Consider the following 57,671-nt stretch of genomic DNA (forward strand, 5'->3'; position numbering starts at 1 on the left):
TAAGTCCAGTTGAATACCGGACTCAGATCTTAGAAGCTGCTTAATTTTTTGTGTCTAACTTTCTTGGGTCAGATCAATTTCTATAAGGAAAAGTGAACCTTTTTAAACAATCGTGCCCGTTTTTTGCATCGGCTTTTTATTTTTAATCATTTAAACCAACCCTTACGCCAAAACCATAACAACATTACAGAGCCAACTGATACCATAACTCCCAGCACTCCAAAATATCCCCATTGCAAGGTAAGTTCTGGCATATATTTAAAATTCATCCCATATATACTGGCAATAAACGTTAAAGGAATGAAAACTGATGTCATAACAGTTAGTGTTTTCATAATTCTGTTCATTCGGTTTGAATTTAGTGAAATATAATTGTCTCGTATATCTGCCGTCATTTCTCGATTAGACTCAATCATTTCAGAAAGTCTTAATAAATGGTCGTATATATCCATAAAATAGACTCGATCATCTTTTGGGACTATCACTCTCTCCGAATTTAAAATTCTATACAGCAATTCTCTCATCGGAAAAATTGTGCGTCTTAACTTAAGTAACTGGTTTCTTATTTCATAAACATTTTCAATTAAATCTTGGTTTGTTTTATTCATTTCTATTTCATTCAATTTATCTTCACATTTATAAATACTTGGAAAATACTCATCTACAATTTTATCCATTATTGAATAAAAAATGTGGAGAACCCCTTTATTAATAGTATTTTTATCCTCCATTACCCTTTTTCGAACCATTCCTATTTCACTTAAAGGTGATGAATGGAAAGTAACTATAAAATTGTGTCCGACAAATATATCTAATTCTTCAGGTACAAGGGAGTATTGGTTTAAAGTGTGTAGAACAAAAAAATTATACCCATCATAATAATCAAGTTTTGGACGTTGTAGAGAATGTAAGCAGTCTTCAATTGCAAGTGGATGCAAATCAAAATGAGTTTGTAAAAGGAGTGCTTCTCTATCACTAGGTGTATCGAAATCTACCCAAAACCATTTAATATCAGAATCATCTAAACGTTTTAATGGTATATCAGTTATTAGTTTTAAATCGTTTGTTACGGCAAAAGTATGAATCATATGTATCGCTTCCTCTTTTATTTGTAAATTAAACACTACCACTTTGTGTCAGATACAAATTATTAATAACATAAAGAATTGGTCTAATATATTATAACTCCTTATGCAACTATCCTGCCCTTCGTATTATTAGGTTGACCAAGTTAATTGGTTGACCTTTTTCTTTGAGGTCTAGAATACTAGAGGTAGCTGGGGTAGAACGAAAGCCCCCCGTGGGAAAGTTAATCCCGACAACTAAACCGTTCCCCCCTACTTATAGAAACATGATTGAAGCTGGTTGGGACCCAGATCTCGCATAACAAGCGAAGCTATGACACTATAAGGAGCCATTTAAGGGTTACCAGCTAATTCATTGATGAGGAGGAGATACTCATGAATCCAGTCATTGGTCTGGATGTCGCAAAAGGTGAAAGTCAGGTTCAAGCATTCTTGGAGAAAAAGAAGCCTTACAAAAAGAGCTTTAAAGTCGCACATACACTGGATGGCTTAGATGAACTTCATACATTTATTAAAGAGGTAGAAGAATTAACAGAAACAAGACCTCCCATAGTTTTAGAGTCTACTGGCATTATGTGCCTGTTGTACAGTATTTTGAAAAACTAGGGTATCTGTTAATCATTGCGAATTCACTCAATTCATACAAAGCGAAAAGTTCGAGTTTACGTAAAGTAAAAACAGATATAATCGATGCCGTTTGTCTTTTTCCGTTAACCTTCCCCTTTAATAAAAAAGCGATTGCCCTCATTTTGCAATCTACCCTGAGAGTATAAGTTTATTAACGATTAATTTGTGAAAAATATGATAATATGATTATAAAATATAGTTTGGAGGGGTTAATTTATGGAAATATTAGATTTCTTAGGGATTATTCCTATCATAATATATTTAGGAATTCTCATTTTTGCTATTTATGTTACAAGTACTTTCATAAAGTTAATGAAACAAAAAAATGATTATCTAAAGGACATTCGTGACGAAATCAGGAAGAATAATAGTGTCAATTAGTTTCAACCATTGTTCCACTCCCAATTTTAATAGTAGAAGATTGAATACCGTCAATGGCGGTATTTTTTATCTTATTCGATGCCTCTCAAGGTGTTTATAGATGATTCTGCTATTGCCATTGATAGTTTAAATTACGTTGTTTCACATATTTAACCACACTGTTCATTTATTGCAGGAATGGTGCCCCCGTTAGCAGCATAAAAAGATACCATCCATTTGACAATCTTGATCTTCTGCTATTGCTTCCATTTAAGGATTTTCAAAAAACCCTGATTTCTCGCTAATCAGGGTTTTTGTATGAACAAGGATAAAGTCCTTTATGGATTCTGTCTTCGGATTTACATGAAATTTCCCTTGCTATTATTTAATATTTTATTCTTTTATTGTTTTTAATAAGCGAAGTCCATTTAGAATAACAAGAATAGTACTTCCTTCATGACCAATTACCCCTAAAGGTAAACTGATTGTTTGTAAAAAGTTGGAGCAAATTAACAACACTATTACAATTATAGAGAATATGACATTTTGTTTTATAATCTTAATCATTTTTCTTGATAGAAGAACAGCTTCTGCAATAAGAGATAAATTATTCTTCATCAATACTACATCAGCTGTTTCAAGTGCTACATCCGTTCCTTCACCCATGGCAATACCAATCGAAGCTGTCGCTAATGCAGGTGCATCATTAATACCGTCTCCAACCATTGCTACTGTTCCGTACTTTTCTTTTAATTTTTTCAGTTCATCTACTTTCGTCTCTGGTAAACATTCTGCGACAAATCCATCTACGTGACTTTCCCTTGCAATTGCTTGCGCTGTCGCTTTACTATCTCCTGTTAACATAAATGTATATACACCAACAGATTTCAATTTTTTAATCGCATCTAAAGTTTCTTGTCGAACAGTATCTTTTAACGTTATTAGACCTGCAATCCCTTTATGATCACTGGCAAATACAATTGTTTTGCCCTCGGCCGCCAATTGTTTTGCTATACCATTTTGAAAAGTAGCGGCTAATTCTGCTCCAACAAAATCTGCTTTACCAACCTTCCATTCAGTTCCCTGCAAGATTGCTTTTGCCCCAAACCCTGATATGTCCTCTGATGTTTCAGGTTTAATAAATGATAAATCACTATTGTCTGAAGCATATTTCACAATAGATTGTGCTAATGGATGATAAGAGTATTTTTCAACAGACGCCACGTACTGAAGAAAATTTTCTTTCGTAAAATCTTCTCTGAATAACACATCTGTCACTTCTGGCTTGCCTTTAGTTAATGTTCCTGTTTTATCGAGAGCAATAGCTTTTAAATTACCTAAGTTCTCTAAGTGAATGCCTCCTTTGAATAAAATCCCTCTTTTTGCACCATTTGAAATAGCTGATAGTGTAGCTGGCATAACAGAAGCTGCCAATGCACAAGGAGATGCCACAACTAAGAGAACCATTGCACGATAAATAGTTTCATTCCAGCTCCATCCTAAAATAAAATGAGGTAAAAATAACATCAATACCACGACAATTAGTACAATATTCACATACGTACCTTCAAATTTTTCAATAAACAATTGTGAAGGAGATTTTTCACTTTGCGCTGATTGCACCAATTGAATGATTTTCTGAAATAGCGTTTCTTCCTGTGGTTTTGTAATTCCAACCGTAATCGTTCCTCGAAGATTAACAGTACCAGCAAACACTTCGTCTTGAACTTTTTTACTAACTGGAATAGACTCACCTGTTATTGCTGCTTCATCAATATTTGTAGTACCTTGAATAATAGTACCATCTGATGGAACTCGTTCACCCGCTTTAATTAAGATGTGATCTCCTAATTTCAAATCAGCGACTTTAACTATGGATTCATTTCCTTGATGATCGATTAATAGCGCTTCTTCAGGTTGTAAATCCATTAAGGCTGATATTTCTTTATGACTCTTATTCATCGTGTATGTCTCAAGTGCACCACTTAAAGAGAAGATAAAGATTAATATTGCTCCTTCTACCCAGTAGCCAATCATAGCTGAGCCAATTGCAGCAAATATCATCAAAATTTCAACATTCAATTTTTTTGTTTCAATCGTATCCGTTATACCTTCTTTTGCTTTAGCAAACCCACCGATACCAAAAGCTAACAAATAAGTAATTATAGATATTGTCTCCAAATCATTTTTAGATAATATCCACCCGAATAAAATAACCAGACCACTTATTAACGCTGCAATTAATTCAATATGTTCTTGAACCTTACTCCATACAGAAATATGCGTCGTATTAGTGGAAGCCATTTTAATCCTCTCCTTTATGAGCTAAATCACTATAAAGAAATAATAATTTTTTATTGTTTTTATCTTTAATTCAAGCATAGCAACGTCATAATCAAAAGTCAATCTAATTGAGAAAATGAATATCTAATTGAGAATAATTGTTGATTATAATAGTGATAATATTATAAATGATAATCATTATTATTAATAATGATTATCATTTATAACCAAAATTTTTAGATGGAAAGCTTGTTTTATAATACCTTTATATATTCAAATTATTTGTTTCTTCAGAATAACTTATTGAAATTAGGTGTGATATGGTATTTAAGCAAAAATATGTAGTACATTCTATATGTAATCAATGAAAGGTGTTTAGGAGATAAGTGACTGTATCAAAAAAACAAAAGCTAAACAATCCCTTACAAATAAGCTGTTTTAAATTAGGGATTATTCTAGCACTGTGCTATACTTAGCCTACCATTTGCTATACTAGTTTCATTCGTTTGTTGTCTAAGCTCTATTCATTTCTTGAATAGGGCTTTTTTAATGTCCAAATTGATTTAAAAGCAAAAAAGACCCTACATATGCAGGGTCTTTCATTAGCTCTTATTAAGCTTTTTGAACGTTTGTAGCTTGTGGGCCACGTTGTCCTTGTTCTACTTCAAACGTTACGCTTTGACCTTCGTCTAAAGATTTGAAACCTTCGCTTTGGATAGCTGAGAAATGTACGAATACGTCTTCTCCGCCTTCACGTTCGATAAATCCAAAACCTTTTTCTGCATTAAACCATTTCACTTTACCTTGTTCCATAATTGTTGCCTCCTAGTGTGGATATCCACACAATGTGTTACTATCCTTGCTCAAACACCTTAGACGAAAATCAAAATCGCTTCTCAATCTGAAACCGAACAAAAATAATTCTTCTTAAGAATAACAGTTAAATTTTAAAATAGCAAATAATAAGACGGACATTGCGTTGGAGTAGGGTTAGTTAGTGCCATATGTATGTGGATTACACATTCCAAAGAGTTGCAAATTACAGAAATCATTGACCAAATAAGTGCTATTCACTTTCACAAATGCTTTGAACTTATTGAAGAAGAATGGGATTTAATAAAACCCAAATGTCTTCTTATTCTATAACCCCTATTGTGCATAACAAAGTAAGGGGAACCGATCCATTCGGCACCCCTTTCCCTTCTATACATATTTCCGACTCACACTCTTCCCATCATAACTAAACAAAATCTCCTTACCTTCCAACACGGTTTCTATATGAACTGTACGCCCCCATAAATAATGTAAATGCGGCAAGACTTTCTCCAGGTACTTCACATCGAGCTCTATATCTTCAAACCAATGTTTCAAATAAAGTTCTCCATTTTTCAGATAGTCTCCATCATTCACCGTAATGTATGGGAAGCCACCGTTAACCCGCATGCCAACGAGCTGATCACGTACTTCTTTCCATCCCTTATCCACGATTTTATAATCGCGACCTTTTTTCTGGAACAGATACATATCTTCGCGCATGACTAAATCCTTTGTGAGGTAATTACGGAGGAATGAGATATCCGATTCAATCTCCCGCACTTCAAACATTTTCTCACGGCCTGAATTTGGCTTAACCCCACGCTTTCTCATCTCTTCATCAGGATTGTTATAGCGTTCTTCAATATCCTCAAACATCTTAATGCCCAAATAATACGGATTAATGCCTGTTCTTGACGGCTGCACCACTCCTGCATTCAGCTTTGCAAATTCAATCGATTCCCCGCTCGTTAAATCAAGCTCGCGGAGGATGCGTTGATGCCAATAGCTCGCCCAGCCTTCCATCTCCTAAGGATCTTTTATTAATGGCGCTATTCATAAACAGTATTGCTAAAAAAGAGGCTACTTTTAAGCTTCGTTATTCCGTTAACGCCCCCGTTAGTTCAATAAGGAAAAGAGAAGCAATCTTATTCAACAATTGCGCCTTTTAATTGAATAACAATCAGCTTTTAAGCTCATTTTCTAATTTGTCTAAGAAAGTATTTTTTTATTTTCAGCACCGTAACGGAGGCTAGCGCTTTCTATTTCAATAATCAACTTTTAACAGAGCTGTTAATTTTAATAAAAAAACCTACGTTTAAGTAACGTAAGTTTGATTAACTATTAATTTTGCTGAATTTTATATTTGAAAATAAAAATCGAAAGACTAAAAAGGACAGCTGCATAAACTACCACAACATATAAATGGGGAAACATTGCGCTAAAGTCTTCTGCCACAATTGCTCGAACTAAATCAACAGCGTGGACGAATGGCAGGGCATAAGCGACTTTTTCAAAAGCTCCCCCAACTAACGATAAATCTAACCATGCGCCAGATAAAAATGCTGTTAAGTTAGTTAATAAAGCTCCGCATAAGCCTACTGCTGCCTTTTCGTTAAATAAGGAGCCACATAACAGTCCGATTCCTATGAAAATAGTAGATGTAATGAGTAAGGCAATAAATGCAAATACATGGTTGAAAGATAGCTCCAAACCTAAAAAGTAAGCGGTTATAAAACAAGTAATACTTTGAAGCACAGCAAATATCCCTAAAGGAAGCGTATATCCAATAATAAAATCACTTGCTTTCATAGGAGTAGTTAGCAATCTTATTAAATAAGAAGTAGAACGGTCTTTTCCTAACGTTTGTGCTGCAAAGAAAGCAATGAAAGAAAGGCTAAATACTGCGATGCCAGGTGTCAAATGTTCAATATTAAAAAGTGCTTCTGGAACATTGCGATTAATCGCAGTTAAAATCATAAGTAAAATGATTGGAAAGACTATACCAAAAAATAATGAAATCGGGTCACGTACAATTTCTTTCGTACAACGTCCAGCAAATGCCAATGCCCTCATTATAATTCGCCTCCTGTTACGAAATGCACAAATGCATCCTCAAAGTTTTCTTTACTTGCTGTTGTAAGGAGCTCGTCTACTGTACCTAGTGCCTTTATTTCGCCATCCCTCATAATACAAATGCGATCACACAATGCTTCCGCTTCTTCTAAATAGTGCGTCGTAAGTACAATTGTAGTCGTCTCTCTCAGTTTATTAATCATTGCCCATAGTTCCTGACGGCTAATAATATCTAACCCTAATGTAGGTTCATCTAAAAATAAAATTTTTGGATCTGCAATGAGAGCCATGGCAATACTTAACTTTCGTTGCCAACCACCGGATAATTTTTTACCGCGTTGATGTTCGTAAGGCTGTAGTGAAAACTGGCTAATTAAAGCCTCCGTTTTTTCAATGGACTCATCCTTCGAAAAGCCGTGAATGCGTGCCATTAATAATAAATTTTCGCGCACAGATAAATTTGGTGCAATGGACGTTTCCTGAGGTGAGACAGCGAGTAATCCCCGAATACTTGGCAACTCTTTACTAAGCGAATGCCCAAGTACAAGCGCATCTCCTGAAGTCGGTTTGGCAAGGCCACTTAACATATTGATAACTGTCGTTTTACCAGCACCATTTACTCCAAGGAGTCCGAATAGTTCACCTTGGTTAATCGTAAGTGTCATCGGAGAAACGGCAACTTTTTCTTTAAAGCGTTTTGATAAACCTTGAAGTTCAATTGCAGCACTCATTAATTTATTCCTCCTCTTTTTGATGATTTTTCACCATATTTAAAAACTGTTTAATCATTTTTTCAGGTGCTAACGCCAACCCACGATCCTCATCCCCTATAATAACGATTGAATCACCTGGGTTAATTTGAAAAATTTCACGGGCTTTTTTGGGAATTACAATTTGACCACGTTCCCCTACTGTTGCTGTCCCAAAAAAATGCTGGCCTTTGGGTGGAATATCTATACCCATTTCTTCTGGGTTATGGTTTACTAACGCATCTAAGGTTACTCCGAAGAAATTGGCAATATTCATACTATGGTGTAAATCTGGTGTCGATTCGCCTTTTTCCCATTTTGCAATTACTTGACGTGAAACATTTAATTCTTGGGCTAATTGCTCCTGAGTTAGATTATGACGTTTTCTCATCGAGCATAAATTCATATTAATCATACTTTTCATCCTCTCATATGTAATTATAAATACTATTTTAGTAGTAAATCTACCAACGGAGTATAACATTAATGTTATTATTCGTAGCAAAATGTAAAATGAAAATAGATGTGAATGATAAACCCCACATTCTAACAAACCGTAAAATTTTTAAGACTTTAGCTCTGTTAAAATTAAATGTAAGAAAAAGAGGGATAGCCTCCTTTACGGCTATCTACAATTATTTAATAAGAAAATTAAATCTACTACTAATTACCACTTAAAATCTTCTCTCATTTTTCAACGTTGAAATTTAACATATCCTAATTAAAATATCTACCTGAGATGCTGACTAAACAGCATCTCAGGTAGATATTTTATAATTCCGTACTTACTTATGATACGGTCTTACCTGATGTAATGCTATACAAGTAAATATTTACTTGACAATATGGACCGATTGTTGAACATAAGTTTAATATCGATCTTCAACTAACCTGCCCCGTTTGTTCCATAAGAAATTCAACACAAAAAGGCATTAATCCTTCTTCCTGGATCAATGCCCCGTTAGTTTAAGTATACTTATTCACAATAATAGCAACTACCTTTAGAAATGATATTTGTATTTATATTTCACTAATTATATGTCCGTCATTATCAAAGAAGTCTATATTTATGTTAGAAAAGTTTTTTGGTTTATTGTTCATTAAAATCCAAACGCTCATTTTATCATTGAGCCTAACAATATCCGCTTCTATTCCGTTCACTTTTAAGGTCTTCGTTTCAGCCACTATATCTTTTGGTATGACCCCGTGCAAAAGGATATCTCCATCAACAATACTTGTATAGGAAGAATCTCTATCCTCATCGTGAGAATAATAGGTTGGTTTCCAACCGAATATCCCTTTTTCAAACCGTACTAATGAAACAGTATTTCCAACTTCAAATGGCACAAATGTAGAATTCCCAATTCGGTAAAATTCTTTATCACCAATTTCAGTTCCAACAAATTCATTCTTAAACTTTTCAAATGCTTCATCGACAGTTTTAGAACTTAGTTTTACACTCTCTATACTTGCAAATATCGCATATGTAACAATCATTGATATAACATAAAAAGTGATTGTTTTTGTCCGTTTCCCCAACTCATCTCTTCCCCCGTCTTATATTGTAACTCTTAAATACTTGAATTAACTTTATGTTATTTTCTCAGTTGCTCTTGTTAAACTAAACTGCCCCGATAGCTTAAAAGCGGATAACAAGGAGCGACAAGATACTAATAATGATCATCGAACTGATAAGTGTTGAAATATATTGTTTTGATTCTTTTATGTACTTCCACTCCAATATAGTTTGTAGCCCCATTAGTGCTGTGAAAAATAGAACCCAATTCCATTTTAGGATTGCATTAACCTCGTTTGTAAGAGCAAAAAAATAAGAAGACAAAAAGATAACTACTATTATCGTTCGTCCCCATCGATCAATCCTTTTTCCAGGGGTTTCCGAAATAAATTTTCTCTTTATACCTAAGTATTTTTCTATTAATTTTTCCACAAAAAAAACCACTAAAAATATAATAATAACAGTCGTCAACAGCTTCATAATTAACCCTCCCCATTTAAGACAATAATCCTATAATTCGGTATGTATGATAATAAATCCTTCTTGCACTAACCTGCCCTTAGCTGCAAAAGAAAGGCCGTCAATAGACAGTCTTTTCTATGCTAATATCTCTGTTAACTCAATAAGAATCCCTGAATTGAAACATAAAAAGCAAAACCAGAAACACCGATAGACATATAACCCCAAAATGCTTTTTTATCTTTTTGAAGCTCAATTAATCCCGTAGTCAACATTAAAAAACTTAGTACCATCATTAAATAAGGCATTAGTTACTATACCAAAAAATGATAATGCAAGAACACCTATCGATAAAATAATTCTTAATGTTTTTAGCATATTTCTCTCTCCTTACAACAAGTCATTTCCCCAAGTTTTTGTCTAGTCATATTCAATGCTATCTTGAGCTAACCTGCCCCGTTTGTTTAAGTACGTTTCTTCACAAACTTTAAGTACAAATCAAGAATCTAAGGTATTGCAGATATTATATGGGTTGTATTATAAAATCAAAAAATAAAATAGTAGCTAAAAGAGTAACAGCTTTATTTATATGAAATTACACCCCCTATACTTACTGGAGAACTGTTAAATTACTTCCTTTGTATGACTTTTCTCTCTTTTATCATATAAGTAAACTGCTGGTAACATTAATGCAACCAATCCCGTTAAGGTTTCTACAATTCCAGCAGTAATAAACAACGTATTTGGTCCTGTCGTATCTAGGAACCATCCTCCTGCTGCCTGTGCTAATGGCACCGCTCCTTGAGCAACAATCATATTAATACTTGATACACGCCCCATCACTTCTTCTGGAATAGTTTCCTGAAATATACTTGGGCCAATAGTGCTTACTACTGCTGTTGCTACACCAATGAAGCCGATAGCTGCAATTGCTTGCCAGTAATTTGTCGTTAATCCCAACAGTAATAACCCTAACCCTTGACAAGATATGGCTAACATATTAGCCTTTGGGCTTGGATTTTTAATAATAATAAAAGTTAAAATGAAAGAAACGACTAATCCCCCAGCTCCAAGAGCTGATTGCATCAATCCAAATTCCTTCTCATTTGCTTTGAATGACTCAGCTAAAAAAGGTAGTCCAACTTCCAGCATCCTAAAACTCATATTAGCAAAAAGCATGGTGATAATTAAGGTGAAAACTAAATGATTTTGGAGTACATATTTTACACCAAAAGCTAAATCCTCTTTGATAGAGTTTTTTTGTTCACAACTTTCTTTTTCCTTTATAATCGGCTTTAATTTTACAAAGTAAAGAGTTAATGCTGATACAATAAATGCAATCCCTATAACAAACACACACATTACTCCCTTATCTATGTGGTATAGAAATGCTCCCGTTATAGGTCCAATTAATGCTGTAATTTGCCATGTACCTGCTAATAAGCTATTAGATTGTACATAATGTTCTTTCGATACTACTCTCTGACGGATTGCAGTAACTGCTGGCCAATAAAAGGCATCTAGGACACCAAACACAAATCCTAATGTAAAAATAAAAAACATGTTCATACTATTTGTTACCATCAAAATAAATATGCCGAGCATTATCATAGCCCGTGATATATCTGAGATGAACATAATTTTTCTTCCATCGAAACGGTCGACAACTACCCCACCAAATAACATCAATACAATTCTTGGCACTCCAACTACTAATAAAAACATCCCCATCATAATTCCAGAGCCAGTTATCTCTTTAATCATCCAAGGAATAACAAAAAAATATATAGCATCGCCTAAAGCTGAAAAAACGTAACCTAGCCAATACATAAGAAAGTTTTTATTTTTGAATAGGCTTGCACTCTTATAATTTATAGATTCCCCCAACTTCATAACTCCCCCTTAGTTATAACAATACCAATTACAATATACAAATTTTCTTCTTGAGCTAACCTTCCCCCGTTTCTACAATAAGGATTTCAACAAAAGAGAGCATTAATCCTTCTTGGATCAATGCTTACGATAATTTAAGTACAATACTACTTTGATTGCTCTGTACTTAATTATTTGCTACTCTAGATCACTGACCACAAAAAAAGGAAAGCCGACTGTACGGCTCTCCTTTCCAACTCACACATATTTCCGACTCACACTCTTCCCATCATAGCTAAACAAAATCCCCTTGCCTTCCAACACCGTTTCCATATGAACCGTACGGCCCCATAAATAATGCATATGCGGCAAGACTTTCTCCAGGTATTTTACATCCAACTCAATATCTTCATACCAATGCTTCAGATAGAGCTCGCCATTTTTCAAATAGTCACCATCGTTTACCGTAATGTATGGAAATCCTCCATTGACCCGCATACCAACGAGCTGATCACGTACTTCTTTCCATCCCTTATCAACAATTTTATAATCGCGCCCTTTTTTCTGAAATAGATACATATCCTCGCGCATGACCAAATCCTTGGTGAGGTAATTGCGGAGGAAGGAAATATCAGATTCAATCTCCCGCACTTCAAACATTTTCTCACGGCCTGAATTTGGTTTAATCCCGCGCCTTTTCATCTCTTCGTCTGGGTTATTATACCGCTCTTCAATATCCTCAAACATCTTGATGCCCAAGTAATAAGGGTTAATGCCTGTTCGTGACGGCTGCACCACCCCTGCATTAAGCTTCGCAAATTCAATCGATTCCCCGCTCGTTAAATCAAGCTCACGGAGGATGCGTTGATGCCAGTAGCTCGCCCAGCCTTCGTTCATGATCTTAGTCTCTAGCTGAGGCCAAAAGTAGAGCATTTCTTCACGCATCATCGTGAGTATGTCTCGCTGCCAATTCTCTAGGTTACGGCTATATTGTTCAATGAATAAAAGAATATCCTTTTCTGGCCGTGGTGGAAATTTCTTTACCCTTGTTTTTTTCTTTTCCCCCTTTTCCTTGCTATCCAAGTTCCATAAATCATCGTACGGTGTAGTGAAGTGCGGAGAATCATCCTCTATCTCCTCTTCATCCATAGACCAATTCAATTGTGGACGAACAAGCGAAGGGTCAATATGTTCCTCAATCGCAAGGACTGAATCAAGAAACTTCTCCACCTCCAGCTTCCCATGCTCTATCTCATATTGCCTAACTCGTTCCGCAGTGGCAGACATACTTTCCACCATATCTCGCTTCGTATTTTTAAAACGGACATTATTCTTAAAGAAATCACAATGTGCCAGCACATGAGCCACAATTAATTTGTTTTGAATCAAGGAATTGGAATCTAATAAAAAGGCATAGCAAGGATCAGAATTTATGACTAGCTCGTAAATTTTGCTTAAACCCACGTCATATTGAAGCTTCATCTTGTGAAATTGTTTGCCGAAACTCCAATGAGAGTATCGAGTTGGCATTCCATATGCTCCAAAAGTATATATTATTTCACTTGGGCAGATTTCATATCTCATTGGGTAAAAATCGAGCCCAAATCCAACAGCGATTTCCGTTATTTCATCAATGGCATACTCCAAGTCTTTTTGCTCGTCTGCTCTCACCCATTCACCCCCCTCATTCTCTTACCTCATTAATATGAGGGGATGGGAAAATCATGTATAAAAACTCCTCAACTTCGCTATAAACAATCTGAGGAATGTAGTAAGAGACAGAATTGTCCCTAAGTTATGTTTTACAAATTACCTTTATGTAATAGCCTTCCCTAAAATCTAGCCTATATCTTACACATACTCGTCACTGCGTACATTAAATATAGAATAGAAACGTCAAATACGGATATTAGGATAACCGTTCCGCTAACAATTAAGCCATGAAAAGTTTCATTTTTACTATTTACAAACTGACCAACTTTTACAGGGTGATAAAATGATGACTTTGAACAAACTAATTTTAACTCCTCACTAGAAGGAGAGTGAAGCAAATGGATAAGGTTGATTATGATCGTGCTTTGTATTACACGCATCGTTCAGAATGGGATAACCTCCTACTTCTGATGGTAAGGACAAAAGACCACTTTTTGTCCAAAAAAATTGAACATTTTCTGCACGCCTATCATTTCTCTAAGGATAATGCGTCCGTTGAAAAGACCCTAAATGCCCTTCTTCAATATATAGACCATGCAACATTCCTGCCTTATGATCAGGAAGAAGGATGGGCGATGCAGACTTTTTAATATCTTTATTTTTTTCTGTGGTGGGAAAAATATACGGTTAAATGCAAACAGCGAAACCAAGGGTATAAACAAACAGAGAGCTGACAAAAGGTCAGCTCTCTGTTTTGTATTTTATATTTCTGATACTTTTTGCATCATTTCATTCATAAAGGACTGAAGCTTTTGTTCACTTGCTTGTTTTTGGCTATCCTTAACAGCAAAGTAGAACTTAATTTTAGGCTCAGTTCCGGATGGTCTTAAACAAACCCAAGACTCATCTTCAAAGAAATATTTAAGAACATTGGATTTTGGTAAATGGATTGCTTCCTCTTCATTCGTAAGTAAATCCATTCGTGTGCTTTCTTTATAATCTTCAACAGCCACTACTTTTACACCTGCAAGAGAGGCTAGCGGCTCCTTACGGAATGTAGCAAGAATTTGCTGGATTTGAGCAGCTCCTTCTTTTCCTTTTAGAGTCAAGGAACGCATTCCTTCTAAGTAATAACCATGCTTCTCATATAAATCCTCTAATGCCTGATATAAGGTTTTTCCAAGGCGTTTGTAATGGGCACAAATTTCTACCGCCATTACTGCAGCCTGAACCGCATCTTTATCACGGGCAAAATCTTTAATTAATGAGCCATAGCTTTCTTCATATCCAAATAGGAAAGAATATTCTCCAGACTCTTCATATTGCTTGATTTTTTCCCCGATAAATTTAAATCCAGTCAAAACATCTTCCGTTTCAACTCCATAGCTGGAGGCAATGGAACGTCCAAATTCTGATGTTACGATTGTTTTGAACATTATTCCATTTTCAGGCATTGTTCCTTTTTCCTTCTTCTGAGACAGAATATAGTCTAAGAATAACGCACCTGTTTGGTTACCTGTTAAAACCGTATATTCTCCCTCTTCATTCTTAACAGCAATACCAACACGGTCAGCATCTGGATCTGTACCGATTAAAATATCCGCACCGATCTCTTTACCTTTAGTGATTGCCAATTCAAAAGCAGCATGCTCTTCTGGGTTAGGAGATTTTACAGTTGAGAATTCAGGATCAGGTAATTCTTGTTCTTTTACAACTTCCACATGTTCATAGCCTAAATCCTTCAATGCCCGGCGAACAGAAAGATTAGCTGTACCATGAAGTGGTGTGAAAACAACTTTTACATCTACTTCTTTTGCTAAATTAGGCTGTTCAGAAATAGTTAGGACTTTTTCATTGTATGCATCGTCTACTTCTTTACCAATGATTTTAATTAATCCTTTATCTCGTAAGACAGACTCTTCTTCCACTTTAATTTCAAGTTCATTTTCAATGGCATTGACCATCTCAATCAGAACATCTGCATCAGCAGGAGGCAGTTGTCCACCATCTTCGTTATACACTTTATATCCATTATATTCTGGAGGATTATGGCTTGCTGTAATAACAATACCGCCTATTGCATGTAAGTATCGAACTGCAAAAGAAAGCTCCGGAGTTGGACGAAGGCTATCAAATACATAAGCTTGAATGCCGTTTGTTGCCAATGTTTTTGCTGCTTCCATCGCAAACTCAGGTGATTTATGTCTGGAATCATAAGCAATAACAACTCCACGTTGTTTTGCTTCTTCTCCTAATTTCTCAATATAGGATGCAAAGCCTTGTGTTGCTTTACGGATTGTATAAACATTCATGCGGTTTGTTCCTACACCAATCTCGCCACGCATACCGCCTGTACCAAATTCTAAATTTTTATAGAAACAATCTTCTAACGCTACTTCATCATCCACAAGAGCAGTCAATTTTTCATGAAGCTCTGGTTCAAGCGTTAAATGATCATTCCATTTATTAAAAGTTGTTTTCCAATCCATTTATTTTATTCCTCCTAAATAATTGCTAACTAAATAAGATCTTCTTTATTTTACTAAAAATTTAATATTTCTTGAATATTTTCAAGTAATATCTTTAGAGAAATATTTACCAATCACTACTTTTTGTAATGAAGCTCATATAAATCCCTTCTCCGATCCTTTAGTTGGCGTACGGTCCCGGATAATCTTTGACGGCGCAATATTTCAAGGTCTACATCTCCAATCATCACCATTTCAATATTAGCATTCGTTTCACCCACAATGCCATCACGCGGATATTCAAAATCAGAGGGTGTAAAGATCGCCGATTGCGCATATTGAATGTCCATATTTTCTGTTTGTGGCAGATTGCCTACTGTTCCAGATATGACGGTGTAAACTTGATTTTCGACTGCACGTGCCTGAGCACAGTATCTAACCCGTAAATATCCCTGTCGATCTTCTGTACAGAATGGAGTGAAAATAATATTTGCTCCTTTATCTGTCGCAATTCTGGATAATTCAGGAAACTCGATATCATAGCAAATTAACATGGAGATTTTTCCGCAATCCGTATCGAATACATTTACCTCATCGCCTTCATTAATCCCCCACCACTTTTTCTCATTCGGTGTAATATGGAGTTTATATTGCTTTTCGATTGTTCCATCTCTCCTAAAGAGGTAAGCAATATTATAAATATTATCATCCTCTTCTTTTACAAAATGGGAACCGCCAATAATATTTACATTATAGCGGACCGCCAAGTTTGTAAACAACTCAATATATTGCTCTGTAAAATCTGTTACTTTTCGCACTGCCTTACTTGGAACCTTTTCATCTAAAAAGGACATCAATTGAGAGGTTAAAATTTCTGGAAATACTACAAAATCAGAATCTGCATCAGCTGCCACATCAACAAAGTATTCAACTTGGTTCGCGAAATCTTCGAAGGAGTTAATTTTTCTCATCATATATTGAACGACACATATGCGAACTGGATAAGCTGTTTTATAATACCGTTTGGATTTAGGACGATAATCTACATTATTCCATTCCATAAGTGTTGCATATTTTCCTGATGCTCGGTCATCCTCCAAATAGTTTTGATTAATACGTGTGAGCGTAAATTCATTCAGAAATTGGAAGGATAAGACCGGATCATATATTTTATGTAAGCGTACTTCTTCCACATATTCACGTGCAGTCATTTGATCTGCATATTTATGGTAGTTTGGAATCCTTCCACCGATAATAATACTTTTTAGATTTAATTTACGGGCTAATTCCTTACGTTCCTCATACAAACGATGCCCAACCTTCATTTTTCTATACTTAGGATGGACCATAACTTCTATACCATAAAGATTTAAACCATCTGGATTATGGTTGGTGATATATCCGTCATCTGTTATTTCAGACCAGGTATGACGATCATCATATTCATCAAAATTAATGATTAAACTAGAGCATGAACCAATCACTTCATCATTTAATTCTGCTACAAATTGTCCTTCCGGAAAAATGGATAAATGGCTTTCCAAATGCTCGCGTTTCCACGGATCCATCCCGGGAAAACAAAGCTTTTGAAGCTCCATAATATCATCTATATCGCGGATCTCCATTCGCCTAATTTCCATTTTATGTTCATATTTAGTTAAATCCAATTCCTCTGTCACGGACACGACACTCCTTTTTCAAACCCATTCTCTCTATCCTCTGTTTTTTCCCATATATCTGTTTTTTTAAACAATGGACAAGGACCAAATGGAAAGAAAACTCGATACAGCTGCCGTAATATAAAGATAAACTGCTGGATTTATCTCCAACAGCTTTAGTGCTTTATCTTTCTATTAAATAAACTATAGCTTCCCATGGTCTCAAGATTGTCTCAACTGCAGTTTCTTGCTTAGCACGATCAGGGTAATTACTTATTACCTTTTGTCCAGGATAATCTTTTACACTATTCGGCCAAGTTACTGGTTGTTCCTCACCCGTAAAATTCGTTAATACAAGCAATGTTTGATTATCAAGATGTCTCATATAGGCAAAGATATGTTGGTTTTCTGCTTCAATCAATTCATAACTTCCATCTACTATAATTCGCATTTCCTTACGCAGGGCGATTAGCTTCTTATAATAGTAGAAAATCGAATCAGGATCATTTAATGCACTCTTAGCGTTTATATCCACATAGTTTGGATTTACGTTAATCCACGGTTTCCCGGCTGAAAAGCCAGCTTGCTCAGAGTTATCCCACTGCATTGGGGTACGTGCATTGTCACGGCCTTTTGCAAAGATGCCCTTCATAATCTGCTCTGGCTCCATGCCTTTTCCTATTTTTTCATTGTACATATTTATACTTTCGATATCCCGGTAATACTCAATATCAGGAAATTGTACATTTGTCATTCCGATTTCCTCACCCTGATATATATAAGGAGTACCCTGCAGGAAATGCAGACATGTACCCAGCATTTTGGCTGATTCTATACGATATGTGCCATCATCCCCAAAACGGGAAACGATTCTCGGCTGGTCATGATTATTCCAATAAAGGCTGTTCCACCCTTTTCCATGCAGCTCTGTTTGCCATTTTGATAAGATTTTTTTTAATTTCACCAAGTCCAGGGGCTTAACTTCCCATTTTCCTGTTGGACCGGAATCTACGTCCATATGTTCAAATTGAAAAATCATATCTAACTCATGACGATCCTCACCTGTATATAAAATACCTTCATGTGGTGTTACACCAGGGGTTTCTCCAACAGACATGACATCGTAATGCGAAAGTACCTCTTTATTCATTTCCTGTAAATACTCATGTATTTTAGGGCCGTTCATATAATAATCCGCACCAGACGCATAATCTTTGCCTTCCTCAACCGGACCATCAGAGAGCGATGGATCCTTGGAAATTAGATTGATTACATCCATTCGGAATCCATCTACCCCTTTATCAAGCCAAAACTTCATAAGATCATATACTTCTTTACGAACCTTTTCATTTTCCCAGTTAAGATCCGGCTGTTTTTTAGAGAATAAATGTAAGTAATAATCATCAGTTTCTTCATTATATTGCCAAGTTGATCCGCTAAAAAAGGATTCCCAGTTATTCGGCTCTTTTCCATCTTTACCAGGACGCCATATGTAATAATCTCTATAAGGATTGTCTTTTGATTTTTTCGACTCCATAAACCATGCATGTTCATCAGATGAATGATTAACGACAAGATCCATCACAAGCCTTATGCCTCTTTTATGCATTTCCTCAAGCATCATTTCCCAATCCCGCATTGTTCCGAACTCATCCATAATATCGCGATAATCACTAATATCGTAACCATTATCATCATTTGGTGACTTATATACCGGAGAAAGCCAGACTACATCTATTCCAAGCTCTTTCAAATAGTCCAGGCGTGAGATAATTCCCTGAATATCACCCACTCCATCTCCATTGGAATCCATAAAGCTTCTTGGGTAAATCTGATAAACGACTGCTTCTTTCCACCACTGTTTCCTCATTGTCCAGCCACCTTCCTAACGATGTGTACATTGGTATTAATACTAAAAATCTGTTCCTACTTCTCTTGATATTAAAGTAAACATTTGGACCTCAAAGCCAATATACCCCAATTATGTATTGGTAAGCGATTTCTTTTTACAATATTATGATAACATACTATAATTTTAATGTAGGAAATAAGGTGAAAAGGGGGAATTTTCATGCAACGAAAAATTATAAATCGTGACAACGCCCTTTTTCTGGCATTTGCTGCAGCCTTTATAGCGATGGCCGGCAGTCTGTATTTTTCTGAAATAAAAGGCTATGAGCCATGTGTTTTATGTTGGTATCAACGGATTGTCATGTATCCTTTTACAGTAATCCTTGTGCTGGCAATATGGAAAAAAGACTATCATATTGCTTTTTATACAATGATTTTATCTGCCATTGGAGCGTGCATCTCAACCTATCACGTGCTTATTCAAAAGGTACCGTTTTTTACGGATCGCGCTGTTACATGCGGCCGAATTCCGTGTACAGGCGACTATATTAACTGGCTTGGCTTCATTACAATACCAATGCTTGCATTAATTGCTTTTATCATCATATTTGTATGCAGCTTGTATATATTTAAAGTGACAAAGGGGGAAACAAAATGAAGAAAGTCGTTATTTTCGTCGCAGCGGTTGTTTTAATTTTTGCCGCAATAGCGTATTTATCTAATAAACAGCAAACAGAAAAAACGTCAGGCAATAATCCATATGGAAAAGAAAATTTAAGACCTGCCACTGTTGATCAATTAGATGATCCATTGTATCAAAACATCATTACACCGGATGAATTGGATGAGAAGCTTGAAAAAGAAGAAGCAATGACTGTTTATTATTTCAGTCCCGAATGTCCGCATTGTGTAAAAACCACTCCAATTCTAATGCCCGTAGCAGAAGAAATGGACGAGCATATTTATCAATATAATGTGCTGGAGTTTGAGCAAGGCTGGGACGAAATCGAAGGATCAGGAACACCGACTCTTATCCATTATAAAAATGGTGAAGAAACAAGCCGTATTTCTGGAGAACATACCGCTGAAGAATTTAAACAGTGGTTTGACAATTTATAAAAAACACGCCGGGCGCAATGCTCGGCGTGTTTCTTTAAATTAAATAGGTGTTGGCTGCTTTTGTTTGGTACAATGGAAGCTCAATCTGTCTATCCTCACTAAAAAAGTGTTTATGCTCAAACGGAAAAAAGATACCAAGTTCATTCAAGAGCCGTGAATTGTGATTAAATAATTCAACAGCCTTGGAATCTTTACTTCGATTTTCTAGAATGATCATTAAGGTTTGCATACAGGATAATGCTTGAAAGGCACCTTTTAATGTACCGATATGAGAATTTGAACCCGGTACAGACAGTACTTCATTTAAGGTAAACAAATCAATTTGTTCTTTAGTAAAGTACATTGGGAACAGGTCGAAATAAAATTTCTCTACAGCCTTACCTATTTCCATATCCTGTAAACGAAGAGAGCCTTCTACAATTTTCATATTGATCACCCTCACTTTCTGCAATCTTCCTCTGTTGGCATTTATAGGATAGCACATGATATTGTATTGATAATACTAATTAACTTTGCTAAAAACGAGGTATTTACATGCTAAACGTAATTAAATCAGGTCCATATGCCCTAATTACCTGCCCTCCTGACTGGATAGGAAAATCAGTAGAAATCATTTTAAGAGATCACCTTCATATTCCAAAGAAAATGCTGCATCAATGGCGAATGAAAAAAAACGTTTTACTAAATGGTGAGGCGATTTCCTGGTCAACTAAAATAGAATCTTCTTCTATTATATATATACCCATTTATGCAGAAGATTTAAATGTGTTAGTACCGTTAAATATGAAATTAGATATCCTTTATGAGGATGATGATATTATGGTCGTGAACAAACCACCATTTCTTAATACACATCCAATCTCAGAAAATGATAACCATTCCTTAATGAATGCTGTCACCGCATATATGGATAATAATAAAATTAAGCCTCGTCATATCCATCGCTTAGATAAGGATACTTCCGGTGCCATTCTCTTTGCTAAGCATGCTTATGCGGGGGCGATACTGGATCAGGCTTTGAGTCAAGGGAAAATTAAAAGAACTTATGCAGCCCTAGTTCAGGGGATCGTAAAAAAAGAGCATGGTACGATAACTGCTCCGATTGCAAGAGACCGGCATACAGCAGGGAAAATGCGAGTATCCACTTCTGGTAAACACGCAGTAACAAAATATAAAGTTTTACAAAGATTTAAATCTAAAAATCAATCTCTTGTAGCCTGTAAATTGGAAACAGGCCGTACTCATCAAATACGAGTCCATATGAGCTCTATTGGCCATCCGCTGATTGGTGATACCTTATATGGTGGAATGAAAAGTACTACTCTTAATAGACAGGCCCTTCATGCATACAAATTAGAGTTTATACAGCCGCTTACCGGAGAAGAACTGTCGGTCGAAAGCAAAATTCCATTTATATAGTAGATTTTCTTCAAATTACTAACGCAAAAAAAAGACAAATCCTTTACTACTTATTAGGGTAGAAAGGATTTGCCTTTTACTTTTTAAGTTATATTAAGATTTTTAATTGATCGTTAGGCTGTTTTTCTTACAGCTTTCATAATCATACTTACGATGAAGATTAAAATAATCGCACCGATTAATGCCGGTATAATTGCATATCCTGCAACTGATGGTCCCATATCTCCAAAAATAGCTGTACCTAACCAAGAACCAATAATACCTGCAATAATGTTACCGATAATACCACCTGGTACATCTCTACCTACGATTAAACTTGCAACCCAACCTAAAATTCCACCTACGATTAATGATATGATAAAACTCATGTTATTTTCCTCCTTTAATTTGTACAATTGGCCTGACTATGTCAGTTACCTGATTAGGGATAATTGCTTTATAACTTCAAAACATATTTCAATATATAGAGTAGCCAACAGACTCAAGTTTATCCCTAATTCGATTGTTAATATTTATACAAGATCTGTGGTTACTCACAAATAATTTCTTGTTCAGCCCAATTAAGGACTGTTTTCTTTTATTCAACGGCGCCGTTAATACTCTATACATTCCCGTTCATTTTTGTAATAAACATGTATGTACATTATTTATATTAAATTTAATTTAGAAGATTAAATGTTCGTTATTAAGGGTAATAATACTTCTTGCTTTTTAGATTGAGTACTAATCAATATCTAGCAAATACTATAGAAAGGTTGGTTAAACACGCTTCGCTTTTATGGGAGAATCGGTTTAAACCCAGCAATTAAATATGGTTATTAGCATTGTACATCCGCTATCCAGAAAGGAAAACAAGTCCAAAGAATCTGTTTATAAAGATTTCTTTACTATATAATGGATCATTATAGGTTAAATATTCCAATAGAGATTTAATTTTAATTTGGATAGGTAAATCTGCCGTAATAATATTTTTGGTTGAGTATGGTTAACCTTACTATATAGATAGGAGGATCATACAAATGGTTTTGATAACATTTTCGATATATAATGGATGTAAGACTTCTTTTGTATTTAAGAAATTCGATTATGAAGAATCCACTTTGCAAATCATGTATGACTCCACAAAGATCAAATAGAAATGTCTATAAAAATTTGTTGTGCATAGCTTGTTCTCGTTTTGCAGACCTAGAGCATACAATACAGAACTAGCTATTAACCCGCCATTTGAAAATACCAATCATAGAATACTTTTCCATTTTTATAGAGACTACACCTCTGACTAGAAACGGTTGATTAAGCTCACCTCGAATTGCCATTAAGATCATATAAAACTTAACCTTAATCAAAATATAAAATCCTTATATATCAGGGATTCATTGGTATTTTGTCGAAAGGATTCCATTTGACTTTTTCCAGATTCAGTTTATAATTCAATATTGTTATCTCTTTTTGAGTCAGACAAAAAATAATCATAAAAATTTGAAACTACTAATAAATCTAAAATCAAATATCGAGGTGAAACAATGAGTGCATTTACGAGCAAAGCGAAGAAGAGTTTAAGTGGACCTGTTGGTTTCCTTATAGTCGCTGTTGTTCTCTTTTGGATTAAAATCTATACAAGTTATATAGTTGAATTTGATCTTGGTATCACGAATGCGATGCAAGAATTTTTACTTTTCATTAATCCAATCAGTTCAGCCGTTATTTTCTTCAGTCTTGCTTTATTAGCAAAAGGCAAACGTGCATTTAAATGGCTAGTTTTTATAAACATTATTCTATCCTTTGTACAGTATGCCAATATCGTTTATTATCGATTCTTTAACGACTTTATTACATGGCAAACATTAAAGCAGACAGAAAATCTCAATGTAGGCGACGGCGGTGGATTGCTCGGAAGTGTTATGGAGCTACTACGCATTTATGATCCACTGTATTTCCTAGATACGATCATTCTTATTTTGTTCATCGTTTATAAAAAATTTCAGCCAAGTGAAGGCCGTTTAAAATTCCGTAAAACGGGTGCAGTTTTCGTATTTGGTGTGGGAATGCTTGTATTAAATGTTGTATTAGCTGAGATTGACCGTCCTCAGTTATTAACTAGAACATTCGACCGTAACTACTTGGTCAAATATCTGGGAACCTACAATTACACAATCTATGATGGATTAAAAACGATGAAGGTGAATGCCCAAAAAGCGTCAGCTGATTCCAGTGACCTAACAGAGGTTCAAAACTTTGTACAGGCAAACTATGCAGAACCTAATAAGAAGTACTTTGGAGCGGCTGAAGGAATGAATGTGATCTATATTCATTTAGAATCCTTCCAAAACTTCCTGATTGATTACAAGTTGCATGGAGAAGAAGTAACACCTTTTATCAACTCGCTTACAAAAGATAAGAATACACTTTACTTTGATAATTTTTATCACCAAACAGGGCAAGGAAAAACATCTGACTCAGAGATGCTGCTAGAAAACTCCTTATTCGGACTATCTCAAGGTTCAGCAATGACTACAAATGGTAATAATACGTATCAGTCAGCTGCTGCTATCCTTGAACAAGAAAAAGGGTACTCCTCTGCTGTGTTCCATGGTAACTACAAATCATTCTGGAACCGCGATGAGGTTTATAAACATTGGGGTGTTCAAAACTTCTTTGACGCCAGCTATTATGACATGAAGGATGAAGATGTCTTAAACTATGGTTTAAAAGACAAACCGTTCTTTGAGCAATCTCAGCCTTTACTTGAATCCTTACCAGAACCGTTCTATACAAAGTTCATAACAGTATCTCATCACTTCCCTTATCCTATTTCTGAAGAGGATGCTACTATTGAAGCAGCAACTACAGGTGATGGATCTGTAGACCGTTATTTCCAAACAGCTCGTTATTTGGATGAATCAGTGGAAGAATTCATGAATTATTTAAAAGAAACAGGTCTTTATGACCGTTCTGTCCTTGTTTTCTATGGCGATCACTATGGTATATCTGATAACCATAATGAAGCGATGGCACAAGTACTCAATAAAGAGGAAATTACAAAATTTGATTCAGCCGAACTTCAAGAAGTACCTTTAATCATTCGTGTACCAGGTATGGAAGGCGGCGTCAAACACCAGTATGGTGGGCAGATAGATTTACTTCCTACACTCTTACACTTACTAGGTGTTGATTCAAAGAATTACATTCAACTTGGAACTGATTTACTATCAGAAGACCATACTGAGATAGTACCTTTCAGAAATGGAAACTTTATGAGCCCGAATGTAAAATATATTGATGGCAAGTACTATGATTCCACTGGAACACTTATTGAAGAAACTGAAGAGTATGCTCAAATGGGCGAATACGCGTCAACCATGCTCGCTATGTCCGATAAAATTATTTACGGAGATTTACTCAGATTCTATACACCAGAAGGTTTCAAACCTGTAGAACCATCAAAATACAACTATAATATAAATGCTGCTGATGGTGACATTCCATCAACGAAGAGCGAAGAGTAATCCGAAAGCCCCCACTTCCTAAGGAAGTGGGGGCTTTCTTCTTATCTTAAATCCTTTTTCGGTTCACATATCTGGAAAGCTTAAATGTCCCTAAATAGGGTACCATACTGTCATATCCCCTTAAAGTCTAAAACTTATCTTTTATTCCAACTAAATTGTTAATAAACTCCCTTTTCCCCTAACAATGAGTTAGTGTTAGTACGGAAAACAATTCAGATCTGAAAAGAGATTCTGTTGGTTATTTTTTTGTAAATATTATTTCTAAATATTACAGCTCTGTAAATATAACGTAAATATTAAATAAGTTGTATACGCTTTTATGTAAATATTACCTCTAAAGAAAGGTTTTTTCTTTTCATGTCTAAATAAAAGGTTTAGAATTAATTTTGCATTGTTAATCTTAATTATTATTATTATTTTCCGAAAGTGGAGGTCACTATGGTATTCAAATCAAAGAAAGATAAATTTGCGGTTATGCTTTTAAATATTTCGTCGAATTTAAAAGAAAGCTCTGATTACTTCGCAGATTATAAATTAAAAAATATCAGCGATTTAAAAATCTTCTCCGACACAATGAAGCAATATGAAACAACTGGAGATGATTATGTACATGAAGTGATCAAAGAGCTTAATAATGCTTTTATCACACCGATTGAGCGTGAAGATATATTGATGCTTGCCATGACAATGGATGATGTTCTCGATGGTCTTGAGCATTGTTCTGCGCTCTTTGAAATGTACTCTATTGTCAATGCAAATGAATATATGTTGAAATTTGTCGATGAAATTCGCAATGCCGCTCATGAAATTGACCGCGCTGTAGAATTACTAATGACTAAAAAATTAAATGACATTCGTCCTATTGCAATTAAAATAAAAGAACATGAATCTGATTGTGATACTCTGCATCGTCAATCTGTTAAACATCTTTTCCTTGTGGAAAAAGACCCAATCCGTATTATTCAGTATAAAGAAATCTACGAGAACCTTGAAGAAATTGCGGATTATTGTCAGTCTGTGGCGAATACATTAGAAACAATCGTTATGAAAAACGCTTGATGAAAGGTTCTTAAACAATTATGGATACATTACTTTTAATTACAGTATTGATTGTAATATTGGCCTTATCCTTTGATTTCATCAATGGGTTTCATGACACAGCCAATGCAATCGCAACAGCTGTGTCAACAAAAGCATTAAAACCTAGACATGCCATTTTAATGGCAGCCATTATGAACTTTGTCGGAGCCATGACTTTTACTGGTGTGGCAAAAACAATCACAAAGGATATTGTTGACCCGTTTACACTGGAAAATGGTTCAATTGTTATTATGGCAGCTTTAATCTCAGCGATTGCCTGGAATTTAATCACTTGGTATTACGGTATTCCGAGTAGTTCATCACATGCCATTATCGGTTCTATTGCAGGGGCTGCAATTGCAGCAGCAGGATTTGGTGCGATTCACTTCGACGGATTCCTAAAAATTATCTTTGCTTTATTATTCTCACCAGTTATTGCCTTTGTTGCTGGTTATATTGTTTACAGTATCTTTAAAGTAATTTTTAAAAATAACAATTTAACAAAGACCAATAAGAATTTCCGTTTCATTCAAATTGGTACTGCTGCTTTGCAGGCATATTCTCACGGAACAAATGATGCCCAAAAGGCAATGGGGATTATCACCCTTGCTTTAATCGCAAATGGCTTTACATCATCTACTGACATTCCTTTATGGGTACAGATATCCTGTGCTGCCGCAATGGGGCTTGGAACATCTGTAGGCGGTTGGAGGATTATTAAAACAGTCGGCGGAAACATTATGAAGATTCGTCCTGTTAACGGTGTAGCAGCTGACATAACCTCTGCAGCTATTATCTTTGGAGCTACCTTTATTCATCTTCCTGTAAGTACCACTCATGTTATTTCATCATCTATTATGGGTGTAGGTGCTTCCCACCGTGTAAAAGGTGTTAAATGGAGTACAGCCAAGAAAATGGTCATAACCTGGGTTATTACGATGCCTATTTCGGCAGCATTAGCTGGTTTGATTTATCTTAGTTTAAATTTCTTTTTTTAAATAAAAATTTATTAATATAGAAAGAGATTGGAGAGTATTACGTTCGTAATCCCCTCTAATCTCTTTTTTGTTTTGTATTGAATCATCATATCATATGGATATTTCTTGTATAATGGAAGCAACAACCATTTTCGGTAAGGAGTCTTTCAATGGAGAATCAGTACTATTCCAAGGATTTTTTTAAAGGATTATATGGTAGCCTGCATGAATTTGCTGATCGAATCAGTTCTTTAATCAACTATCCAATCACCATCGAGGATGCCAATCATCGATTGCTGGCATATAGTGCTCATACCAATGTTACCGATCAAGCCCGTATTCTAACCATTATGGGCAGACGTGTACCTGAAAAAGTAATTAATGCTCTGTGGAAAAAAGGAATAATTCCCTTCCTACTTCAAAATGATAAGCCTATTATTGTTGACCCCCTTGATGATGTGGGACTTGGTAAAAGAATTGCTGTTTCAATACGAAAAAACGATGAGATTCTGGGGTTTATTTGGGCTCTTGAATCGGATACTGCCATCACGGATGAAAAACTATCCATACTGGCATTTGCAGCAAAGGAAGCAAAAAATCAGCTCTTACTTCTTCAGTCGCGCTTAAAAAGTCAGGAAGACAACTATCAGGAATTCTTTTGGAAACTTTTAACCGGACATTATCCTACTGAAAAGGAAATACTCGCAGATTCGGTTAAATTCCCATTTACATTATCGAAACATTATACGATTCTTGTATTTGAGTTCACATCCTCTATTGATATTGACTTGGATAAACAAATCGTCTATTTAATTAGTACAACACAAAAAGTATCTATTATCTTTCATACGATAGATCAAAATAAACTTATTCTTTTACTGAATACCAGTAAGAATCAATCTAAGGATTTGATATCATTCTTTATTCGATCCTTTAAGGCTGATATGAAGGAACGTTTTAACGTTACCATTTGTTCGGAAGGCTGCGGAAATGTATATTCTGACTATATTGATACCAGTAAGAGCTATTTAGAAGCTCTTGAGGTTATTAGTTTAAAAAAAAGATATACAGCTGAATTAACTAATGTTCAATGGTACGATGAACTTGGTCTTTATCAATACCTCCATATAATCAGTGAAAAACGAAGCAGCCAACAAAAACAACTCCCTACCGGTCTGAATATCCTAAAAAAATATGATGAACAACATCAAACACAGCTATATGAAACGTTAGAAATCTATTTAACAAATAATTCTAATCCTGCTTTTACTGCCAACACTCTGCATATACACCCTAATACTCTTTCTTACCGTTTAAAAAGAATAACAGAGATCAGCCAATATGATTTAAAGGATCATAAAATAACCTCTCATCTCTTAATTGAAATGAAATTAGCTAAATATTAATCATATATATAAGTTCATAACCAAAAATTATTTGAACGTTTTGTGAATTATCACAAAACGTTATTTTTAAATTTTCTGTTTTTAACATACTATTCAGATAAAATACGGATTATAATAATTGTACATTAGATAAGACTGGAGGATAAAACATGCTGATAGGAATCCCAAAAGAAATTAAAAACAACGAAAATCGTGTTGCCATAACTCCAGCAGGCGTTTTGACTTTGGTATCTGCCGGACATAAAGTCATGATTGAATCCTCAGCTGGAATGGGCAGTGGCTTTACAGATTCAGATTATGAATCTGCAGGCGCTATTATATACGCAACTGCAGCAGAGGTTTGGACAAAAGCAGACATGATTATGAAAGTTAAAGAACCACTACCTGAGGAATACACTTATTTTCGTCCTGGTTTGATTTTATTCACTTACCTTCACTTAGCTGCTTGTCCAGAATTAACAAAAGCATTAGTTGATTCTGAGGTTTTTTCCATCGCTTATGAAACAGTTTCATCTGGAAAATCGTTGCCTTTATTAACTCCAATGAGTGAGGTAGCCGGCAGGATGGCTGTTCAGCTCGGTGCGCAATATTTAGAAAAGCCAGAGGGCGGCAAAGGAATCTTATTAGGCGGTGTTCCAGGGGTTAAAAGAGGAAAAGTAACCATTATTGGCGGTGGTGTAGTTGGTACGAATGCTGCCAAAATTGCCATCGGCTTAGGAGCAGAAGTTACCATTATCGATTTAAGCCCTGATCGTTTAAGGGAGCTTGATGATATTTTCGGCAACCAAGTGACTACCATTATCTCTAATCCATTTAATATTGCTGATGCTGTTGCTGAATCTGATTTGGTAATTGGTGCTGTTCTTATACCAGGTGCTAAGGCGCCAAAGCTTGTGACAGATTCAATGGTACAAGCTATGACTCCTGGTTCAGTGATTATAGACGTGGCAATCGATCAAGGTGGCATTTTTGAAACAGTCGACCATATTACCACACATGATTGTCCAACATATACAAAACATGGCGTGATTCATTATGCCGTAGCCAATATACCAGGTGCAGTACCAAGAACCTCTACGATAGCTTTAACAAATGTAACTATTCCATATGCCCTTGAGATTGCAAATAAAGGAGCAATCCAAGCTATTACGGATAATGCTGGCTTAGCTAAGGGGGTTAACACGCTTAACGGTTATGTTACCTATGAAGCGGTAGCCACAGATCTTGGATACACTTATAAGGCGATTAAAGATGCTATGAATCTGACAGCCGAAGAAAGCCTCAACTAAGAAACTGGATAATAAAAAACAGATGTAACGGTTTTAACCGTTACATCTGTTTTTTTGTTAGGTTCGTATAAGGGGCATACTCATACAACGAGGACCTCCCCTGCCACGTGACAGCTCTGAACTTGGGATTTCGATAACTTCCACTCCAAAATCTTGAAGTAGCTTATTTGTTACTTGATTGCGATCATACGTAATTACAACTCCCGGCGCTATTGCCAGTGTATTGGATCCATCATTCCATTGTTCTCTCGGTGAAACGATATCATCTCCCCCACCACATGGAATTAAGGCCAGTTCCGATAAGTTCAATACTTCCTTCAAGGTATCTACTAAATTATATCTTCTTGATATTTGGATACCAGACTCATTTACCAGCTCCAAAATGAAGATATTCATCTGCCCATTTGTCCCTTCAATTTCCGGATGAATAGTGAACTTATCATAATCAACCATAGTAAACACTGTATCTAAATGCATAAATGCACGCTTTTTTGGAATCTCAACAGCCAGTACTTTTTTATAGGTCATAGAATTACTAAGCAGATTAAAGGCCATCCTTTCAATTGCCCGTGCTGATGTGCGCTCACTTACACCAATGGCCACAACCTCATCACTTAATACTAGAATGTCCCCTCCTTCAATTGCAAAAGGCTCGGAACGATCGGACCAGTGTTTATAATCCTGACTTTGATAATCAGGATGATGTTTCATAATAAATTCCCAAAATAGAGATTCCCTTTTCCTGGCCGCTGTAGACATTTTATGAATGGTCATTCCATCCCCTATGATTGCTGCAGGGTCTCTTGTAAAGTACAGATTTGGAAGGGGATCAATATAAAAAGGATAATAGGTTGATAGAAAATCATCCAGATGAACTTTTTTACGATCATCCAGTTCTTTTTTTAATACACCCTCCATTAATTTTCTGACTAACTCTGTATCTGTTAAGGATTCAAGGTATTCTTTAACCATTTCATAGCTTCCAACAAGATGATGTTTACTTTCGCGTAAAAAAGTATCTATTAACTGCAACTTGATTTCTGGAGAAGTAAATGACTCTTTAACCAAACTTTCCAAATAGATGACCTCAACATTTCGTTTTTCCAGCTCAGTTGCAAATTGATCATGCTCCAATTGCATCCTGGGAAGGAAGGGAATATCATCAAATAGCAATCTCTCCATATTTGAAGGAATTACATGCTCAATTTCTTTACCGGGCCTATGTAATAGTACTTTTTTAAGTTGGCCTATTTCAGATGAAATATGTAATTTGTTTTCTGTTTTAAACACTCCACCAATCCCCTTTGAAATACCATATTATATTTTATCTAGATATTTCCCCTTTTATAGGAAAACGTAATCCTATTACACCAAATTATTTATATCACACATCCATTTCCCTAATAATACTTTATTTGTAAATTTATTTCCAATAGTTTTATTTTCCCGAATCCGATTAAACACTTTTTTAGTATAGTTATTTATGTTAATATAGATTTACAAACCAATGTATTTATATACAAAAAAGTTATTCTCATATTCATATCTTCAGCTTACTATGTGTAAAAACATTATTTAAAAATTAATAATTATTGAATATTTATGAATCTTTTTACTTCGCTAAAGCGTTAAAAAACTATTGTTATTTAGTTAAAATTTTTTTAAAATAATGTTTATGCGAAATGAAATAAGGAGAGGAAATAAAGATGTCAGTTAACACTCAAGCTCAGGAGCTTGGCAAGAAAAAGCATCCTCCTGGATTATATCTTTTATTCCTAACAGAAATGTGGGAAAGATTTAGTTATTACGGCATGCGTGCCATTTTAATCCTCTATTTAACTACTGAATTAGTCAGTGGCGGATTAGGGATTGATAATAAAACAGCTCTCAGTATCTATGGATTCTACACTGGTGCTGTTTACTTCACGCCGCTTGTCGGTGGATGGTTAGCAGACCGCTATTTAGGTCACCGTCTGTCCATCACGATTGGTGGGGTCTTGATGGCTTTAGGTAATATCGCGTTGTTCGCCCATCAAAGCCAAACATTCTTATACATTGGCTTAGCTCTATTAATCGCTGGTAATGGTTTCTTCAAACCAAATATTTCCACATTACTTGGCCAATTATATGAAGGCAATGAATCTCGCCGTGACGCAGGTTATACAATTTTCTATATGGGTATAAATGTTGGTGCTTTCTTTGCTCCATTAGTCATCGGTTTTGTTTCGGAAGACTTATTTACTAAGACAATTGACGGTGTTATGACCTATGGCTACAAATATGGTTTCTTAATTTCAGCAATTGGTATGATCATTGGTCAATTACTATTTAACTTATTGGCTAACAAATATTTAGGTGATGCTGGTAAACGCCCAGCAGTTTCTGCAACAAAAGAATCTAAAGAAAAATCCAATGCTCCATTAACACGCAGTGAGAAACAACGTACATGGGTAATCATTATCATTACTTGCTTTGTTGTTTTCTTCTGGGCTGGTTTTGAACAAGCTGGAAGTTCGTTAACTCTATATACAAAAGACTTTGTAGATCGTGAAGTATTCGGTTGGACAGTGCCAGTATCCTGGTTCCAATCACTTAACCCATTATTCATCGTACTCTTGGCACCAATTGTATCTGCATTATGGGTTAAACTTGCAAGTTCCAAACGTGGTGACATCCCAGTTCCAACTAAAATGGCAATGGGTATGATTACGCTAGGTTTAGGTTATATCGTATTGTTATTTGCAATTTTCAAAACAGGTAATGATGCTGCAAGCATTCAACAAAAAGCAAGTATCATGTTCATCGTGGTAACATACTTCCTTCATACAATGGGTGAATTGTTCTTATCTCCAGTAGGACTTTCCCTTGTAAGTAGAATTGCTCCAGTTAAATTAGCATCCTTGCTAATGGGTGTATGGTTAGCTTCTTCTGGTGTCGCTAACATTATTGCTGGACAATTAGCTGCTGTAACACAATCACTTGGATATTTTGAAGTATTCGCCCTTATCGGCGGTGTAGCAATTTTCTTCGGTCTAATTCTTTTAGCACTATCCAAGAAACTTGTTGCAATGATGGAAATAAAATAATGAACTTATAAAAAAGACTGACGCAAGGCACGAGATTTTTCATCTGCCATAACGTCAGTCTTTTTTATTATATCAAACCTATACTCTCCATCTCTTTTTTAAAGAAACTTCTCTTTACATGAAATTCAGCCTTTTATTTCAAACAAAAATGTTAAAACTGACCTAAGATCAATCGCTTCCTTCAATATACTCTTTATGAACGTTTATTATGAAAAGGTTTTTTGTTTGTGCTTATTTTGAATTGTCCACCCTGTTTTACTTTTAGCACGATGCCTTCATCGGTCACAATGTGAGGAACCACTTCAATTCCTTTTCGTCCTTCACGTAAAATGACTATTTTCTCAAGAGGAGCGGAAAGCTCTTCTTTAGGCAGACTAATGAATACATAGTTCGAGAAGTGAATGCTCTTACCATTTGTAGAAGCTCCAAAGATCAGTCGGTTTTTTTTCAATGAAAGACTCATTGTTAAAGTATTTGCATATTTTTCTTTAAACTCACTTGTATCAACCTGAATCTTTACACCGGTATTTGTGACTAATGTTACCTTTCCCACATCCGATGCCTTGATTGTATTCAACTGCTCTTCTGTAAAAGTAAACGAGAAACCATTTTTCTTCTTAGTCATAGTGGCTGTTAAATCTTCACTTGACCAGTTCCCGTTTGGTTTAGTGGTTGGAGGATATTTTTTCTTTGTAACCTTAAATAATCCCTCCTTCTCACTTGATGTTATTGGTCCCATGGGGCTTGCTGCCATCGCTAATTCGGCTCGATATCTGCCTGCATTCAATGATAATGGTAAGTCTTCAACAGATTGATAGAAATCCAGATTGGATTGTTCCACTACTATTTCACCTTTTTTATTATATATACGCAGTAATGGTTTTACACTTTCCGAACTGGCTTCAGTTACACCACTATGAGTTATCTGGTATTTCCCACTGTCTGTTGTCCCCACTTTTTCGACGATTTGCCCATTCGCCAAACGTTCATACACAATCTCCTGATTTTCCGCGATGCTATAATCAGACGTCTTATTCACAATTACCGAACTAATGGTATTTCCATATTCATCTTGAATGGATGTATCGGCAGATAAAGGTTCACCTTGCTTCAGTTTGTTATCCTTTAAAGCAATGGAAGCCTTGAATTGGCCGCCTACCTTCCAGTTTACCTTTTCATCAGCGCTGAATGTTTGTGTACCTTTATATAAGAAGTAATTCCAGATATAATCAGTTGATTCTGGATCTCCATAACCAAGCTGTACCTGCAAGTCCATTTCCATATCAGCTGGCACATAGAATTTATGGCCAACTCGCAATGTTTTTGTAAATGCCGAGCTATATTGATTGTATGGATACAATATAGCTCCACGAACATCTTTGAAGTCTTCAGTATTTGCATCGATTTTAATTTCCGCTAATTCTTCCGTATTGAAGATAACTTGATTTTCATCGTCAGCTTTGATTTCTACATCGTTTTCTAAGAAATAATAGTTTGATTTTTCACCATCCGCATTTGGCAGGGTAACATAGCTGCCTTCGATGACAAATGAACCTGGCTCTAAGTAAACCGCTTCTTTTTTGTAACTTTGCAAGTTATTTGCTGTCGGATATACGGTTACGCCATTGACTTCAACAGGCTTTTTGATCATCCAAAGCTTCGAAGAAACATTATCCAGTTTTTCACTGCCCTCCATTGCAGAGATGGAGACTTTTTGCATATTGTCAGGGATGGTTATCGGATCAGAAAGTTCCTCAAGATCAGTAAATTGACGGAACAAATACGCAAACTCACCAGTCGATGTTGTGTACCGGATGATTGCTACGTTTCCATTTTCCTCTTCACTCAATTCAAGATTTGAAGGAACAGATAATACCTTCGTTGTAGAATCTGAATTTCGTCCAAATGACTGTACCCATTGATATTCGCCATGTTCGTCTTTTTCCACTCGATTGATTGTCACATACGTTGCTTTATTTTGATTTTGAGCATCTTTTAATGTTACATTGACACCAGAATCTTGCAAATCGATGGTCATCGCCTTTTTCAAACCACCCTGTGCAAGCGGGCTTGAATCCAATGCTAATGATAGCTCATACTTTCCGTTTGTAACTGTTGAGCTGGTTGGTACCCAGAATGAATAGAAATAATAATTACGGTTAGCTGGATTCGTAGGGTTTTTCGCATTGCTATTCAGCATGATCTTGCCATCTGAAACCCTCTTCACCTGATATTCAGGATATATGTCACCAAAGTTTATCGCAGCTACGGTATTTTCCTCATCCATAACGACCGTTTCACCAGTTTCAACATTCTTCTTATACAATGCGTTTGTCGGATCTACCGAACCACGGTACATCCCAACTAACATGTTTCCGTATTCATCAGAGAATACTTGCTTTGTATAAATCGCACCATCCAATTTATAAGCCGTATACGGGCTTGTACGCTCAATATATGTCAATCCGCGTTGGACATAATAACGTTTTAATGACTCTTGATCTGGAAGGAATTCACTGATTTCAAGCGATCCACCAGCTTTAATCGATGTTTTTTTGCCTTTTTTAACAACAGCGGTTTGGTCATCATTCGCAAGAACATAAATCCAATTATCACCGCCATTAGGATCCTTGACTTCCGCATCGATAATATAATCGTATTCATCAGCTGTTACGAAAAATCTTTGGCCTGTTAATACTTCAGATGTACCAAAAATTTCAGACACATCTTTGTTATCCAGGTAAAGCACTGCGTTAACAAGCTTTCCGTCTGAATTATCGATAGCGATTTCCCCAGATTCACGACTATCAAAGACCAATGACGATGTTTTACTTGTGATGGAAGCATCAGAGTTTGTCAAAAAGTATGTGTCTCCTTCTTGTTTATAATAAGAGTAAAGACTGTATGCTCCTTTATCCAAATACACAACCGGGGACTTTGTTGCATCTTCTTCATTAATCGCTGTATTGGCTATAATATCCAATCCATCTTCATCTTTCATCTTAATGAAGTATTGTGCCTCTTCAACATTTTCACCATTTGCACCAAGAGTTTTCAATGATACCGCTTGCGTGTTTTCACTAGCCAACTCCACTGTGCCGCTGCTGTTTACTTCACGTGAATACATGAACCATACATTGCCTTCTTCGGAATCAAATTTTCCTTGAACGACAACTGTCAGTTTTTTTAAATCTGTACCGACATGACTTGGTACACGAACAACTCCCTCAGAGTCTGTTGCGCCGGACCAAAGTGATGAATAAGAATACTCGCCATCCTTTGCTTTCTCTTTTTCGTACAACTGAACGGCCGCACCTTTCGCAGCAGTATCATTCGGTGTTTTCACACTGAACATATAGCCAGATTGCGCTTCGTTAAGAACCTTTACAGAACGCTCAGCTTGAGTAATCTTATTTCCATTCGTATCGTACGTAATAGCAATGATTTTATGTTCACCATCGGAAACCTGCGTTGTATCCCATTCTACAGAAACAGTAGTGGAGGCTTTACTCTCGCCTATGCCAATTAAGTTGGTTTCATCCGTTGTATCGATATAAAACCTTGTAGTTACAACCTCTGTTACATTATTTAATTCTGCTTGAATAGCTGTTTTACCAATAACAGTTGCATTCGCTTTTGGCAAAGTAAAGGATAAGGGAGAGATCGTTACATCATCAGATAAAGCAGCTAATGCATCGACTTTTCCATAGCCAGTTTTTTCATCAAACCCATCCGTATTCATATCAACAGCTGTCGTTGTTAATGCTTCTTCTACTGCCGTTACATTCGCTTCTGGATTTTTCAATTTATATAGTGCTGCTACCGCTGCTACATGCGGTGCTGCATAAGATGTGCCGGTACCTGTTTTGTAATAGCCATTTTCATTGCCTAAATCCCCTGAAGTCGAAGTACTCAAAACACTTACACCAGGAGCCACAAGATCCAGTGTACTACCATAGTTAGAACCCGCATACACTTGGTCTTTGGCGGCAATGGCACCAACTGAGATAACATTCGGCAATGCTGCAGGATACGAAGCATCTGCATTTCCGCCTCCGTTTCCTGAAGCAGCAACCACAACAATTCCCGCTTCATGTGCTTGCTGTATAGCTTTATCAACCGATTCGCTATATTCTCCACTAAAACTTAAGTTGATGACGTCTACTTTTTTCTCTATTGCATACTGAATCCCTCTCGCAATATTATAAGCATCACCTATACCTGATTTGCTCATGACTTTAACCGGTAATATTTTAACATTGTTGTTGCCTGCTGCCCCAGCAATCCCCTTCTCATTATTGGCCTTTGCTGCAACAATTCCGGAAACAAAGGTTCCATGGCCATTATCGTCCCCTGCGAATGTTTCTTCATATCCATCAACGAAAGTGGCAGCTTCTTCCGACACACGGCCTTCCAAGTCTTCATGAGAGCTTTGGACACCTGTATCCAAGACAGCCACTACTACGTCATCTCTATCTGTGTTCTCTACTGCTTCCCAAGCTTTTGGAGCATTGATTGCTTCTAAGTTCCACTGACTGTCAAAGTATGTATCATTAACTGTACCCTCAATTGAATAAATAGTGTTTTTTTCAACAAATTCCACATTATCCATTTCTTCTAGCTTTTCGATCGAAGTTTCAACATTTTCTTCTGACACTTTATAAAGAGCCATTTCATCCGTAGTCTCTACCACTTCTCCACCCAATTGTTCAACTTTCTCCACGGATTTGGCAGAACTTTTTTCATCTTTATATTTCACGATTATTTGTTCTTCACTAGCTTTCCCACCATAAGATACATTCGTTGCTGTATTCCCCTCTGATTCTATCAATTGGCCATTGTTGGCAGTGCCGATAGCAGGCACCTCAACTTGGGTCTTTTGCACTGTTTTAGCTGAAACTGTCCCAAGCGGCATAGCAAATGTGAACGCCACTGTAGCTGCTGTTAATCCTTTGAATAACTTTTTCCCCATCTTTAAACTCCTCTTTTCGTGTAAATAGATCTTAAGTCACAAAATTTTGGGTATTTTCAGAAAATTTTTCTTGAAACTAGATATCTTCCTCCTTTTACCTCTTCGGTCTTACTCCCTAACTTTCCTAATCAACCTGATGACATGTACATCACTCAATACATAAATAACCATATATCAGTCATTTGCGGTTTAAATATTAGCAATACTGAGAATCATTGTCAATGATAATGATTCTCATTTCGATAATTTTCTAATATATTTTTTATTGACGTTTGTCGAAAATATTTATGACATGTATAAAGTCCTATTTTTAAACTTTGAATTGACAATTGATAATGATTATCAATATCATATAGTTTGTGTACTAGCAGATAATGACAATCATCCTTATTCTCCTACTTATTTATCACATTTAATTTTTGAATAGAAAAAAAGTATTATTAATAACTCGGTCTAATCAATCTAATATGTATATCAATTATTCATTACTTCAAAAATTGGCTGGGTAGGACACTAAGAAGGATTTTATTATCTCTACAATAACAATTTCTAGAGAGAAGGTTACAAATTATGAAATTTAAGTCTATAAAATTCAATATGATATCAGCAGCTGTTTTATCAGCCTCCCTACTATTAGCTGGATGCGGTACAGAAGAAGATACAACTTCCCCTGCCACACCGGCAGACCAAACAACATCGACTAAAACAACTGTTGCCGACTTGAAAACCGAAACGGATACTTATAAAACATTCGCTTTGGAACAAATGGATTCTTTTCTAGTCGAGACTGAAAAATTTGTTACTACGTTCCTGGAAGGAGATATCGAAACGGCGAAAGCATTATATCCTGAAGCGCGCATGTTCTTTGAACGCTCTGAGCCAATTGCGGAAAGCTTCGGTGACTTAGATCCACGCATTGATGGCCGTCTGGCTGATATCCAGGAAGAAGGCAAAGGCGAAGAAGAATGGACTGGCTACCATAAACTTGAGTATGCATTATGGATTGAAAACACAACTAAGGGTTATGAAGAAGTCGCGAATCAATTATTAGCTGATACAAAGGAATTGCATGCATTAGTACAAACAGTCGAAGTAGAACCCGATTTAATGATCACTGGTGCTGTTGATTTATTGAACGAAGTATCCACCTCAAAAATTACAGGTGAAGAAGAAATTTACTCACATACTGACCTTTATGACTTTAAAGCTAATATCGAAGGAGCAGAAAAAATCTTTGAGATTTTACATGCTAAAATCGAAGAAAAAGATAAAGCCTTAGTCGCTACACTGGAAGAAAAATTCGCTAAACTCAATGATTTATTAACAAAATACGAAACGACGGATGGCGGCTATGTATCATACGATGAATTGACGAAGGAAGATACAAACGTATTAGCCACAGCCGTTAATGAACTGGGTGAACCATTAAGCCAAATGGGAATCATTTTAGAATAAGGGTGATAATCGTTGTCTACTAACAAAATGACAAGACGCGAGATGTTGAAATTGACCGGCATCGGAGCAACAGGAATGGTTATCGGTGCAAGCGGATTGACTTCCACGGTGAAGGCTTTAGGCTATGAGTTGCAGCCCTCCTTTGATGATAACCAGTCTGCAGAAAACAAAATCGCATTTTATGGACGTCATCAATCCGGCATCACAAGCCCTTTGCAAAGCCATATATACTTTGCCGCATTGGACGTTTTAGTAGATTCAAGTGAGGAATTGTGCCAATTATTTAAATTGTGGACACCCCTTACCGTACGGCTAATGAATGGGGAGCAGATGGTCGAGCCATCCACTAACGGTCACATCCCTCCCACTGATACTGGTGAAGCGATGGGAATCGATGCTTCTAATTTAACCATAACGTTTGGGGTTGGTCCCTCTCTCTTTGAAAATAAAAAACTAAATATTCACAGCTTAAAACCGAAAGAATTTATAGATTTGCCACATTTCCCAAAAGATCAATTAGATGAAGAATACAAAGGCGGGGATATTTGCATACAAGCATGTGCAGATGATCCTCAAATAGCCTTTCACGCCGTACGGAATTTAGTTCGTGCGGCAAATGGAAAGGTCAAAATCAAATGGTCCCAAGCTGGTTTTAATGCCATACCTCGCGATGGTGGCACACCACGCAACTTATTTGCATTTAAAGATGGTACTGTTAATCCTGCCACAAACAGTGAATATAATGATTCAGTATGGATTCAATCCGGTGAATCGAAAAATTGGCTGGTAAATGGAACCTATTTGGTTTATCGTCGCATTCAAATGCATTTAGAAACATGGGACCGGACCAGCTTACATCAGCAGGAAGCAACATTTGGCCGCTATCGTGACAGCGGAGCGGCATTCGGTAAGAAAGATGAATTTGACGATTTTAATGAATTGGAGAAAGATGCAAACGGCAACTACTTCGTTCCGGAAACATCCCATGTCCATCTTGCCCGATTAGCGAAGCACAAGATTCTCCGCCGTTCTTTTTCCTATTCTTCAGGCATTATGCCAAACACCGGGGCTTATGATGCTGGCTTGCTATTTATCTCGTTCCAAAAACATCCGCAACAGTTTATAGACATTCAAAATAGTTTAGGCCGTAGCGATAAATTAAATGAATATATTACACATCGAGGCAGCGCCATTTTTGCCTGCTTCCCTGGTGTTGAAAAAGGGAGTTTTTTAGGTGAAGCGCTTTTTACAAATTTGTAGTTTTCTAGTTTGTATGCTTGTAGCCTTGCCAGCTTCAGCTGCTACATCCTACAGCTCTTTTTACATATCAATTAGTGATGCATTAATTAATGCAAAACAAGGAAATGACGAGCAAACCCAAGTAGCTATCAATAAGTTTGCAGACGATTGGGCATCGGTGACTTCCGAAGAGAAGGAAACAAAAAGTGCTGTTGATGATGCGCTAAACGCGGTACTTGAATCTTCTACACAAGAAGAACGAGTCAAGGCAATCATGCAGCTATCAACAGCTCTTTCCCAATTAGAGAAACTTGAAAATCCAGTTGATGAGGAAGCTGAACGGAAAGAATTTGAAACGAAGTATATACCTTATATGAGGCATTTTGAAGAAGCATTAGCTACAGACGATTATGAAAAGATTCTACAGGCATACAATGTTCTTAATAGCAAATGGAATCAATATGAACAGCCTGTACGTGCTCAAAGTATAGGTATGTATGGACAAATTGAAACACAGTTAGCTTTTATTCGCATCACATTGGCAAGCGAAGACCCAGACTTACCCCTTGCAGCAAGTCAATATGCAGCGTTTAAAGCGTCCATTAAACAATTTTTGGCAGGTGAAGATATTGCTGTTGAAGAAGGAAGTTACTCACTCCAAACGTTAATTAATCATATTGATGATGCCTTGCAGGCTATTGATATGGAAAAGTTTGACGAGGCCAGTGATGCTTTGACAGAATTCATTATTGTTTGGCCGAACATTGAAATGGAGGTTTCTACCCGCAACAGTTCCTTATATACAAACTTGGAAAGTGATTTACCAATTCTGGTCAGTGAATTAACGAAAGATACTATAGATGCAGATTCGATCACTAACCAATTATCTAATTTCAAAACAGAAATCCAATTATTGCAGGAAGATAGCGATTATACTTTTTGGGATTCTGCATTGATCTTATTGCGTGAAGGTTTGGAAGCACTTCTTATTATTATGGTACTCGTATCATTCCTGAAGAAATCGAATCAGGAGCACATGGCTCGATGGATTTATATGGGTGCTCTTTTAGGGGTCCTTGTATCTGCAGTAGCCGCTGTGGCATTATCGTTCATCTTTAATTCATTGACCGTTAATACGAGCCGCGAAATCTTGGAGGGCTATGTCGGACTAATTGCCGCTGCCATGATGATTGGGGTCGGGGGATGGCTTCATAACAAATCTAATGTTGCATCCTGGAACTCTTATTTATCGAAGCAAATGGGACAAGCCATCTCAAAACAATCTATGTTTGCCATGGCTACTGTATCGTTTTTATCTGTTTTCCGTGAAGGAGCGGAAACTATTATTTTTTACGTGGGTATTGCCCCCAACATGCCGATGTTTGATTTTATCCTCGGTATTATCATTGCATTAGTCATTCTGGCTCTTGTTGCCTTTATATTATTCAAAATGAGTGTACGGATTCAAGTACATAAATTTTTCTTTGTAGCCACCATTTTCATCTATGTATTAGCATTTAAGATCATCGGTTCAAGTATTCATACATTACAACTCACCAATATATTGCCGACGACCGTCATTCACCAATTACCCGTGGTCAATCAAATTGGTTTTTATCCAACAGTTGAAACTATGACCGGTCAACTCATTTTGATCCTTATTTATGTGACAATAGCAATTTATAATAAAACAAAAAATAGTAATACCAAGAAGTCCAGTTAAATCAGAAGACGCTAGAGGATAAATACCCTAGCGTCTTTATACTAAGCAATTTAATTATTTACTCCTTAAAGAGAAACATACTTTAATGAATCATACTCTCTGGTTTAAAGAATGACTGCAAAGCATGAAAGACATCTGCCTTTTGCTTCAATATATAGTGTTGAAACTTTTCATCTTTAATATTTTTATATGCGGACATTAATGTGGAATTACGATTGTATTGATTAACTTCACCATACCCAAACATATTAGATACTTCCATCAACTCTTCCACAAGTTTTATGCAACGAGGATTATCTGAAGTTAAGTTATCACCATCTGAAAAATGAAAAGGATAAATATTATAGCGTTCCATCGGATACTTCTGTTCAATTATTTCTAATGCTTTCCGATAGGCTGATGAACAAATCGTCCCACCGCTTTCACCTTTAGAAAAGAAATCCTCTTCGTCTACCACCTTTGCTTCTGTATGATGAGCAATAAACTCGATGTCAACTGTTTCATATTTCGTTCTCAAGAAACGTGTCATCCAAAAGAAAAAGCTACGTGCCATATATTTTTCCCAAAGTCCCATACTTCCAGAAGTATCCATCATAGCCAAAACGACTGCTTTAGATTCTGGCTTCACAACTGAATTCCATGTTTTAAATTTAAGATCATCCTGATAAATAGGTGTAAATCCAGGATTGCCACCCAGTGCATTTCTTTTAAATGCACTAATCATCGTTCGCTTCTTATCCACATTTCCCATTAAACCTGTTTTACGAATATCATTGAATTCGTAATGCTCAATGGTATGATCTCCCTGTTCCTTTTCTTTTAAGTTCGGTAATTCCAATTGTGCAAATAAGGCTTCCTCTATTTCCAATAAAGAAACTTCAGACTCAACATAATCCTCTCCTGCCTGATCTCCAGCTTCTCCTCCTTTTCCTGGCGCCTTTTGTCCACTTCCATCTCTTGCTACTACATCTCCAACCTGGGAATCTCCATCTCCCTGACCAACATGCTTGTTTTTATCATAATTATAACGAATCTTATATTCATCAAGAGAGCGTATCGGGATTTTTACAACATTCTTTCCGTTGGACATAATAATGCTTTCCTCTGTTATTAGATCAGGTAGATTATTACGTATCGCTTCCTGTACTTTCTCCTGATGTCTTTGCTGATCATCAAAACCTTTTCGATGGAGGGCCCAATCTTCCTTTGAAATGGCGAACTGATGGCTATTGTTCTTATCCGACATCGTTTTTTCCCCTCCTATAACACATTTATCATAATACTCTAGATGTTAAATAGTCTTTTTTTAGAATTTAATGTTTGATTACTCTATCCTATGCGTAAACTACGATTTATTGCCAAAATATTCTTAAAATAAGACAAAGTTTTGCTTATCCCTTGTCATTTGAATTATAGAATCTATAACCAACTTATTACTTGAAAATAGTTTAGGATAAGTATTAATAAAAGTAATATAGATTATGAGATTAAGGTTCAGATAAAACCATTGAGAGGAGTTTGATAAAAGGGAATGTACGATTTGGTGGAGAATTGCTAAATATAGATTTTAGAAGCTGAACGTAGAGAGCAACTTTTCTTGAAAAATTGACCAGGTCTCCAGACTCATTTCACCTTTATGTACTGATTCAACGATTTGGTATTAGGCAATATATCTAATCAAAAGAAAAAACGCTTAGAGATCCCCTTATTGTCAAACAGAACATACAATGGGAGATACTATTTACCAAGCGTTTTGTTAAACTACTATTGTTTATTTATTTTCTGCCTCTTCTTCCTCATGTTGAACAGGATCAGGCTGCTTATTATATTCTTTCGATAATTCTTTATTTGTTCTTAGGTGCTCCATCTGTTTTCCAAGGTTCTTCATTTCTTCAAGATCCGGTGCCATTGAGCCATTTTCAGCTAGACTTTCAGCGATTGTATCTGCCTTTGCGTCTTTTTTCATTTTTATCACCTCATAAGACCTTTTCCCATCCTCTTGGTTCAATAAACATTATTTCCCAATTAAAAGCGATGGAAAATCCTTAGACTGAACAATCTTCCACCCGTTTAACGTTATTTCCGACCAATACCTCGACATGTAAGATAGCTCTCCTTCGTTAATACTTATCTATTCAACAAGCTGCCTACATACCGCAGAAGCTCATTTGCTGAGGTAGAATTATATCCATGTTCATCTATTAATCTGGCAACTACCTCGTTTACCTTCTTCAATTGACTTTCATCTGGAGTTTTAGAGGAGGTTGTAATTTTAACGACATCCTTCAAGTCAGCGAACAGCTTCTTCTGTATTGCTTCCCTTAAACGGTCATGAGAATTATAATCGAACCGTTTTCCTTTACGGGCATATGCCGAAATTCGAATTAAGATTTCTTCCCTAAATGCTTTCTTAGCATTCTCGGAAATTCCGATTTGTTCTTCAATAGATCGCATTAATTTTTCATCAGGATTGATTTCCTCACCTGTTAGGACATCACGAAGTTTTGACTTATTGCAGAATGCCTCCACATTATCCAAATAATTATTCATCAACGTTTTGGCTGATTCCTCATAGGAATAAACGAATGCCTTCTGTACTTCCTTCTTCGCAATATCATCATATTCTTTTCGGGCAAGTGAGATATAATTCATATACCGTTCTTTCAACTCGGCTGTAATGGAAGCATGCTGATCCAACCCTTCTTTCAGGGAACGCAATACATCCAGTGCATTAATGGAAGGTGTTTCTTTCCTAATAATAGTTGAAGATATTCGGTTAATGACATAACGTGGATCGATGCCGCCCATCCCTTCATCCGAATGCTCCTTCTTCAATTCTTCTACATCTGCAGAATTAAAACCTTCCACGTTTTCTCCATCATATAGCCTCATTTTCTTAACAAGATCAATATCACCTTTTTTTGGATCTTTTAATCTGCTAAGAGTAGTAAACATGGCTGCAACCCTTAAAGTATGCGGAGCAATATGAACATTTGATACATCACTGTCATGAATCATTTTTTCATAGATTTTTTCTTCCTCGGATACTTTCAAGTTGTAAGGGACTGGCATTACGATAATCCTGGAATGCAGGGCTTCATTCTTTTTATTGGAAATAAAGGAGCGATATTCTGTTTCATTCGTGTGCGCTATAATTAATTCATCGGCACTAATCAACGCAAATCGGCCAGCTTTAAAATTACCCTCCTGAGTCAAAGAAAGCAGGTGCCACAGGAATTTTTCATCACACTTCAGCATCTCCTGGAATTCCATCATCCCGCGGTTCGCTTTGTTTAATTCACCATCAAATCGATAGGCGCGCGGATCGGACTCTGACCCATACGTAGCAATCGTAGAAAAGTCGATGCTTCCAGTTAAATCTGCAATGTCCTGTGATTTCGGATCAGATGGACTAAATGTCCCTACTCCAATCCGCTTATCTTCTGAGAGGAATATCCTTTCTACTAGCATATCTTCAATACGGCCACCATATTCCTGTTCCAACCTCATCAAATTTAGAGGTGAAAGATTACCTTCAATCCTGATTCCATACTCCTCAAAGAAATCATTACGTAAATGTGCCGGTATTAAATGCAATGGATCTTCATGCATCGGGCAACCCTTTATCGCATAAATCGCTCCCCGATCCGTCCGTGAATATCGTTCTAATCCGCGTTTCAAAAGCGTTACTAAGGTCGATTTACCACCACTCACAGGTCCCATTAGTAGCAAAATACGTTTTCGCACATCTAATCGTTTAGCAGCTGGATGAAAATATTCCTCTACAAGGCGCTCAAGTGACTCCTCGAGGCCAAATAATTCATCTTTAAAAAAGCTGTATTTTTTCTTCCCATCAACAATTTCAACACCTGCATCCTTAATCATGTTGTAAACCCTGGAATGAGCTGATTGAGCTACTAAGGGTGTTTTCTTTAATAATTGCAAATAATCACCGAATGTCCCTTCCCACTTCAGCTTTTCCTCTTCTTCTCTAAATTGTTCTATTTTTTTAATGATATCCATTCAGTATTAATCCTCCCCTAGCTGTGATTCAGCTGCTACTAATACTGTATGCACGTATTTAGCCAAACATGTGTAAGCCCCTTAAGAATCCATAATGAATTGCCCAATTTATAATTTTCTAAAATATTCTCAGTAGAGAAAAAATTAACTTATATGGTATACTTTTTCCAAAGCATCCATACAAGGAGGATCATCCAATGAAACTTGCCATTATAATTGCCGTATCCGTAGCATTCCTCGCAGCCATCTTCACCGGCGGCTACAATGATAAAACTAATTAAACCAAAAAGCTGAGGCATTAAGGAACAAAGACTAAGAACGCCACATCGTGTGGCAACGTCTTTGTGACCAACATCCTGTTGGCCTCCGACAAGCATAAGAGGAGGCATGTAGGGAGATGCTCTTTCCTCCCGTAGTGGCTACACTTATGTCTCGAGGAGCTAGGAGCCGAAGCCGGATTAACTAAAAAGCTGAAGGGCCTTGATCAGCTCCGACAAGCATAAGAGGAGGCACGTAGGGAGATGCTCTTTCCTCCCGTAGTGGCTACACTTATGTCTCGAGGAGCTAGGCCCCGAAGCTAGATTAACTAAAAAGCTGAAACGACTGCATTAAGGAACAAAGACTAAAATAACCACGTCCCATAGCAACAAAACACAAAATACCCCTCACTTTTTTTCTCAAAGTGAGGGGTATTTGTATTTTTATTTATTTGAGCGCAAAGTGTTTGGATTTAACAAAATCCATCATAAATTCACGTTGTTTACTAGTTAACATACCAACGACTTGCTCTGTCCATTTATCATTTCTCAATCCGTTTGTACGCTCATTATAGTAAGCAGAGATAATTTCGTTGTATTCTTCGAGTTCTGCTTGCTTGTCCTCGTATTCATTCTCATGAAAGACTGCTTTCAGTGGTAAGCGCGGTTTAAGATCAAATTCATGATCTGGATAGCCAATAGCCATTCCAAAGAGTGGAATAACACGATCTGGCAATTTTAAAAGCTCAGATACCTTTTCGATATTGTTCCGTATACCACCGATGTAACAAATACCAAGATCCATAGACTCAGCTGCAATGGCAGCATTTTGTGCAGCCAATGCTGTATCAATTAATGCAATCATGAATGTTTCCATGCTTTCCAGATTGCGATCCATATTCATACCTTCCATATCAGCAGCTATCTTATGGCGATGATAATCGGCGCAAAACATTAGAAAATATCCATTGTGTTCAACATACGATTGTCCACCTGCCAGCTCCGCTAATTGTCTCTTTTTATTTTGATCACTGACCCCAATGATTGAATAAGCTTGAACAAAACTCGATGTGGATGCAGACTGGGCTGCACTTATAATTGTTTCAACCTGCTCCCTGGACAGAGGTTTCTCTTTAAATTTACGAATCGATCGGTGATTATTTAATAGGTTAATCGTTTCATTCACTGGACTCAGCTCCTTTATAACGTAGTACAAATATAACAAATTATAGAAGTGTTATCTAAAATTTTGTTTAACTCTTTATAAAACAAAAACTTCTCTAGAAAGAGAAGTTATGTCAAATGAATATAATTTTGTTGGCGTAACGCTTCGTAGATAACAATTGCTGCTGTATTCGATAAATTAAGCGAACGAACATGAGTATCATTCATAGGTAAACGCAATCCTCTTTCAGGATGTTCCTCTAATAAATGCTTTGGCAGACCTGTCGTTTCTCGGCCGAAGATAAAGTAGTAATCTTTATCGGTATCTTCATATGAGATATCACTATGATAATTCTTCGCAAACTTTGTGATATAAAAGAACTCTCCACCACTGTTCTTTTCAAAAAATTCTTCAATTGAATCGTAATAAATAATAGTTACATGCTCCCAATAGTCAAGGCCGGCACGCTTTAAAGCTTTATCGTCAGTGGAAAAGCCCAAAGGACGGATTAAATGCAGGGTTGTATCAGTAGCTGCACATGTACGGGCAATATTCCCCGTATTTGCCGGGATTAATGGTTGGTATAAAACAATATGTAAAGACACTTTTCCTCACCTCTGGTTAGTATAAGCAGCCTTCATTATAACACTATTTCTCTTTTTCCAAAAATGGAAGACCTAATTCGTTATTATATGAAAATATTTATATTGGATGTTAGGCGTATAGGCAGTAGAATCTTCATAATTCCAGTATCTCATACGGCTGTTCGTTGTATGAGCATTCACCAATGGGTAGCCATATTCATCCTTTCCGGTCACAATCGTATTATGATTAAACCTGCCATCCCCTTCAAAATCATAACAAATAATATCTCCAATCATTAATTGGGAAGGATTCTTTACTTCCTTCGTCCAAGAAGCTGCCTTTAACATGAGCATAAAAGCATGTGCCACTGTCCAGCTAAAGCTCCAATTACTTTTCTCTTCTATCCACCACCCCTTTGAACGATTAGGTTTACCCCACATCGGTATGCCACCTGCATACAAACATTGAGATATAAAATTCGTACAATCATCAGTGAATTGTGGGTAGGTGGGATTAAAGGAATTCCACCATCTCTCGGCGTATTGAACCGCCTTTAACCGATTATAGGCAATCTTGGCACGCGAGGAAGTAAGATCTAAACTCCTCAGGAGGTCTTGTTCCATTAGTTGAGGTTTAACATTTAATTTTTGATCTATTAGGAGTTTAGTTCCTTTAAAGGAAGCTTTACGAAGCTCCACATGTTCTTCCATGTAAAATTGTGTTCCTTGCTTCATTACAAGCTTCCAATGAGTCTCATATATCGCATCGACGACATCTTCCCGCTCCTTAATTTTTTTCACATGTCCTTTTGCCATGACTTTCACTATTTCTCCATTGCGTTTTCGCATGCCCGCCTGCTTCGTCAGTAAGCTTTCCATATTATCTGTCTTATTTGAGGATGTATTCTCTTTGAGTTTTTGGATTCTCTCCTCGACCAGTTTTTGCAGTTGCTCTTTCATCCATTCACCACTCCTTCTCTAAAAAGTATGATGAATGACTAAAATACATACAAAAAACCGGAGTAAAAAGCTACTCCGGTAACATAAGGCGTTCTAGGGCATTATTTATTTCATCTACGACCATCTGATCGGTCTCTTCTTTTAAACAATCCTTTAATACGGACATTGCTTCCTGGGAACCTATTTTTCCAAGCGCCCATGCTGCTGTACCCCTGATAACAGGCCTAGGATCCTTTTGCAGCAATTCTTTAATTGAAGCAACACTTTCTGGATCCTTAAAATGTGCCAATGCGATAATAGCATTTCTTTGAATCGGCATCTTCCCACGCCAAGAACCTGAGACACTGCCAAACTTCTCTTTAAATTGGCGGTTACTTAAGCTTAAAAGAGAAACAAGCTGAGGTTTTGCCAACTCGGGATCAGATTCACATTCAGGGTGATTATGAAAATCTATACGGCGATTATAAGGACATGATGTCTGACAGGAATCACATCCATATACTCTATTGCCCATTTTATCTCTGAATTCATAAGGAATCATATCCTTCGTTTGAGTCAGGAAGGATATACATCGCTTTGCATTAATCTTTCCTCCCTGAACCAGCGCACCGGTAGGACAGGCATCCAAACATTTTGTACAGGTTCCGCACAAATCCTCCATTGGAGTATCCGGAGGAAATGGAATGCTTGTAATCATTTCGCCAAGGTACATATATGAACCAAATTCTTCATTTAAAATCGAACAATTTTTGCCGCTCCAGCCTATACCCGCCCGCTCTGCTACGGCCCGATCAACTAGCTCACCTGTATCAACCATAGAGGATAAGTGAGAATCCGGCATGCGCTCTAATATAAAAGCTTCAAGCTTCTTCAGGCGATCTTTCACTACATAGTGATAATCTAGTCCCCAAGAAGAGCGGCTAAAAATGCCCCGTCTATCTCCCACTTTACTTTTAGGGGCATCCTTGAGTTTCGATGGATAAACTACAGCAATAGCTATAATAGATTGCGCTTCCGGCATTAGCCTTCTTGGATTAGTCCTCTTATCTAAATCTGGCTCTTCAAAACCCGATGCAAAATTGAGGTTCTGTTGATCAATCAGTCTTTTCTTTAAAACCTGGAAAGGATCAGCTGATGTAAATCCAATTTGATCAATTCCTATTGTCTTGCTATATTCGATAAGCTCATCTTTGAGTTTTTGAAAATCCATCTTAGCCTCTCCTTTCTCTGTGAATATGAATAACTCTTATATGTATGGTAAACTATATCCAATCATTTTGGAGGTGTAACTTTATGCAAATTCATGTAGATCGCCAGCTATTCGAAAAAGCGGGCGATGTAAAATTCGGTATTATCCGCTATCACGAAATTGTTGCTGATTCCATTCCCCCGATGCTGGTAGGACGCCTTCAGCTCTATATTGAACATTTACATACTGAACTAGAGAGTAAATCCTTGGATGCATACGAAGGGATTGTATCATGGAGGAAAGTATTTAAACAAACTGGAAGTGATCCATCTCGTTACCGCCCCTCAGCAGAATCCTTACTTAGACGAGTCAAAAAAGAAGCATACACGCCGTCAGGCAATTCAGCGATTGCTCTCAATAATTTTTTCTCCCTGCAATATACGTGTCCATTGGGAATATATGATTTATCCGCCGTGAAAGGTGATGTAGAATTTCGAATTGGTGTTACTGAGGATAATTATGAGGGATTAAATGGCCGTGTAAATAAATTGGAGGGTATTATAGGTTCTTTTGATCAAGAAGGCCCTTTTGGTAGCCCTTATGTTGATTCTGTACGCACAAGTGTGAATGACCGAACTTCAGATGCACTGCATATCATTTATTTTCATCCAGAAATCACCATTGAACAAGCTCAGCAAATCATGCACGCGATATCCAAGATGTTCATTCAAGTCCATGGAGGAGAATCTGCCATCCATCTATTGAGCCAAGAATGCAATACTATTAAAATATAAAAAACGCAATGCTTCGTACTCCTAAGTTACGAAACACTGCGTTGTTAACAATTCAAGAGCGGGTGAAGGGAATCGAACCCTCATCATCAGCTTGGAAGGCTGAGGTTTTACCACTAAACTACACCCGCAAAGAAGATAAATATTATACTAGCAGAAAGTTCACTTGAATTCAACCTTTTTTCGACAAAAATCGCGTTTTTTTATTTACGTAAAAAGTGGCACCCTCATTTAGTTGGGCGCCAATTTGCTTATTCTTTTAAGCTTCGATTTCTTTTCGCCTCGTGTTTTGCATAATTCACGAAACAGAAAGCTGATTCAAAAACACCTAATTTCTCTACTTGACGATATAACGACCAGATTCTTGATGCCGTTTGGTAATTGTTATTTTCCAAAACATCATTACTTTTTCTAAGATAAACATAGACATTTTTTAGCCTCTTCGCTTTAAATCCTCTTTTCAATATAGAAAGCCAAAGGGCAAAGTCTTCAGGAATATCTCGGTTATGTACTAATTGAATTTTGCCAACCTTATATTTATCGATCATGACAGTTGAGCAGCCAATCGCTGTGGTATCTCTTAACAGGTCTTGATATGTAAGGTGAACCGGCATCTCAATAACAGGTTCATATGCTTGGTTTTCTTCATCAATAAATTGATAATCAGTGTAACTAAATGCTAAGTTATGCGCTTCCATGAATTCAAGCTGCTTTTCCAATTTATTCGGTGCCCATAAATCTTTGCTATTTAGAAAGGCAATATAATGTCCTTTAGCTGCCTGAATAGCAATGTTTCTGGCTTCGCCCGGACCGACATTCTCCTGCAGGGTAATTAATTTAATTCTGGAATCATCCAGTAGATACTCTTTTATTATATCCCTGCTATTGTCAGTCGAAGCATCATCAACAATAATTAATTCCCAGTTTTCATAGCTTTGCTTTTTAACTGACTCTATAGTTTGACGGATAAAAACCTTCGAATTATAGCTTGGCATGATAATAGATACCAATGACCTAAATGGAATACTGCTTCTCACGATTCCTCACACTCCTGATAAAATTTATCCTAAAAGTTATATAACTCTCTGAATTTTAAATTATTATATAAATATAATAATATTTATCCGTTTTATTCATGTATTAAACACTTCAATTGGGTTTTTCAGACTCCATCCAGACTTGATACATGTACTATTTACTGAAATAACCTACATGGATTATAATGGAAATAAAAGGTGGTTAAGGGGGTGTTTAAATGAAAACTATTATTCAATCATTGGTTGTTTCATTTGTGATTCATATAATCTATATTGGTGGATCCCTAATCGTAGGCTATATAACTACAAAGACTTATAAACCCGATATCACTAATGAATGGGAAAATATAGAAATAATCCAAAGTGAAGTGGCTTTTGGAACAGCTGGTTCTCCTTTGTTTTTTCTAATTACATTCATCGCCGTTGCCTTGATATGCGGAATAATCATCACTACTATTGGGAAATTTGTGCGGATAAAATAAATCAATTCTAAACCCACAATTATCTTAAGAGCTTTATTTAATCTTTTATCTTAGCTAATTTTTACCAAGAAGAGAGTATAAAAATGAACCTTATTAAATATTTAGGTATACAGTGTATACTAATTAGCGTGTTTATCCTGACTAATTTTTATTTAGACAGTTATATTGGTAAGCCATTTACTTACACCGATTTACTAGCCATTATAATTGGAATTTCTATACTAATTCCCACTTTCCATCTTTCTGATAAGTTAAAAAAACGTCTAAAATCTATCCCTTTATTTAATAAACTTGCACTTTCCATATTAGCCTTTTTTATTGCTATTATTTTTATAGGGATTATAACAGGAGAAGTAACATTTTAAGTAGACATCAATCATGGTCTACTTTTATGTATCAAATATCAAATTATTATTTTCACAGTCAACAAGAAAAGGATGACCGGTATCCAGCCATCCTATCTATTAATGAATCATACTGTTTTCTAATTTATCTTTCTTTTTAGGCTTAGATAGCCATATAAAAGATACCAGCAAAATCATGATCGTTATCAATCCCATAGGTGTACTTCCTGTAAATCCAAGAACAATATACCCTGCCATCGCAATACCCGCACAGATTAAAGCATATGGAATTTGAGTCATCACATGATCAATATGATTCGCACAGGCACCAGTAGAAGAAAGAATGGTTGTATCGGAAATTGGTGAGCAATGGTCACCAAATACCGCACCTGCCAATACAGCCGCCATCGCCGGCAATATCATCGAAATATCTGTTGCTGCTGTAATTTCTCCAGCAATCGGAAGCAGGATACCAAATGATCCCCATGATGTACCCGTAGCAAATGTCATCAATCCAGCTATTAAAAATAAAAGTAATGGAAGAAAGGATACATTTAAGTTTAAATCCTGTACTAGTCCAGCCAAATACTGGCCAGTTCCAAGTCTGCCGATTAAATCAACGAGTGCCCAGGCAAATAATAAAATATAAACTGCTGGCAGCATGGAGCCGATTCCGTGTTTTACTCCTACTGTGAATACCTTTACAGATATTCCATGCAAAACAAAGACTTGTCGTAAAAACATAATGATTGTTACTATAATTCCAATTGTACCACCCAAAACTAATGATTTAGTAACATCAGTATTTTCAAAAATGGTGAGAAGTGTCGCATGTCCAGCAACTGCTTGATAACCTGTCCAAAGCATCGCAGCCACTGTGCCTACAATAAGAGTTACAATAGGGATTACCAAATCTCCTACCCTGCCTGTTGTACTTCTCGGTAAATCTTCCTTTAATTCACCTGGAACTGTTTTGGACGGATTATAAAGAATACCTTCTTTTACCGCTCTATCCTCATGTACTTTCATCGAACCAATATTCCAATTTCGATAAATCACAATGAATACCATCGCCAACGCTGCAATCGCATAAAAATTCATTGGAATCATTTGAATGAACGCTGATATGGAACTGTATTCTGTCACCTCATGAGTGATAAAAATTCCTCCTATCAGTGCAATAATATAGGCCCCCCAACTGGATACTGGCATAATTACACAGATAGGCGCTGAGGTAGAGTCAATCAAATAGGCGAGCTTAGCTCTCGGTATTTGATGTCTATCTGTAATCGGACGTGCTACCTGGCCAACCGCCAAAGCATTGAAATAATCATCAATGAAGATGAGTATCCCAAGTAATGCAGCTACCAGCTGAGCTCCAACTCTTGTTTTAACATGCTTCATCGCCCATTCACCAAAAGCACGGCTCCCACCGGAAATTGAAATAAAAGCCGTAATAATGCCCAGGATGAGCAAAAATAAAATAATATATATATTTGATACATTGAGTGATCCATCTGATATAAAGATTCCCTTTACTGCTTCCCATATAAGGATACATGTCTCACCAATATTAAAATCAGTAAGCATAAAAGCTGATGCTACAATCCCCACACCAAGTGAAAGCAAAACCTTCCTTGTTATAGCCACCATTAGAATTGCCAATAGTGGGGGAATAAGCGTATAAACTGTCGACTCCATTCCTTTTTTCCTCCTCCAAATAAATAAGGGGAACTCGTCGTGAGTGCTGACCCTTGCGCTCTTACCTTTTATGCAAAAGAAAATAAAGAAGGGCTGCAATAGAGAAATATCTACCGCAGCCCTGTATCAGCTTTTCTTTCTCCATCACGACCTGTAGCTCCTCATTATAAGAACCTCTTATAATGACAGTGTTGCTTTTATTTAAAACAACCCCAGCAAATTCATTTTTGACTAATCAACTTGCTTCGGCAGTTTCCCCTTTCGGCTATGCTCTCTGTTGTCATCCTCACATAGCTTACTCTTGAATCCTGCGCCTCTACCCCATCGGAATGATAAGGTACTATCTAATTGTTATTCTAATATAACAAATTACATTCCTGTTCACAATGTGGAATAGATGTGTATTTTTTTACAATTATCTGATTAATTATTAGGATGCAGGCTGACTCAATTGCTTAATGGGTAACCCGATCGACAGCATGTACAGTGAAGTATCCGTTGATGACGAAGATAATCATCATTTTCTTCATTAAACCTATGTAGTCTTAGATACAGTCAACATTACCACATCCGTTCATGATTACCAGTTAACCGCAAACGTTTCTGTAACCCATACAAAATTAAAACTCCCCTGTAAAAGTTTACAGAGGAGTGATTCACATTTAATGTCCGCCAAGATAGGCCATCTTTACTTTTTCACTTGAGGTTAACTCATCTGCCGAACCCGAGAGGACGATTTTGCCGGTCTCCACTACATAGGCACGGTTGGCAATCGATAAAGCCAAATTAGCATTTTGTTCAACCAAAAGAATAGTTGTTCCAGCATTATTTATTTCTTCAATTATGCGAAAAATTGTTTTAACCAGTAGTGGAGCCAATCCCATGGAAGGTTCATCGAGTAAGAGCAATTTTGGTTTAGCCATTAATGCCCTTCCCATTGCGAGCATTTGTTGTTCCCCACCTGACAAAGTTCCTGCCGGCTGTTTAAGACGTTCGTTCATCCTGGGGAAAAGATCAAATACCTTCTCCATATCCTCTTTAATCCCAGCTCGATCCTTACGTAAATAAGCACCAAGCTGTAAATTTTCTTCCACTGTCATATTGGCAAAAACCCGCCGTCCTTCTGGTACATGTGAGATTCCCTGCTTTACAATCATTTGAGCTGCTTTTCCAGCTATGGATTTACCCTGATACATGATTTGCCCCTGCTTCGGTTTAAGTAAACCTGAAACAGTTTTAAGCAATGTACTTTTTCCAGCCCCATTTGCACCGATTAAGGTAACAATTTCCCCTTCATCAATATGAAAAGAGACGCCTTTTAATGCCTGAATATTTCCATAGTAAACATTAATATCTTCAACCTTTAGCATCAGGAAACCTCCTCGCCAAGATAAGCCTCTATAACCTTGGGATTATTGCGGACTTCATCCGGTGTTCCGTGTGCGATTAATTGTCCATGATCAAGTACATAAATACGTTCACATACTCCCATCACAAGCTGCATATCATGCTCAATCAGTAGTACGGTTAAATCAAATTTTTCACGTATTAAGCTGATTAACTCCATCAGCTGACTTGTTTCCTTCGGATTCATACCCGCTGCCGGTTCATCCAGCAGCAGTAACCGCGGACCCGTTGCTAGGGCTCTGGCTATTTCAAGTCTGCGTTGCATTCCATATGGAAGATTCTTGGCTTTTTCATCCCGATAAGAATCCAGATTAAAGATCTTCAGGAAATCCACAGCTTTTTGGTCCATTTCCAATTCTCCCGAAAAATGATTAGGCATTCGTATAATTGAACTGAACATAGAATGTTTAGCCTGCGAATGATAAGCAACTTTAACATTATCAATGACAGACAAATCTCCAAACAAGCGAATATTTTGGAATGTCCTGCTAATTCCTTTTCTAGTAATTTTATAAGGCGGTAATTTGTTTAACTTATCATCATTTAAATGAATGGTTCCCTCTGATGGTACGTACACACCTGTTAAAAGGTTGAAAAAGGTGGTTTTCCCTGCTCCATTCGGTCCTATTAAGCCGCATAGTTCACCCGGATACAGCTCCATAGATACATCTGCTACAGCCTTTAACCCTCCGAAATGAATTCCAATTTGGTCAACCTTAAGCAGTGGTTTGTCGGTTTGCATCCTTCATGCCTCCTTTTGTCTTCCTTTTGAAAAATGAGGTGATTTCCTTTGTACCCATCAATCCCTGCGGTCTGTACAGCATTGTCACGATTAAGATAATACTGTAAAGAATCATCCGCGTATCAGAATAATCTGATAGGAAGGAAGAAATTAATGTTAAGAGAATTGCTGCAATCACAGAACCTGACATACTGCCCAATCCCCCAAGCACGACGAATATTAAAATATCAAACGATCTAAGGAAACCA

At 36.7% G+C, this 57,671-nt stretch carries 48 protein-coding genes, 1 tRNA gene, 1 pseudogene and 1 riboswitch (1 of these 51 running past the window's edge); of the genes and pseudogenes, 17 read left to right on the forward strand and 33 right to left on the reverse strand.

Features of this window, described 5'->3' with window-relative positions; all coding sequences use genetic code 11:
* Window positions 1-146 precede the first annotated feature (146 nt).
* Complete coding sequence (corA, locus tag AC4D4A_RS16740; protein ID WP_066102697.1) at window positions 147-1,088, reverse strand: magnesium/cobalt transporter CorA; 942 nt, start codon at window positions 1,086-1,088, stop codon at window positions 147-149.
* Between the two features lie 372 nt (window positions 1,089-1,460).
* Between corA and AC4D4A_RS16745 the strand changes: the two genes are divergently transcribed.
* Window positions 1,461-1,691, forward strand: coding sequence for a hypothetical protein (locus tag AC4D4A_RS16745; protein WP_066102700.1), 231 nt, complete (start codon window positions 1,461-1,463; stop codon window positions 1,689-1,691).
* A gap of 774 nt (window positions 1,692-2,465) precedes the next feature.
* Here the strand turns inward: AC4D4A_RS16745 and AC4D4A_RS16750 are convergent.
* From AC4D4A_RS16750 to AC4D4A_RS16800, 11 genes and pseudogenes are all read right to left on the reverse strand, one after another.
* Entirely contained in the window at window positions 2,466-4,376 is a 1,911-nt protein-coding gene (locus AC4D4A_RS16750) for a heavy metal translocating P-type ATPase (RefSeq protein WP_490996925.1), read from the reverse strand.
* Between the two features lie 591 nt (window positions 4,377-4,967).
* Window positions 4,968-5,168 (reverse strand): cold-shock protein, encoded by a 201-nt coding sequence (locus tag AC4D4A_RS16755; protein ID WP_066102150.1) that lies wholly within the window; start codon window positions 5,166-5,168, stop codon window positions 4,968-4,970.
* Between the two features lie 390 nt (window positions 5,169-5,558).
* Window positions 5,559-6,191 (reverse strand): annotated as a pseudogene (locus AC4D4A_RS16760) (SpoVR family protein); the annotation flags it as partial.
* 321 nt (window positions 6,192-6,512) lie between these two features.
* Window positions 6,513-7,244, reverse strand: a complete 732-nt coding sequence (locus AC4D4A_RS16765) for an ABC transporter permease (RefSeq protein ID WP_066108426.1) — start codon at window positions 7,242-7,244, stop codon at window positions 6,513-6,515.
* On the reverse strand, window positions 7,244-7,975 hold the full coding sequence (locus tag AC4D4A_RS16770) for an ABC transporter ATP-binding protein (protein ID WP_066108428.1): 732 nt from the start codon (window positions 7,973-7,975) through the stop codon (window positions 7,244-7,246). Before AC4D4A_RS16770 ends, AC4D4A_RS16765 begins: the two co-directional genes overlap by 1 nt.
* 4 nt (window positions 7,976-7,979) lie before the next feature.
* Window positions 7,980-8,408, reverse strand: a complete 429-nt coding sequence (locus tag AC4D4A_RS16775) for a helix-turn-helix domain-containing protein (protein WP_490996926.1) — start codon at window positions 8,406-8,408, stop codon at window positions 7,980-7,982.
* A 605-nt stretch (window positions 8,409-9,013) separates the two neighbouring features.
* Window positions 9,014-9,532: a hypothetical protein gene (locus AC4D4A_RS16780; RefSeq protein WP_490996927.1), complete on the reverse strand. Its 519-nt coding sequence runs from the start codon at window positions 9,530-9,532 to the stop codon at window positions 9,014-9,016.
* 100 nt (window positions 9,533-9,632) lie between these two features.
* A complete protein-coding gene (locus AC4D4A_RS16785) occupies window positions 9,633-9,989 on the reverse strand; it encodes a DUF4181 domain-containing protein (RefSeq protein ID WP_139892632.1) in 357 nt (118 codons plus the stop codon).
* A 134-nt stretch (window positions 9,990-10,123) separates the two neighbouring features.
* Window positions 10,124-10,276 (reverse strand): DUF3953 domain-containing protein, encoded by a 153-nt coding sequence (locus tag AC4D4A_RS16790; protein WP_490996928.1) that lies wholly within the window; start codon window positions 10,274-10,276, stop codon window positions 10,124-10,126.
* Window positions 10,277-10,592: 316 nt separating this feature from the next.
* The gene (locus AC4D4A_RS16795; RefSeq protein WP_490996929.1) at window positions 10,593-11,855 is read right to left on the reverse strand and encodes an MFS transporter; all 1,263 of its coding nucleotides are present in this window, start codon (window positions 11,853-11,855) and stop codon (window positions 10,593-10,595) included.
* A 243-nt stretch (window positions 11,856-12,098) separates the two neighbouring features.
* The gene (locus AC4D4A_RS16800; RefSeq protein WP_490996930.1) at window positions 12,099-13,511 is read right to left on the reverse strand and encodes a SpoVR family protein; all 1,413 of its coding nucleotides are present in this window, start codon (window positions 13,509-13,511) and stop codon (window positions 12,099-12,101) included.
* A gap of 380 nt (window positions 13,512-13,891) precedes the next feature.
* Here AC4D4A_RS16800 and AC4D4A_RS16805 point away from each other — a divergent pair, with 380 nt between their 5' ends.
* Entirely contained in the window at window positions 13,892-14,143 is a 252-nt protein-coding gene (locus AC4D4A_RS16805; RefSeq protein WP_066102706.1) for a YhdB family protein, read from the forward strand.
* Between the two features lie 111 nt (window positions 14,144-14,254).
* Here AC4D4A_RS16805 and AC4D4A_RS16810 read toward each other — a convergent pair whose 3' ends face one another.
* The 3 genes from AC4D4A_RS16810 to AC4D4A_RS16820 all read right to left on the reverse strand — a co-directional run bounded on the left by AC4D4A_RS16810 (window position 14,255) and on the right by AC4D4A_RS16820 (window position 19,489).
* Window positions 14,255-15,982 (reverse strand): phospho-sugar mutase, encoded by a 1,728-nt coding sequence (locus AC4D4A_RS16810; protein ID WP_490996931.1) that lies wholly within the window; start codon window positions 15,980-15,982, stop codon window positions 14,255-14,257.
* Between the two features lie 116 nt (window positions 15,983-16,098).
* Window positions 16,099-17,640, reverse strand: coding sequence for a GNAT family N-acetyltransferase (locus tag AC4D4A_RS16815; protein ID WP_490996932.1), 1,542 nt, complete (start codon window positions 17,638-17,640; stop codon window positions 16,099-16,101).
* A 163-nt stretch (window positions 17,641-17,803) separates the two neighbouring features.
* Complete coding sequence (locus tag AC4D4A_RS16820; RefSeq protein ID WP_490996933.1) at window positions 17,804-19,489, reverse strand: glycoside hydrolase family 13 protein; 1,686 nt, start codon at window positions 19,487-19,489, stop codon at window positions 17,804-17,806.
* A 201-nt stretch (window positions 19,490-19,690) separates the two neighbouring features.
* On the opposite strand from AC4D4A_RS16820, the gene AC4D4A_RS16825 reads away from it, so the two are divergent.
* Together AC4D4A_RS16825 and AC4D4A_RS16830 are read left to right on the forward strand one after the other, a co-directional pair.
* Window positions 19,691-20,128 carry a disulfide oxidoreductase gene (locus tag AC4D4A_RS16825; RefSeq protein ID WP_490996934.1) on the forward strand — a complete coding sequence of 146 codons (438 nt, stop codon included), beginning with the start codon at window positions 19,691-19,693 and terminating at the stop codon, window positions 20,126-20,128.
* Window positions 20,125-20,589, forward strand: coding sequence for a thioredoxin family protein (locus AC4D4A_RS16830; protein WP_490996935.1), 465 nt, complete (start codon window positions 20,125-20,127; stop codon window positions 20,587-20,589). Before AC4D4A_RS16825 ends, AC4D4A_RS16830 begins: the two co-directional genes overlap by 4 nt.
* A 34-nt stretch (window positions 20,590-20,623) precedes the next feature.
* Here AC4D4A_RS16830 and AC4D4A_RS16835 read toward each other — a convergent pair whose 3' ends face one another.
* Window positions 20,624-21,016: a DUF5365 family protein gene (locus AC4D4A_RS16835; protein WP_490996936.1), complete on the reverse strand. Its 393-nt coding sequence runs from the start codon at window positions 21,014-21,016 to the stop codon at window positions 20,624-20,626.
* A gap of 107 nt (window positions 21,017-21,123) precedes the next feature.
* Here AC4D4A_RS16835 and AC4D4A_RS16840 point away from each other — a divergent pair, with 107 nt between their 5' ends.
* Complete coding sequence (locus AC4D4A_RS16840; RefSeq protein ID WP_490996937.1) at window positions 21,124-22,008, forward strand: RluA family pseudouridine synthase; 885 nt, start codon at window positions 21,124-21,126, stop codon at window positions 22,006-22,008.
* A gap of 113 nt (window positions 22,009-22,121) precedes the next feature.
* On the opposite strand, the gene AC4D4A_RS16845 is transcribed toward AC4D4A_RS16840, so the two are convergent.
* Window positions 22,122-22,376: a GlsB/YeaQ/YmgE family stress response membrane protein gene (locus AC4D4A_RS16845; RefSeq protein WP_490996938.1), complete on the reverse strand. Its 255-nt coding sequence runs from the start codon at window positions 22,374-22,376 to the stop codon at window positions 22,122-22,124.
* A 1,155-nt stretch (window positions 22,377-23,531) separates the two neighbouring features.
* Here AC4D4A_RS16845 and ltaS point away from each other — a divergent pair.
* The 5 genes from ltaS to ald all read left to right on the forward strand — a co-directional run bounded on the left by ltaS (window position 23,532) and on the right by ald (window position 30,266).
* Complete coding sequence (ltaS, locus tag AC4D4A_RS16850; RefSeq protein ID WP_490996939.1) at window positions 23,532-25,514, forward strand: lipoteichoic acid synthase; 1,983 nt, start codon at window positions 23,532-23,534, stop codon at window positions 25,512-25,514.
* 438 nt (window positions 25,515-25,952) lie between these two features.
* Complete coding sequence (locus tag AC4D4A_RS16855; RefSeq protein ID WP_066102736.1) at window positions 25,953-26,573, forward strand: DUF47 domain-containing protein; 621 nt, start codon at window positions 25,953-25,955, stop codon at window positions 26,571-26,573.
* A gap of 20 nt (window positions 26,574-26,593) precedes the next feature.
* A complete protein-coding gene (locus AC4D4A_RS16860; RefSeq protein ID WP_490996940.1) occupies window positions 26,594-27,592 on the forward strand; it encodes an inorganic phosphate transporter in 999 nt (332 codons plus the stop codon).
* 149 nt (window positions 27,593-27,741) lie between these two features.
* Complete coding sequence (locus AC4D4A_RS16865; protein WP_490996941.1) at window positions 27,742-28,977, forward strand: PucR family transcriptional regulator; 1,236 nt, start codon at window positions 27,742-27,744, stop codon at window positions 28,975-28,977.
* Window positions 28,978-29,126: 149 nt separating this feature from the next.
* Window positions 29,127-30,266: an alanine dehydrogenase gene (gene ald / locus AC4D4A_RS16870; protein WP_490996942.1), complete on the forward strand. Its 1,140-nt coding sequence runs from the start codon at window positions 29,127-29,129 to the stop codon at window positions 30,264-30,266.
* Between the two features lie 57 nt (window positions 30,267-30,323).
* On the opposite strand, the gene arcA is transcribed toward ald, so the two are convergent.
* Window positions 30,324-31,556 (reverse strand): arginine deiminase, encoded by a 1,233-nt coding sequence (arcA, locus tag AC4D4A_RS16875; RefSeq protein WP_490996943.1) that lies wholly within the window; start codon window positions 31,554-31,556, stop codon window positions 30,324-30,326.
* A gap of 416 nt (window positions 31,557-31,972) precedes the next feature.
* Between arcA and AC4D4A_RS16880 the strand changes: the two genes are divergently transcribed.
* Window positions 31,973-33,352, forward strand: a complete 1,380-nt coding sequence (locus AC4D4A_RS16880) for a peptide MFS transporter (RefSeq protein ID WP_077247996.1) — start codon at window positions 31,973-31,975, stop codon at window positions 33,350-33,352.
* A gap of 193 nt (window positions 33,353-33,545) precedes the next feature.
* Here AC4D4A_RS16880 and AC4D4A_RS16885 read toward each other — a convergent pair whose 3' ends face one another.
* The gene (locus AC4D4A_RS16885; RefSeq protein ID WP_490996944.1) at window positions 33,546-38,324 is read right to left on the reverse strand and encodes a S8 family peptidase; all 4,779 of its coding nucleotides are present in this window, start codon (window positions 38,322-38,324) and stop codon (window positions 33,546-33,548) included.
* A 570-nt stretch (window positions 38,325-38,894) separates the two neighbouring features.
* On the opposite strand from AC4D4A_RS16885, the gene efeO reads away from it, so the two are divergent.
* The 3 genes from efeO to AC4D4A_RS16900 are packed head-to-tail and all read left to right on the forward strand — an operon-like array spanning window position 38,895 to window position 42,741.
* Window positions 38,895-39,779, forward strand: a complete 885-nt coding sequence (gene efeO / locus AC4D4A_RS16890) for an iron uptake system protein EfeO (protein WP_490996945.1) — start codon at window positions 38,895-38,897, stop codon at window positions 39,777-39,779.
* A 27-nt stretch (window positions 39,780-39,806) separates the two neighbouring features.
* Window positions 39,807-41,039 carry an iron uptake transporter deferrochelatase/peroxidase subunit gene (gene efeB / locus AC4D4A_RS16895; protein WP_490996979.1) on the forward strand — a complete coding sequence of 411 codons (1,233 nt, stop codon included), beginning with the start codon at window positions 39,807-39,809 and terminating at the stop codon, window positions 41,037-41,039.
* On the forward strand, window positions 41,014-42,741 hold the full coding sequence (locus tag AC4D4A_RS16900) for an FTR1 family iron permease (RefSeq protein WP_490996946.1): 1,728 nt from the start codon (window positions 41,014-41,016) through the stop codon (window positions 42,739-42,741). The genes efeB and AC4D4A_RS16900 overlap by 26 nt, the downstream gene beginning before the upstream one ends.
* An 82-nt stretch (window positions 42,742-42,823) precedes the next feature.
* Here AC4D4A_RS16900 and yhbH read toward each other — a convergent pair whose 3' ends face one another.
* The 8 genes from yhbH to queG all read right to left on the reverse strand — a co-directional run bounded on the left by yhbH (window position 42,824) and on the right by queG (window position 50,940).
* A complete protein-coding gene (gene yhbH / locus AC4D4A_RS16905) occupies window positions 42,824-43,987 on the reverse strand; it encodes a sporulation protein YhbH (protein WP_490996947.1) in 1,164 nt (387 codons plus the stop codon).
* Between the two features lie 525 nt (window positions 43,988-44,512).
* Window positions 44,513-44,707: a hypothetical protein gene (locus AC4D4A_RS16910; protein WP_490996948.1), complete on the reverse strand. Its 195-nt coding sequence runs from the start codon at window positions 44,705-44,707 to the stop codon at window positions 44,513-44,515.
* Window positions 44,708-44,868: 161 nt separating this feature from the next.
* Window positions 44,869-46,764, reverse strand: coding sequence for a PrkA family serine protein kinase (locus AC4D4A_RS16915; protein ID WP_066102762.1), 1,896 nt, complete (start codon window positions 46,762-46,764; stop codon window positions 44,869-44,871).
* 149 nt (window positions 46,765-46,913) lie between these two features.
* The gene (locus AC4D4A_RS16920) at window positions 46,914-47,153 is read right to left on the reverse strand and encodes a hypothetical protein (RefSeq protein ID WP_490996949.1); all 240 of its coding nucleotides are present in this window, start codon (window positions 47,151-47,153) and stop codon (window positions 46,914-46,916) included.
* 316 nt (window positions 47,154-47,469) lie between these two features.
* A complete protein-coding gene (gene nfsA, locus AC4D4A_RS16925; protein WP_490996950.1) occupies window positions 47,470-48,207 on the reverse strand; it encodes an oxygen-insensitive NADPH nitroreductase in 738 nt (245 codons plus the stop codon).
* Window positions 48,208-48,314: 107 nt separating this feature from the next.
* Window positions 48,315-48,791: a tRNA (uridine(34)/cytosine(34)/5-carboxymethylaminomethyluridine(34)-2'-O)-methyltransferase TrmL gene (trmL, locus tag AC4D4A_RS16930; protein ID WP_490996951.1), complete on the reverse strand. Its 477-nt coding sequence runs from the start codon at window positions 48,789-48,791 to the stop codon at window positions 48,315-48,317.
* A 72-nt stretch (window positions 48,792-48,863) separates the two neighbouring features.
* Window positions 48,864-49,730: an amidase domain-containing protein gene (locus AC4D4A_RS16935; RefSeq protein ID WP_490996952.1), complete on the reverse strand. Its 867-nt coding sequence runs from the start codon at window positions 49,728-49,730 to the stop codon at window positions 48,864-48,866.
* A gap of 70 nt (window positions 49,731-49,800) precedes the next feature.
* Complete coding sequence (gene queG / locus AC4D4A_RS16940; RefSeq protein WP_490996953.1) at window positions 49,801-50,940, reverse strand: tRNA epoxyqueuosine(34) reductase QueG; 1,140 nt, start codon at window positions 50,938-50,940, stop codon at window positions 49,801-49,803.
* Window positions 50,941-51,023: 83 nt separating this feature from the next.
* Here queG and AC4D4A_RS16945 point away from each other — a divergent pair, with 83 nt between their 5' ends.
* Window positions 51,024-51,713, forward strand: a complete 690-nt coding sequence (locus AC4D4A_RS16945) for a B3/B4 domain-containing protein (protein ID WP_490996954.1) — start codon at window positions 51,024-51,026, stop codon at window positions 51,711-51,713.
* A gap of 57 nt (window positions 51,714-51,770) precedes the next feature.
* Here AC4D4A_RS16945 and AC4D4A_RS16950 read toward each other — a convergent pair.
* Both AC4D4A_RS16950 and AC4D4A_RS16955 read right to left on the reverse strand, forming a co-directional pair.
* Window positions 51,771-51,841: transfer RNA gene (locus AC4D4A_RS16950), tRNA-Gly, on the reverse strand.
* 120 nt (window positions 51,842-51,961) lie between these two features.
* Window positions 51,962-52,747, reverse strand: a complete 786-nt coding sequence (locus AC4D4A_RS16955) for a glycosyltransferase family 2 protein (RefSeq protein ID WP_490996955.1) — start codon at window positions 52,745-52,747, stop codon at window positions 51,962-51,964.
* Window positions 52,748-52,965: 218 nt separating this feature from the next.
* Here AC4D4A_RS16955 and AC4D4A_RS16960 point away from each other — a divergent pair, with 218 nt between their 5' ends.
* Complete coding sequence (locus tag AC4D4A_RS16960) at window positions 52,966-53,229, forward strand: hypothetical protein (RefSeq protein WP_490996956.1); 264 nt, start codon at window positions 52,966-52,968, stop codon at window positions 53,227-53,229.
* 83 nt (window positions 53,230-53,312) lie between these two features.
* On the forward strand, window positions 53,313-53,594 hold the full coding sequence (locus AC4D4A_RS16965) for a hypothetical protein (RefSeq protein ID WP_490996957.1): 282 nt from the start codon (window positions 53,313-53,315) through the stop codon (window positions 53,592-53,594).
* A gap of 99 nt (window positions 53,595-53,693) precedes the next feature.
* On the opposite strand, the gene AC4D4A_RS16970 is transcribed toward AC4D4A_RS16965, so the two are convergent.
* The 4 genes from AC4D4A_RS16970 to AC4D4A_RS16985 form a co-directional block, all read right to left on the reverse strand.
* Entirely contained in the window at window positions 53,694-55,274 is a 1,581-nt protein-coding gene (locus AC4D4A_RS16970) for a Na+/H+ antiporter NhaC family protein (RefSeq protein WP_490996958.1), read from the reverse strand.
* A gap of 146 nt (window positions 55,275-55,420) precedes the next feature.
* Window positions 55,421-55,601, reverse strand: a riboswitch (Lysine riboswitch).
* A gap of 335 nt (window positions 55,602-55,936) precedes the next feature.
* Entirely contained in the window at window positions 55,937-56,644 is a 708-nt protein-coding gene (locus AC4D4A_RS16975) for an ABC transporter ATP-binding protein (protein ID WP_490996959.1), read from the reverse strand.
* The gene (locus tag AC4D4A_RS16980) at window positions 56,644-57,423 is read right to left on the reverse strand and encodes an ABC transporter ATP-binding protein (RefSeq protein ID WP_490996960.1); all 780 of its coding nucleotides are present in this window, start codon (window positions 57,421-57,423) and stop codon (window positions 56,644-56,646) included. The genes AC4D4A_RS16975 and AC4D4A_RS16980 overlap by 1 nt, the downstream gene beginning before the upstream one ends.
* On the reverse strand, window positions 57,398-57,671 hold the 3' portion of the coding sequence (locus AC4D4A_RS16985) for a branched-chain amino acid ABC transporter permease (RefSeq protein WP_490996961.1). It continues 695 nt past the right edge of the window; the window shows 274 of its 969 coding nt (coding positions 696-969); the start codon falls outside the window, past its right edge — the gene reads right to left on this strand; the stop codon is at window positions 57,398-57,400. The genes AC4D4A_RS16980 and AC4D4A_RS16985 overlap by 26 nt, the downstream gene beginning before the upstream one ends.

The sequence above is a fragment of the Pradoshia sp. Z5_111 genome (assembly GCF_058267535.1).

What these genes read in the sequence shown, in the direction of transcription:
- AC4D4A_RS16750 (WP_490996925.1), bottom strand. Translation starts at nt 4,376, where the DNA reads ATGGCTTCCACTAATACGACGCATATTTCTGTATGGAGTAAGGTTCAA.
- AC4D4A_RS16975 (WP_490996959.1), bottom strand. Translation starts at nt 56,644, where the DNA reads ATGCTAAAGGTTGAAGATATTAATGTTTACTATGGAAATATTCAGGCA.
- AC4D4A_RS16805 (WP_066102706.1), top strand. Translation starts at nt 13,892, where the DNA reads ATGGATAAGGTTGATTATGATCGTGCTTTGTATTACACGCATCGTTCA.
- AC4D4A_RS16835 (WP_490996936.1), bottom strand. Translation starts at nt 21,016, where the DNA reads ATGAAAATTGTAGAAGGCTCTCTTCGTTTACAGGATATGGAAATAGGT.
- AC4D4A_RS16830 (WP_490996935.1), top strand. Translation starts at nt 20,125, where the DNA reads ATGAAGAAAGTCGTTATTTTCGTCGCAGCGGTTGTTTTAATTTTTGCC.
- AC4D4A_RS16945 (WP_490996954.1), top strand. Translation starts at nt 51,024, where the DNA reads ATGCAAATTCATGTAGATCGCCAGCTATTCGAAAAAGCGGGCGATGTA.
- AC4D4A_RS16820 (WP_490996933.1), bottom strand. Translation starts at nt 19,489, where the DNA reads ATGAGGAAACAGTGGTGGAAAGAAGCAGTCGTTTATCAGATTTACCCA.
- ltaS (WP_490996939.1), top strand. Translation starts at nt 23,532, where the DNA reads ATGAGTGCATTTACGAGCAAAGCGAAGAAGAGTTTAAGTGGACCTGTT.
- AC4D4A_RS16810 (WP_490996931.1), bottom strand. Translation starts at nt 15,982, where the DNA reads ATGGATTGGAAAACAACTTTTAATAAATGGAATGATCATTTAACGCTT.
- AC4D4A_RS16860 (WP_490996940.1), top strand. Translation starts at nt 26,594, where the DNA reads ATGGATACATTACTTTTAATTACAGTATTGATTGTAATATTGGCCTTA.
- AC4D4A_RS16765 (WP_066108426.1), bottom strand. Translation starts at nt 7,244, where the DNA reads ATGAGGGCATTGGCATTTGCTGGACGTTGTACGAAAGAAATTGTACGT.
- AC4D4A_RS16880 (WP_077247996.1), top strand. Translation starts at nt 31,973, where the DNA reads ATGTCAGTTAACACTCAAGCTCAGGAGCTTGGCAAGAAAAAGCATCCT.
- AC4D4A_RS16865 (WP_490996941.1), top strand. Translation starts at nt 27,742, where the DNA reads ATGGAGAATCAGTACTATTCCAAGGATTTTTTTAAAGGATTATATGGT.
- AC4D4A_RS16885 (WP_490996944.1), bottom strand. Translation starts at nt 38,324, where the DNA reads ATGGGGAAAAAGTTATTCAAAGGATTAACAGCAGCTACAGTGGCGTTC.
- AC4D4A_RS16770 (WP_066108428.1), bottom strand. Translation starts at nt 7,975, where the DNA reads ATGAGTGCTGCAATTGAACTTCAAGGTTTATCAAAACGCTTTAAAGAA.
- AC4D4A_RS16755 (WP_066102150.1), bottom strand. Translation starts at nt 5,168, where the DNA reads ATGGAACAAGGTAAAGTGAAATGGTTTAATGCAGAAAAAGGTTTTGGA.
- yhbH (WP_490996947.1), bottom strand. Translation starts at nt 43,987, where the DNA reads ATGTCGGATAAGAACAATAGCCATCAGTTCGCCATTTCAAAGGAAGAT.
- AC4D4A_RS16790 (WP_490996928.1), bottom strand. Translation starts at nt 10,276, where the DNA reads ATGCCTTATTTAATGATGGTACTAAGTTTTTTAATGTTGACTACGGGA.
- AC4D4A_RS16855 (WP_066102736.1), top strand. Translation starts at nt 25,953, where the DNA reads ATGGTATTCAAATCAAAGAAAGATAAATTTGCGGTTATGCTTTTAAAT.
- AC4D4A_RS16935 (WP_490996952.1), bottom strand. Translation starts at nt 49,730, where the DNA reads ATGAAAGAGCAACTGCAAAAACTGGTCGAGGAGAGAATCCAAAAACTC.
- AC4D4A_RS16785 (WP_139892632.1), bottom strand. Translation starts at nt 9,989, where the DNA reads ATGAAGCTGTTGACGACTGTTATTATTATATTTTTAGTGGTTTTTTTT.
- AC4D4A_RS16915 (WP_066102762.1), bottom strand. Translation starts at nt 46,764, where the DNA reads ATGGATATCATTAAAAAAATAGAACAATTTAGAGAAGAAGAGGAAAAG.
- efeB (WP_490996979.1), top strand. Translation starts at nt 39,807, where the DNA reads ATGACAAGACGCGAGATGTTGAAATTGACCGGCATCGGAGCAACAGGA.
- efeO (WP_490996945.1), top strand. Translation starts at nt 38,895, where the DNA reads ATGAAATTTAAGTCTATAAAATTCAATATGATATCAGCAGCTGTTTTA.
- AC4D4A_RS16920 (WP_490996949.1), bottom strand. Translation starts at nt 47,153, where the DNA reads ATGCCTCCTCTTATGCTTGTCGGAGGCCAACAGGATGTTGGTCACAAA.
- AC4D4A_RS16980 (WP_490996960.1), bottom strand. Translation starts at nt 57,423, where the DNA reads ATGCAAACCGACAAACCACTGCTTAAGGTTGACCAAATTGGAATTCAT.
- ald (WP_490996942.1), top strand. Translation starts at nt 29,127, where the DNA reads ATGCTGATAGGAATCCCAAAAGAAATTAAAAACAACGAAAATCGTGTT.
- AC4D4A_RS16965 (WP_490996957.1), top strand. Translation starts at nt 53,313, where the DNA reads ATGAACCTTATTAAATATTTAGGTATACAGTGTATACTAATTAGCGTG.
- AC4D4A_RS16840 (WP_490996937.1), top strand. Translation starts at nt 21,124, where the DNA reads ATGCTAAACGTAATTAAATCAGGTCCATATGCCCTAATTACCTGCCCT.
- AC4D4A_RS16745 (WP_066102700.1), top strand. Translation starts at nt 1,461, where the DNA reads ATGAATCCAGTCATTGGTCTGGATGTCGCAAAAGGTGAAAGTCAGGTT.
- AC4D4A_RS16775 (WP_490996926.1), bottom strand. Translation starts at nt 8,408, where the DNA reads ATGATTAATATGAATTTATGCTCGATGAGAAAACGTCATAATCTAACT.
- AC4D4A_RS16960 (WP_490996956.1), top strand. Translation starts at nt 52,966, where the DNA reads ATGAAAACTATTATTCAATCATTGGTTGTTTCATTTGTGATTCATATA.
- AC4D4A_RS16825 (WP_490996934.1), top strand. Translation starts at nt 19,691, where the DNA reads ATGCAACGAAAAATTATAAATCGTGACAACGCCCTTTTTCTGGCATTT.
- AC4D4A_RS16970 (WP_490996958.1), bottom strand. Translation starts at nt 55,274, where the DNA reads ATGGAGTCGACAGTTTATACGCTTATTCCCCCACTATTGGCAATTCTA.
- AC4D4A_RS16910 (WP_490996948.1), bottom strand. Translation starts at nt 44,707, where the DNA reads ATGAAAAAAGACGCAAAGGCAGATACAATCGCTGAAAGTCTAGCTGAA.
- queG (WP_490996953.1), bottom strand. Translation starts at nt 50,940, where the DNA reads ATGGATTTTCAAAAACTCAAAGATGAGCTTATCGAATATAGCAAGACA.
- corA (WP_066102697.1), bottom strand. Translation starts at nt 1,088, where the DNA reads ATGATTCATACTTTTGCCGTAACAAACGATTTAAAACTAATAACTGAT.
- AC4D4A_RS16845 (WP_490996938.1), bottom strand. Translation starts at nt 22,376, where the DNA reads ATGAGTTTTATCATATCATTAATCGTAGGTGGAATTTTAGGTTGGGTT.